At 69.5% G+C, this 57671-nt stretch carries 49 protein-coding genes and 3 tRNA genes (1 of these 52 running past the window's edge); 20 read left to right on the forward strand and 32 right to left on the reverse strand.

The window, feature by feature from the left end; all coding sequences use genetic code 11:
* On the forward strand, positions 1 to 378 hold a 378-nt coding region (locus KAH28_RS14550), incomplete at its 5' end, for a YciI family protein (protein ID WP_290577807.1).
* Positions 379 to 423: 45 nt separating this feature from the next.
* Here KAH28_RS14550 and KAH28_RS14555 read toward each other — a convergent pair.
* From KAH28_RS14555 to KAH28_RS14600, 10 genes are all read right to left on the reverse strand, one after another.
* Positions 424 to 1710 carry a dicarboxylate/amino acid:cation symporter gene (locus tag KAH28_RS14555; protein WP_290577809.1) on the reverse strand — a complete coding sequence of 429 codons (1287 nt, stop codon included), beginning with the start codon at positions 1708 to 1710 and terminating at the stop codon, positions 424 to 426.
* A gap of 41 nt (positions 1711 to 1751) precedes the next feature.
* Complete coding sequence (locus KAH28_RS14560) at positions 1752 to 3668, reverse strand: SurA N-terminal domain-containing protein (RefSeq protein ID WP_290577811.1); 1917 nt, start codon at positions 3666 to 3668, stop codon at positions 1752 to 1754.
* Positions 3669 to 3772: 104 nt separating this feature from the next.
* Positions 3773 to 3849 (reverse strand) — tRNA-Asp (locus tag KAH28_RS14565).
* 24 nt (positions 3850 to 3873) lie between these two features.
* A tRNA-Val gene (locus tag KAH28_RS14570) sits at positions 3874 to 3949 on the reverse strand.
* A gap of 25 nt (positions 3950 to 3974) precedes the next feature.
* Positions 3975 to 4247 (reverse strand): HU family DNA-binding protein, encoded by a 273-nt coding sequence (locus tag KAH28_RS14575; protein WP_290577813.1) that lies wholly within the window; start codon positions 4245 to 4247, stop codon positions 3975 to 3977.
* Positions 4248 to 4425: 178 nt separating this feature from the next.
* Positions 4426 to 6822, reverse strand: coding sequence for an endopeptidase La (gene lon / locus KAH28_RS14580; RefSeq protein ID WP_290577815.1), 2397 nt, complete (start codon positions 6820 to 6822; stop codon positions 4426 to 4428).
* Between the two features lie 117 nt (positions 6823 to 6939).
* Positions 6940 to 8208 (reverse strand): ATP-dependent protease ATP-binding subunit ClpX, encoded by a 1269-nt coding sequence (gene clpX, locus KAH28_RS14585; protein WP_290577817.1) that lies wholly within the window; start codon positions 8206 to 8208, stop codon positions 6940 to 6942.
* Positions 8209 to 8311: 103 nt separating this feature from the next.
* Complete coding sequence (gene clpP, locus KAH28_RS14590) at positions 8312 to 8935, reverse strand: ATP-dependent Clp endopeptidase proteolytic subunit ClpP (RefSeq protein WP_290577819.1); 624 nt, start codon at positions 8933 to 8935, stop codon at positions 8312 to 8314.
* Between the two features lie 40 nt (positions 8936 to 8975).
* Positions 8976 to 10295 (reverse strand): trigger factor, encoded by a 1320-nt coding sequence (gene tig / locus KAH28_RS14595; protein ID WP_290577821.1) that lies wholly within the window; start codon positions 10293 to 10295, stop codon positions 8976 to 8978.
* A 101-nt stretch (positions 10296 to 10396) separates the two neighbouring features.
* Positions 10397 to 10481, reverse strand: a tRNA-Leu gene (locus tag KAH28_RS14600).
* Between the two features lie 131 nt (positions 10482 to 10612).
* On the opposite strand from KAH28_RS14600, the gene mfd reads away from it, so the two are divergent.
* Positions 10613 to 14056, forward strand: a complete 3444-nt coding sequence (gene mfd / locus KAH28_RS14605; RefSeq protein ID WP_290577823.1) for a transcription-repair coupling factor — start codon at positions 10613 to 10615, stop codon at positions 14054 to 14056.
* Positions 14053 to 14658 (forward strand): CsiV family protein, encoded by a 606-nt coding sequence (locus KAH28_RS14610; protein WP_290577825.1) that lies wholly within the window; start codon positions 14053 to 14055, stop codon positions 14656 to 14658. Before mfd ends, KAH28_RS14610 begins: the two co-directional genes overlap by 4 nt.
* A gap of 7 nt (positions 14659 to 14665) precedes the next feature.
* On the opposite strand, the gene KAH28_RS14615 is transcribed toward KAH28_RS14610, so the two are convergent.
* From KAH28_RS14615 to cysM, 8 genes are all read right to left on the reverse strand, one after another.
* Positions 14666 to 16405, reverse strand: a complete 1740-nt coding sequence (locus tag KAH28_RS14615) for an EAL domain-containing protein (RefSeq protein WP_290577826.1) — start codon at positions 16403 to 16405, stop codon at positions 14666 to 14668.
* A gap of 37 nt (positions 16406 to 16442) precedes the next feature.
* On the reverse strand, positions 16443 to 17183 hold the full coding sequence (locus KAH28_RS14620; RefSeq protein WP_290577827.1) for an S-methyl-5'-thioinosine phosphorylase: 741 nt from the start codon (positions 17181 to 17183) through the stop codon (positions 16443 to 16445).
* 2 nt (positions 17184 to 17185) lie between these two features.
* Positions 17186 to 17779: a hypoxanthine-guanine phosphoribosyltransferase gene (locus KAH28_RS14625; protein ID WP_290577828.1), complete on the reverse strand. Its 594-nt coding sequence runs from the start codon at positions 17777 to 17779 to the stop codon at positions 17186 to 17188.
* A gap of 3 nt (positions 17780 to 17782) precedes the next feature.
* Complete coding sequence (nagZ, locus tag KAH28_RS14630) at positions 17783 to 18775, reverse strand: beta-N-acetylhexosaminidase (RefSeq protein WP_290577830.1); 993 nt, start codon at positions 18773 to 18775, stop codon at positions 17783 to 17785.
* The gene (locus KAH28_RS14635) at positions 18768 to 19247 is read right to left on the reverse strand and encodes a L,D-transpeptidase (RefSeq protein WP_290577832.1); all 480 of its coding nucleotides are present in this window, start codon (positions 19245 to 19247) and stop codon (positions 18768 to 18770) included. Before KAH28_RS14635 ends, nagZ begins: the two co-directional genes overlap by 8 nt.
* A 1-nt stretch (position 19248) precedes the next feature.
* Entirely contained in the window at positions 19249 to 19725 is a 477-nt protein-coding gene (locus KAH28_RS14640; RefSeq protein WP_290577835.1) for a CYTH domain-containing protein, read from the reverse strand.
* 3 nt (positions 19726 to 19728) lie between these two features.
* Positions 19729 to 21045, reverse strand: coding sequence for a 23S rRNA (uracil(1939)-C(5))-methyltransferase RlmD (gene rlmD, locus KAH28_RS14645; protein ID WP_290577837.1), 1317 nt, complete (start codon positions 21043 to 21045; stop codon positions 19729 to 19731).
* Between the two features lie 65 nt (positions 21046 to 21110).
* Positions 21111 to 21989, reverse strand: coding sequence for a cysteine synthase CysM (gene cysM / locus KAH28_RS14650; RefSeq protein WP_290577839.1), 879 nt, complete (start codon positions 21987 to 21989; stop codon positions 21111 to 21113).
* A gap of 87 nt (positions 21990 to 22076) precedes the next feature.
* On the opposite strand from cysM, the gene KAH28_RS14655 reads away from it, so the two are divergent.
* The gene (locus tag KAH28_RS14655; protein WP_290577841.1) at positions 22077 to 24392 is read left to right on the forward strand and encodes an ATP-binding protein; all 2316 of its coding nucleotides are present in this window, start codon (positions 22077 to 22079) and stop codon (positions 24390 to 24392) included.
* Between the two features lie 6 nt (positions 24393 to 24398).
* Here the strand turns inward: KAH28_RS14655 and lptG are convergent, their stop codons facing one another.
* Together lptG and lptF are read right to left on the reverse strand one after the other, a co-directional pair.
* Positions 24399 to 25463, reverse strand: a complete 1065-nt coding sequence (lptG, locus tag KAH28_RS14660; protein ID WP_290577843.1) for an LPS export ABC transporter permease LptG — start codon at positions 25461 to 25463, stop codon at positions 24399 to 24401.
* Positions 25460 to 26539, reverse strand: coding sequence for an LPS export ABC transporter permease LptF (gene lptF / locus KAH28_RS14665; protein ID WP_290577845.1), 1080 nt, complete (start codon positions 26537 to 26539; stop codon positions 25460 to 25462). Before lptF ends, lptG begins: the two co-directional genes overlap by 4 nt.
* A 119-nt stretch (positions 26540 to 26658) precedes the next feature.
* Here lptF and KAH28_RS14670 point away from each other — a divergent pair, with 119 nt between their 5' ends.
* The 3 genes from KAH28_RS14670 (at position 26659) to KAH28_RS14680 (ending at position 31435) form a co-directional block, all read left to right on the forward strand.
* Positions 26659 to 28161, forward strand: a complete 1503-nt coding sequence (locus KAH28_RS14670) for a leucyl aminopeptidase (protein ID WP_290577847.1) — start codon at positions 26659 to 26661, stop codon at positions 28159 to 28161.
* A complete protein-coding gene (locus KAH28_RS14675; protein ID WP_290577849.1) occupies positions 28158 to 28589 on the forward strand; it encodes a DNA polymerase III subunit chi in 432 nt (143 codons plus the stop codon). The genes KAH28_RS14670 and KAH28_RS14675 overlap by 4 nt, the downstream gene beginning before the upstream one ends.
* A gap of 86 nt (positions 28590 to 28675) precedes the next feature.
* Positions 28676 to 31435, forward strand: coding sequence for a valine--tRNA ligase (locus tag KAH28_RS14680; RefSeq protein ID WP_366918205.1), 2760 nt, complete (start codon positions 28676 to 28678; stop codon positions 31433 to 31435).
* A gap of 221 nt (positions 31436 to 31656) precedes the next feature.
* Here KAH28_RS14680 and KAH28_RS14685 read toward each other — a convergent pair whose 3' ends face one another.
* Positions 31657 to 33153 carry a DUF3336 domain-containing protein gene (locus tag KAH28_RS14685; RefSeq protein ID WP_290577853.1) on the reverse strand — a complete coding sequence of 499 codons (1497 nt, stop codon included), beginning with the start codon at positions 33151 to 33153 and terminating at the stop codon, positions 31657 to 31659.
* A gap of 116 nt (positions 33154 to 33269) precedes the next feature.
* On the opposite strand from KAH28_RS14685, the gene KAH28_RS14690 reads away from it, so the two are divergent.
* The 3 genes from KAH28_RS14690 to KAH28_RS14700 are packed head-to-tail and all read left to right on the forward strand — an operon-like array spanning position 33270 to position 37233.
* Positions 33270 to 34181 carry a MoxR family ATPase gene (locus KAH28_RS14690; protein ID WP_290577855.1) on the forward strand — a complete coding sequence of 304 codons (912 nt, stop codon included), beginning with the start codon at positions 33270 to 33272 and terminating at the stop codon, positions 34179 to 34181.
* Complete coding sequence (locus tag KAH28_RS14695; protein WP_290577857.1) at positions 34178 to 35176, forward strand: DUF58 domain-containing protein; 999 nt, start codon at positions 34178 to 34180, stop codon at positions 35174 to 35176. Before KAH28_RS14690 ends, KAH28_RS14695 begins: the two co-directional genes overlap by 4 nt.
* Positions 35173 to 37233 (forward strand): DUF3488 and transglutaminase-like domain-containing protein, encoded by a 2061-nt coding sequence (locus tag KAH28_RS14700; RefSeq protein WP_290577859.1) that lies wholly within the window; start codon positions 35173 to 35175, stop codon positions 37231 to 37233. The genes KAH28_RS14695 and KAH28_RS14700 overlap by 4 nt, the downstream gene beginning before the upstream one ends.
* Here KAH28_RS14700 and rimI read toward each other — a convergent pair.
* The 7 genes from rimI to ilvN form a co-directional block, all read right to left on the reverse strand.
* Complete coding sequence (gene rimI, locus KAH28_RS14705) at positions 37190 to 37690, reverse strand: ribosomal protein S18-alanine N-acetyltransferase (protein ID WP_290577861.1); 501 nt, start codon at positions 37688 to 37690, stop codon at positions 37190 to 37192. The genes KAH28_RS14700 and rimI overlap by 44 nt on opposite strands.
* Positions 37674 to 38495 (reverse strand): uracil-DNA glycosylase, encoded by an 822-nt coding sequence (locus KAH28_RS14710; protein WP_290577863.1) that lies wholly within the window; start codon positions 38493 to 38495, stop codon positions 37674 to 37676. The genes rimI and KAH28_RS14710 overlap by 17 nt, the downstream gene beginning before the upstream one ends.
* Positions 38495 to 40177: a 2-isopropylmalate synthase gene (gene leuA, locus KAH28_RS14715; protein WP_290577865.1), complete on the reverse strand. Its 1683-nt coding sequence runs from the start codon at positions 40175 to 40177 to the stop codon at positions 38495 to 38497. Before leuA ends, KAH28_RS14710 begins: the two co-directional genes overlap by 1 nt.
* Before the next feature lie 210 nt (positions 40178 to 40387).
* Positions 40388 to 41167, reverse strand: a complete 780-nt coding sequence (gene pssA / locus KAH28_RS14720; RefSeq protein WP_290577867.1) for a CDP-diacylglycerol--serine O-phosphatidyltransferase — start codon at positions 41165 to 41167, stop codon at positions 40388 to 40390.
* Between the two features lie 13 nt (positions 41168 to 41180).
* Positions 41181 to 41789 carry a hypothetical protein gene (locus KAH28_RS14725; RefSeq protein WP_290577869.1) on the reverse strand — a complete coding sequence of 203 codons (609 nt, stop codon included), beginning with the start codon at positions 41787 to 41789 and terminating at the stop codon, positions 41181 to 41183.
* Positions 41790 to 41798: 9 nt separating this feature from the next.
* A complete protein-coding gene (ilvC, locus tag KAH28_RS14730) occupies positions 41799 to 42815 on the reverse strand; it encodes a ketol-acid reductoisomerase (RefSeq protein ID WP_290577901.1) in 1017 nt (338 codons plus the stop codon).
* Between the two features lie 68 nt (positions 42816 to 42883).
* Positions 42884 to 43399 carry an acetolactate synthase small subunit gene (ilvN, locus tag KAH28_RS14735; RefSeq protein ID WP_290577871.1) on the reverse strand — a complete coding sequence of 172 codons (516 nt, stop codon included), beginning with the start codon at positions 43397 to 43399 and terminating at the stop codon, positions 42884 to 42886.
* A gap of 117 nt (positions 43400 to 43516) precedes the next feature.
* Here ilvN and ilvB point away from each other — a divergent pair, with 117 nt between their 5' ends.
* The 7 genes from ilvB (at position 43517) to KAH28_RS14770 (ending at position 50304) form a co-directional block, all read left to right on the forward strand.
* Entirely contained in the window at positions 43517 to 45370 is a 1854-nt protein-coding gene (ilvB, locus tag KAH28_RS14740; protein ID WP_290577873.1) for a biosynthetic-type acetolactate synthase large subunit, read from the forward strand.
* Between the two features lie 37 nt (positions 45371 to 45407).
* Positions 45408 to 46472, forward strand: a complete 1065-nt coding sequence (locus KAH28_RS14745; protein WP_290577875.1) for an ABC transporter permease — start codon at positions 45408 to 45410, stop codon at positions 46470 to 46472.
* Complete coding sequence (locus KAH28_RS14750; protein WP_290577877.1) at positions 46456 to 47220, forward strand: ATP-binding cassette domain-containing protein; 765 nt, start codon at positions 46456 to 46458, stop codon at positions 47218 to 47220. Before KAH28_RS14745 ends, KAH28_RS14750 begins: the two co-directional genes overlap by 17 nt.
* Positions 47217 to 48188 carry an MlaD family protein gene (locus tag KAH28_RS14755; RefSeq protein ID WP_290577879.1) on the forward strand — a complete coding sequence of 324 codons (972 nt, stop codon included), beginning with the start codon at positions 47217 to 47219 and terminating at the stop codon, positions 48186 to 48188. Before KAH28_RS14750 ends, KAH28_RS14755 begins: the two co-directional genes overlap by 4 nt.
* A gap of 11 nt (positions 48189 to 48199) precedes the next feature.
* Positions 48200 to 48775 (forward strand): ABC-type transport auxiliary lipoprotein family protein, encoded by a 576-nt coding sequence (locus tag KAH28_RS14760; protein ID WP_290577881.1) that lies wholly within the window; start codon positions 48200 to 48202, stop codon positions 48773 to 48775.
* Positions 48772 to 49542 carry an enoyl-CoA hydratase gene (locus KAH28_RS14765; RefSeq protein ID WP_290577883.1) on the forward strand — a complete coding sequence of 257 codons (771 nt, stop codon included), beginning with the start codon at positions 48772 to 48774 and terminating at the stop codon, positions 49540 to 49542. Before KAH28_RS14760 ends, KAH28_RS14765 begins: the two co-directional genes overlap by 4 nt.
* 78 nt (positions 49543 to 49620) lie before the next feature.
* Positions 49621 to 50304, forward strand: coding sequence for a TetR/AcrR family transcriptional regulator (locus KAH28_RS14770; RefSeq protein WP_290577885.1), 684 nt, complete (start codon positions 49621 to 49623; stop codon positions 50302 to 50304).
* A gap of 45 nt (positions 50305 to 50349) precedes the next feature.
* On the opposite strand, the gene fadA is transcribed toward KAH28_RS14770, so the two are convergent.
* Both fadA and fadB read right to left on the reverse strand, forming a co-directional pair.
* Complete coding sequence (fadA, locus tag KAH28_RS14775) at positions 50350 to 51510, reverse strand: acetyl-CoA C-acyltransferase FadA (protein WP_290577887.1); 1161 nt, start codon at positions 51508 to 51510, stop codon at positions 50350 to 50352.
* A gap of 18 nt (positions 51511 to 51528) precedes the next feature.
* Positions 51529 to 53679 carry a fatty acid oxidation complex subunit alpha FadB gene (gene fadB, locus KAH28_RS14780; protein WP_290577889.1) on the reverse strand — a complete coding sequence of 717 codons (2151 nt, stop codon included), beginning with the start codon at positions 53677 to 53679 and terminating at the stop codon, positions 51529 to 51531.
* Positions 53680 to 53906: 227 nt separating this feature from the next.
* On the opposite strand from fadB, the gene KAH28_RS14785 reads away from it, so the two are divergent.
* Positions 53907 to 54908: a hypothetical protein gene (locus KAH28_RS14785; RefSeq protein ID WP_290577891.1), complete on the forward strand. Its 1002-nt coding sequence runs from the start codon at positions 53907 to 53909 to the stop codon at positions 54906 to 54908.
* A gap of 48 nt (positions 54909 to 54956) precedes the next feature.
* Positions 54957 to 55898, forward strand: a complete 942-nt coding sequence (locus KAH28_RS14790) for a methyltransferase domain-containing protein (protein WP_290577893.1) — start codon at positions 54957 to 54959, stop codon at positions 55896 to 55898.
* Between the two features lie 21 nt (positions 55899 to 55919).
* Here the strand turns inward: KAH28_RS14790 and KAH28_RS14795 are convergent, their stop codons facing one another.
* On the reverse strand, positions 55920 to 56585 hold the full coding sequence (locus KAH28_RS14795) for a sterol desaturase family protein (protein ID WP_290577895.1): 666 nt from the start codon (positions 56583 to 56585) through the stop codon (positions 55920 to 55922).
* Entirely contained in the window at positions 56566 to 57249 is a 684-nt protein-coding gene (locus tag KAH28_RS14800) for a TetR/AcrR family transcriptional regulator (protein ID WP_290577897.1), read from the reverse strand. Before KAH28_RS14800 ends, KAH28_RS14795 begins: the two co-directional genes overlap by 20 nt.
* Before the next feature lie 278 nt (positions 57250 to 57527).
* Here KAH28_RS14800 and KAH28_RS14805 point away from each other — a divergent pair, with 278 nt between their 5' ends.
* Positions 57528 to 57671, forward strand: the 5' portion of a protein-coding gene (locus KAH28_RS14805; protein ID WP_290577899.1) for a DUF1302 family protein. Its footprint extends 2016 nt past the window's final position; the window shows 144 of its 2160 coding nt (coding positions 1-144); the start codon lies at positions 57528 to 57530; the stop codon falls past the right edge of the window.

A 57671-nucleotide genomic window follows, 5' to 3' on the forward strand; every position in this document is an offset into this window, starting at 1 on the left:
GGTCAGTTTTGCATCGGCGCTAACATCTACGAAGCGGAAGCCGTCTTCGACGAGATGTCGCGCACCGAGTGGAACGCGGTCCGCGAGGAGACGCTCGCCTATGTCGACGAACTGCGCGAAGCGGGAGTGCTGCTGGATGCGCAGCCACTGCGCAGCGCCACCAGTGCCACCACGCTGAAGGTGCGCGACGGACGACTGTCGTTTACCGATGGTCCCTTCACGGAAAGCAAGGAGCAGCTCGGCGGCTACTTCCTGATCGACGTGCCGGACCTCGATGCGGCCATCCGCATCGCCGCGAAATGGCCCGGTGCCCGCTTTGGCGAGATCGAGCTCCGGCCCGTGGAGGAAACGCTGCGCCCGGAAGGGCGCTACCGCTGAAGCGATCGCGACCGGGGCCCGGCAGGCGGGCCCCGGAACCGGCCTCTAGGCGTGGTCGGCCGAGGCGGAATCGGGGTCCGCCGCGTACGGCGACTCGCCCTCGCCGCGCGCGATGATCACGGCGCCGCAGGTGTCGCCGTAGACATTGACGGCAGTGCGCATCATATCGAGGATGCGGTCCACGGCGAGGATCAGGCCCACGCCTTCCAGCGGCAGGCCGATGGCCCCGAGGATGACGGCGATGGCCACCAGGCTCGCAGACGGCACGCCCGCCACGCCGACCGAGGTAAGGAGCGCCAGCATCACCACAAGAAACTGGGACGCCAGGCTGAGATCGAGCCCGTAGGCTTGGGCGATGAAGAGCGCCGCGGCGCACTCGTAGAGCGCAGTGCCGTTCATGTTGACGGTGGCGCCCAGCGGCAGCACGAACCCGGAGGTCGAAGGCGACACACCGGCGCGCCGCTGCACGCAGTCGAGCGAGACGGGCAGCGTCGCGGCCGAGGAGCTGGTCGAGAATGCCGTGAGCAGCGCCGGCATCATCGCCTGCAGGTGCCGGAAGCCGGAGACGCCACCGAGCACGCGTACCAGCGCCGGCAGCACCACCAGCAGATGCAGGAGCAGCGCGCCGGCGACACAGCCGAAGAAGACCAGCAGCGGGCCGAAGGCCTCCCAGCCCGTCTTCGCCACGGTGGCCCCGACCAGCGCGAACACGCCGATGGGCGCGAACCGCATGACCAGGGCGGTGATCTGCAGCATGATCTCGTACACGCCCTGCCAGAAGCGGTGCTGCTGGTCGCGCAGCTCCCCGCGCAGCCGGGAGGCGAAGAAGCCGAACAGCAGGCTGAACACGATCAGCCCGAGCATCTGGGTCTCCACCGCTGCGCCCACGATGTTGGGCGGCAGCATGCGGAGGAAGATGTCGGCGATATCGCTGGTCGCCGCCCCCTCGACGCGCTCGGTCACCTGCGCGGTGCTCGCGTCCAGCCCCAGCGTCTCGCCTGCGGGCTGGCCATCGATCACGCCCGGCTGGAAGGTATTGATCATCAGCATGCCGACGATCACGGCGAGCAGTGTGGACAGCCCGATCCAGCCGAGCAGCCGCGCGCCGAGCCGCCCCACCGCGCTGGCCGCCGGCAGGTTCAGCATCGCCTGCATCATCGACGACACGATGAGCGGCACGATCAGCATGCGCAGCGCGTTGAGGAACAACTCGCCGAGGAAGTCGGCGACCGCCAGGAAGGTGGCACTGTCGTCCAGCAGGAAGCCGGCGGCGATCGCCAGGACCAGCGCGATCGCGATCTGCCAGTGCAGCGCAGGCAGCCGGCTGAGCATCGGTCAGCCGCCCGGGCGCCGCCAGTGCCGCCGCCTGGACACTAGGGCTGCTGCCCCTGTGTCTCGGCGTCGCTCACCGAGCGGTGCCGCTCGACGTCGATGGCCTCGGTGATGTGCTGTTCGTAGCCCGCGTACTCGGCGCCGGCCAGGCGCCCGCTGATGCGCTGCCGCAGCGTGTCGACGTCGTCATCGGCTGCCTCGGGCACCGTGACCGACTGCAGCGCGATCACCCCGAAGCCCTCGGAGCCGAACCCGACCAGCTCCGCGACCACGTTCGACCCGGCCTGATCCGGGCGCGGCAGCGAGAAGGCCACGTCGAGCACGCGCCGGTCCCAGCTGCTGCTGTCGCGTGCCACCGATTCGGCGATCTCCAGCTCGAGCTCGCGCGACTCCGCGAGGCTGGCGAGCTCGGTACCTTCGCGCAGGCTCTGCAGCATGTTCTCCGCGACCTCGCGAGCACGCGCGCCGGCACGCTCGCGACGCAGCCGGGAGGCCACCGCCTCGCGCACTTCCTCCAGCGGCTGGACGCGGGATTCCTCGTGCTCGCGCTGGCGCACGACCAGCACCCGGCCGGGTGCGATCTCCAGCGGGCGGGAATTCTCGCCAGCCGCCAGCGAATCGCCGAACGCGACCTCCGCGACCTCGGGATTGGACAGGAGGCCGGCGTTGCTGCCACGGGCCAGCCAGTCGCTGACCTGGACCTCGAGACCGGCGGCCTCCGCCGCGGGTTCCAGCGATGCCGGCTGCTCGAAGGACACGCGCTCGACGGTTTCGAGCGCCTCGCGGAAGATGACGTCGGCCTCGCGCTCGCGGTACATGCGCTCGAGCTGCTGCTGCACGGATTCGTCCTCGAACGGCAGCGTCTGCGGCTCGTCGATCCGCTCGACCCGGATCACGTGCCAGCCGAACTCGCTCTCGACCGGATCGCTGAGCTCACCGACCGGCAGTGCGAAGGCCGCTTCCTCGAAGGCCGGCACCATCTCGCCGCGCTCGATCCAGCCGAGCGAACCGCCGTCCTCGGCACTGCCCGAATCGTCCGAGACCTCGCTCGCCACGGCGGCGAAATCCTCGCCGGAAGCGATCCGCTGTGCGGCCTCGCGAATGCGGGCCTCGGCGTCCTCGCCCTCGGTCAGGATATGCCGGACCTCCCGTCGCTCCGGCTCGGAGAAGCGCGATGCCGCCTCGGCTTCATAGATGCGGCGCAGCACGCCCTCTTCCGGAGCCGGCTGAGCTTCGGCGAGTGCATCGCGGTCGATCTCGAGATAGGCGAGCCTGACGCGCTCGGGCACCCGATACTCTTCCTTGGATGTCTCGTATGCTTCCGCAACGGCGTCGTCCGCGGGCTCGCTCTCGCTCAGAAAGCGCGAGGCGGGCACCCGCACCATCTCGAAGGTGCGCTGCTGCGCGCGTACCGCGCGGGCACGCTCCAGCTCCGGCGCGACGGTGAAGGCCGAGCTCACCACCGCGGTGCGCAACTGCTCCGAGCGCAGGCCGTCGCGGAGCTGGCTCTCGTAGCGCTCGGGCTCGATGCCCTGCCGCGCAAGCCGGTCACGATAGGTCTGCGGCGAGAATGTGCCCTCCTGCTGGAAGGCGGGCACCGTGCGCAGGAAGGCCATCAGCTCCTGGTCGCTGACCCGCCAGCCCTCTTCGGAGGCGTACTGCAGCTGCGCCTCCTGACGGATCATGTCCTCCAGGACACCGGACCGGAAAGCGGCCTGATCGAGCGTGGAGGCATCGAAGTTCTCGCCCAGCATCTGCACCAGTCGCTGGTAGCGCTGGTTGTAGGCATTGCGGAACTCGCTCTGGGTGATGTCCTTGTCGCCGACGGTGGCGATCTTCGGGTCCGCGGTACCGGTCGCGAACTGCTCAATGCCGAAGAAGGCGAAGGGAATGATCAGTAGACCGACGATGAACCAGGCGACGACGCCGGACGTGCGATCACGCAGGGACTGCAGCATCTTGAGATCTCGTGGCGGGCGCAGGGCTCTTGCCGCGGCGCCGATTCTTGGGAAACAGGGCCCAAAACAACAAAGGCGCCGGTAACAGGCGCCTTTCTACAAGGTGGCGGAGCGGACGGGACTCGAACCCGCGACCTCCGGCGTGACAGGCCGGCATTCTAACCGACTGAACTACCGCTCCGCGTGATGCCTTTAACCGAGAGGCTGGTGGGTGCTGACGGGTTCGAACCGCCGACATTCGCCTTGTAAGGGCGACGCTCTACCAACTGAGCTAAGCACCCTGTACAAGCACCTCCGGAAAGACGATCAGTTTACCGCGTCCTTGAGCGCTTTGCCAGCCTTGAACGCAGGAGTTTTGCTCGCCTTGATCTTGAGCGTGGCACCGGTCTTCGGGTTGCGGCCGGTGCGCGCGGCACGCTCACGGACTTCAAAGGTACCGAAGCCGACCAGCGACACCTTGTCGCCCTTCTTGAGTGCCTTGGTCAAGGACTCGATCGTCGCGTCGATCGCACGGCCTGCATCCGCCTTGGAAAGATCCGCGCTGGCTGCGACCGCGTCAATCAGTTCCGACTTGTTCATCGTGTGAAATCCCCTCGATACTCGTGGTGGTTCTTGAAAAAACACCCCCCGTGAGCCCCGGCATGCCGGTACACGAGTAGTGCATAGCGCATGGCATCGTTATCGCATGGGCGCCGTTGCGGCGTCAACGCCATGAAGGGCGATCATGCCAAAAATTCGCGCACCGCGTGCCCGGGCATCAGTGCGCACGCGCGGGCTCCCCGCCGATGCTCGCCTCGCCCGCCGGTGCCGGTTCGCTCAACGGCTCCGGCACGCGTTCGAGCGCGACGGCGATGACGTCATCGATCCAGCGCACCGGGCGAATGTCGAGTGATCCCTTGATGTTCTCCGGTATCTCCGCGAGATCCTTGCGATTCTCCTCGGGGATCAGGACGGTCTGGATGCCGCCGCGGTGGGCGGCCAGCAGCTTCTCCTTGAGCCCGCCGATGGGCAGAACCTCGCCGCGCAGGGTGATCTCGCCGGTCATGGCGACATCGGCGCGCACCGGGATGCGCGTCAGCGCCGAGATCAGCGCCGTGCACATGCCGACACCCGCGCTCGGGCCATCCTTGGGCGTGGCACCCTCGGGGACGTGCACATGCACGTCGTTGCTGGTGTAGAAGTCCGGCGGAATGCCGAGTGCCGCGGCGCGCCCGCGCACCACGGTGAGCGCGGCCTGCACCGACTCCTGCATGACGTTGCCCAGGCTGCCGGTCTGCGTGAGCTTGCCGCGACCGGGTGACAAGGCCGCCTCGATGGTCAACAGCTCGCCACCGACCTCGGTCCATGCCAGACCGGTGACCTGCCCGATGGCGTTGGTCTCCTCGGCCCGACCGTAGCGGTACTGACGGACGCCCAGGTACTTGTCGATGTTCTTGGCGGTGACGCGGACCTTCTTCTTCTTGCCCTCCGACGAGAGGATCTCCTTGACGACCTTGCGCGCAATCTTGCTGATCTCGCGTTCCAGATTGCGCACGCCGGACTCGCGCGTGTAGTGGCGGACGATCGCGCGCAGTGCATCGTCGGTGAGCGCGAGCTCGCCCTCGCGCACGCCGTTGCGCTCGATCTGCTTGGGAAGCAGGTACTTCTTCGCGATGTTGACCTTCTCGTCCTCGGTATAGCCGGGGATGCGGATGACCTCCATGCGATCGAGCAGCGGCGCCGGAATGTTCAGCGTATTCGCCGTGCAGATGAACATGACATCGGAGAGGTCGATGTCCACTTCGAGATAGTGGTCGTTGAAGTCGGTGTTCTGCTCGGGATCGAGCACCTCCAGCAGCGCCGAGCTCGGATCGCCGCGGAAGTCCATCGCCATCTTATCGACCTCGTCGAGCAGGAACAGCGGATTCTTGGTGCCGGCCTTGGAGAGGTTCTGCACGATCTTGCCGGGCAGCGACCCGATGTAGGTGCGGCGATGACCGCGGATCTCGGCCTCGTCGCGCACGCCGCCGAGGCTCATGCGCGTGAACTTGCGGTTGACGGCCTCGGCCACCGAGCGACCGAGCGAGGTCTTGCCGACACCGGGCGGTCCCACGAGGCAAAGGATGGGGCCCTTCAGCTTCTTGACGCGGCTCTGCACGGCCAGGTACTCGACGATGCGCTCCTTGACCTTCTCGAGCCCGTAGTGATCGCGGTCGAGGATCTCCTGGGCGAGGTCGAGATCGATGCGCGAGCGGCTGCGCTTCTTCCACGGCACCTGCGTCAGCCAGTCGAGATAGTTGCGCACCACCGTCGCCTCGGCCGACATCGGCGACATCATCTTGAGCTTGTTGTACTCGGCGAGCGCCTTCGACTTGACGGCCTTGGGCATGCCCGCCTTCTCGATCTTGTTGCCCAGTTCCTCGAGCTCGTTGGAGCCGTCCTCGCCTTCGCCGAGCTCCTTCTGAATGGCCTTCATCTGCTCATTCAGGTAGTACTCGCGCTGCGACTTCTCCATCTGCGACTTGACCCTGCCGCGGATCTTCTTCTCGATCTGCAGGGTGTCGATCTCGCCCTCCAGAGCCGCCAGGACGTGCTCCAGACGTGCGTGGGCACCGCCCACCTCGAGCACGGCCTGCTTGTCCTCGAGCTTGAGATTGAGATGGGCCGCAATGGTGTCGGCCAGCCGGCCGGGCTGGTCCATCGCGCTCAGCGACGGCAGCAGTTCGGCGGGCACCTTCTTGTTCAGCTTGATGTACTGCTCGAACAGCGCCACCGTGGAGCGCATCAGCGCGTCGGTCTCCCGGCCCTCGCTGGCGGAATCGTCCTCCTCGAGCATCTCGATCTCGGCCTGGAGGTAGTCGTCGCCGGTCTGCAGCTCGCGGATGCGCGCACGCTGGGCGCCCTCGACCAGCACCTTCACGGTGCCGTCGGGCAGCTTCAGCATCTGCAGCACGCTGGCGAGGGTGCCGACCTCGTAGATGTCGTCGGCGCCGGGATCGTCCTTGTCGGCAGTGCGCTGGGCCACCAGCAGGATCCGCTTGTCGTCCTGCATGGCCGCGGAAAGCGCGCGGATGGACTTCTCCCGCCCGACGAACAGCGGGATCGCCATGTGCGGATACACCACGACGTCGCGCAGCGGGAGAACAGGCGTTTGGCTTTCGTGGGTACTGGTCATGCCCTGGGTCACCTCGGCTGAAACGAGTGCGGCGCCTCGAGGGCGCCGCGCTTGGGAGCTCTGCAACGAACATCGGGGCGACCCGCCCGCTTTTCAAGGCGGGCGGGTCGCCCGGGGTCAGGCACTCGACTTGACGTCGCGCTGCGCGTCGGTGTTCTCGTAGACCACATAGGGCTTCGACTCGCCGCGGACCACCGCGTCGTCCACGACCACCTTGGAGACGTGCTCCATGCTCGGCAGGTCGTACATGACGTCGAGCAGGATCTTCTCGAGGATCGTACGCAGGCCGCGCGCACCGGTCTTGCGCTCGCGGGCATTCTGGGCGATGGCGCGCAGCGCCTCGTCGCGGAACTCGAGCGTGACGTTCTCCATCTGGAAGAGCTTGGTGTACTGCTTGATGAGCGCGTTCTTGGGCTCGCGCAGGATGGTCACCAACGCCTCGTCGTCGAGCTCCTCGAGCACCGCTGCCACCGGCAGACGCCCGACGAATTCGGGGATGAGACCGTACTGCACCAGATCCTCCGGCTCGACACCGCGCAGCAGCGTGGCATCGCGCCCTTCCACCGGCGAGCGCACGTGCGCGCCGAAGCCGATGCCGGTGCGCTCGGTGCGGTTCTGGACCACCCGCTCGAGCCCCGAGAAGGCGCCGCCGCAGATGAACAGGATGCCCGAGGTGTCGACCTGCAGGAACTCCTGCTGCGGGTGCTTGCGCCCGCCCTGCGGCGGAATGCTGGCGGTGGTGCCCTCGATGAGCTTCAGCAGCGCCTGCTGCACGCCCTCGCCCGACACATCGCGGGTGATCGACGGGTTCTCGGCCTTCCGCGAGATCTTGTCGATCTCGTCGATGTAGATGATGCCGCGCTGTGCCTTCTCGACGTCGTAGTCGCACTTCTGCAGCAGGCGCTGGATGATGTTCTCGACGTCCTCGCCGACATAACCCGCCTCGGTGAGCGTGGTGGCATCGGCGATGGCGAAGGGCACATCCAGCAGGCGCGCCAGCGTTTCGGCGAGCAGGGTCTTGCCCGAGCCGGTGGGGCCGATCAGCAGGATGTTGGACTTGGACAGCTCGATGCCGTCCTTGTCGTCCTTGCTGTTCAACCGCTTGTAGTGGTTGTAGACCGCGACCGAGAGGATCTTCTTGGCCTGCTCCTGCCCCACGACGTACTCGTCGAGGACCGAGCGGATCTCCTGCGGCTTGGGCAGGCCCGCATGCTGCGGACGCGACTGCACCTCCTCGCGGATGATGTCGTTGCACAGGTCCACGCACTCGTCGCAGATGTACACCGACGGCCCCGCGATGAGCTTGCGCACCTCGTGCTCGCTCTTTCCGCAGAAGGAGCAGTACAGCACTCGTCCGTTGGAGGTTCCGCGGTTGTCGTTACTCATGATTGACCTCTGGCTGCCCGAAACCGGGCTACCGCATTATTAGCACGCTGTAACCCGCTTGCAAAACCCGTGCGCGCGCCGTTGGACGCGCGGCACCGGCCGATCAGCGGTTGCCCGCCGGCGGTTCGCGACGCGTCATGATGTCGTCGATCACGCCGTACTCCTTGGCCTGATCGGCGGACATGAAGAAATCGCGGTTGCTGTCGCGCTCGATGGTCTCCACCGACTGTCCGGTGGTCTCGGCGAGGATCTCGTTCAGGCGCTGTCTCAGATAGAGGATCTCGCGGGCCTGGATCTCGATGTCCGAGGCCTGTCCCTGCGCGCCGCCGTGCGGCTGATGGATCATCACCCGCGAATGCGGCAGCGCGTAGCGCTTGCCCTTGGCGCCGGCCGCCAGCAGCAGCGAGCCCATGCTGGCCGCCTGGCCCACGCACATGGTCGCGACGTCAGGCTTGATGAAGCGCATGGTGTCGAGGATCGACAGCCCCGCGGTCACGACGCCACCCGGCGAGTTGATGTACAGGTGGATGTCCTTCTCGGGGTTGTCCGACTCCAGGAACAGGAGCTGCGCCACGATCAGGTTCGCGACGTGATCGTCGATCGGACCGGTGACGAAGATCACGCGCTCGCGCAGCAGCCTCGAGTAGATGTCGAAGGCGCGCTCGCCGCGCGGGCTCTGCTCCACGACCATGGGCACCAGGTGCTGCGCGTGCACGGATTCGGTCATGCTGGTCTCCTGACTTGCGATTGGGAAGGATGCCGCGTGTTCAGCCGCCCTGACGCTGGTTGAGCAGTTCCTCGAGCGGCATCGACTTGTCGGTCACCGTCGCCGAGGCGAGGATGTGGTCCACGACCTGCTCCTCGATCACCATCGCGCGCAGTCCCTGCATCATCTGCGGCTGCGACCGGTAGTGCTGCTTCACCTTCTCGGGCTCCTCGTACTCGGCGGCGAGTTCTTCGAGCGTAGCATCGAGGCGCTGCTGATCGAGTTCGATGCTGTGCGCGCGGATGAGCTCGCCGAGCAGCAGGCCCAGCGAGACGCGGCGCTGCGCCTGCGGCTGGAGCAGCTCGTCGGGAATCATCTGCTTCTTCTGCTCGTCGGACAGCCCGGCGGCCTGGAAGCGCGCCACGGTCTCCTCGCGCAGCCGGCCGATCTCGTCGGCGGCCATGGCCTGCGGGACATCGAACTGGTGCGCTTCCAGCAGCCGATCCATGACTGCCGCCTTGAGCTGGTTGCGCGAGGCCTTCTTCTGCTCGCGCTCGAGCGCCTCCCGGCACTTCGCGCGCAGGCCGTCGACGCCGGCTTCGGGGTCGACACTGTGGGCTTCCAGGAACTCGGCATCGATCTCGGGCAGCGTGACCTCGTTGACCTCCTTCATGGTCACCGAGAACGTCGCCTGCTTGCCCTTCAGATCCTCCGCCTGATAGTCGTCCGGGAAGGTCACCGGCACGTCGAAGGTCTCGCCCGCGGCATGGCCCACGAGTCCGTTCTCAAGCTCGGGCAGGAAGCGCCCGGCGCCGATCTCGACCTCCTGGTTCTCGCCCGAGCCACCCTCGAAGGTCTCGCCGTCGATGCGGCCCTCGAAGTCGATACGCACGGCATCACCCTCGGCGGCGGCGCGCGCGACGGTCTCCTTGCTCTTGCGCGACTGGCGCAGGTTCTCGACCAGCCTGTCGATGTCGGCCTCGGTGACCTCGGCCACCGGCCGCTCGACCGCGAGGCTGTCCAGCGCCTTCAGCTCGATCTCGGGGTAGACCTCGAAGCTGGCGCGGTAGACGAGATCCGTGCCCTGGGTCTCGTCGTCGACCTCGAAGCTCGGCTGGCCGGCCGGGTTGACCTCCGCCTGCTGCACCGCCTCGGGCCAGGTCTCGCGGACCAGCTCGCTGATGGCGTCGGCACGCGCCTGGTCACCATACTGCTGCGCGATGACCTTCATGGGCGCCTTGCCGGGGCGGAACCCGGGAATCCGCGCACGCGTTCCGATCTGGCGCAGACGCTTGTCGACCGCCTTGTCGTAGCGGTCCGCCGGCACCGATACGCGCAGCACGCGCTGGAGACCGCCCGGGCTTTGCAACTCGACTTCCATGCTTCCTCGATCCTGTTGTGTGTTCGGGTACGGCGGCGCGACGCTACATCAGTGCCGGCGGCGCCGGCCGAGCCGGCGCTGCCCCAGCGGCAGCGAAAGAATGGTGCGAAAGGCGAGACTCGAACTCGCACGCCTTGCGGCGCTGGAACCTAAATCCAGTGCGTCTACCAATTCCGCCACTTTCGCGTAGCGACAACCGTCCGAATCGCGGGTTGTAGGATCGGCCAGTATATCAGCGGGCGCGGGGATGCCCCCGGTTCGGGCATGCCGTGCGTGACATAATCCGCGCCCCGCCGACCCGCCGCCCGAAGTCCGCTGTGCCCGACGACGCGCTCGACCTCCGCCTGCCCCTGCCCGTCGAACCCGGCGCCCCGGTCGACTGGCCCGCCCTGCCCGATCCGGCGCCCGCCATGGCCCTGGCCGCCGCGGCGCGCGAGAACCGACCGCTGATCGTGGTGTGCGCCAACGAGAGCGAGGCCTATCGCCTCGAATCCGAGCTGCGCTTCTTCGCGGACGCGGACGTGCCCATCACGCATCTGCCCGATACCGAGGTGCTGCCCTACGACGCGTTCTCGCCGCATCAGGAACTGGTGTCGGACCGCATGGCCGCGCTTTCCGCGCTCCCCGCCATGCGCCGCGGGGTGGTCGTGACCACCATCGAGACCCTGCTGCTGCGGCTGCCGCCGCGCGACTGGCTGTCGGCCCGCCGCTTCGCCATCGCCGAAGGCGACACGCTGGACCCGCAGGCCTTCCGCGAGCGCCTGATCGCCGCCGGCTACCAGTCGGTCTCCGAGGTGCAGACCCAGGGCGAGTTCGCGCTGCGCGGCGCGCTCGTGGATCTCTTCCCGATGGGCGGCAACCTCGCCTACCGCATCGATCTGTTCGACGACGAAGTCGAATCGATCCGCTGCTTCGATCCCGAGACGCAGCGCTCCACCGAGCGCGTCGCGGAGATCGATCTGCTGCCGGCGCGCGAGTTCCCCACCGACCGGGAGGCCATCGAGCGCTTCCGGCGCCAGTACCGGGCCTACTTCCCCGGCGACCCGAGCCGCTCGAAGGTCTACGAATCGGTGAGCCGCGGCATCATGCCCGCCGGCATCGAATCCTATTTCCCGCTCTTCTTCGAGCACACCGCCGGCATCGAGGACCACCTGCCCGCCGACGCGGTGCTCTGTCTGCCCGCCGGGATGACGCGGGTGCTCGACGAGCAGTGGCAGCAGATCGGCGAGCGCTTCGAGCGCTACAGCGGCAACATCGAGCGGCCGCTGATGGCACCGGCCGACCTCTATCGCGCGCCCGATGCGGTCGACGCCGTGCTGTCGGGGCACGCGCGGCTCGCCATCGGTGCTGCCGAGCCCGGCGCCGATGCTCCGGTCGCCCTCGGCGAGGACGGTGCGGACGCCTTCGCCGCTGCCATCGGCGAAGCCCCGCGCACGCTGCTGGTGGCCGAGTCGCCCGGCCGCGTGCAGGCGGTGCAGGACTGGCTGCGGCCGCGCGGCATGGATGCGCGCCAATGCACCGACTGGCAGGACTTCCGGTCGGGCCGCGGCCGCGTCTGCATCGCGCAGGGCCCGCTGCAGCACTCGGTGCGCCTTGCCGACGGCACGCTGTTGGTGTCCGAGACACAGCTGTTCGGCCTGCGTGCCCAGGTCGCCCGGCCCCGCACCCGCGTGCGCGACCCCGAGACCCTGCTGCGCGACCTGTCGGCCCTCAATCCCGGCAGCCCGGTGGTGCATGTCGAGCACGGCGTCGGCCGCTACCAGGGCCTCACGACGCTGGACGCCGGCGGAGTGTCCGCCGAGTACCTGGTCATCGAGTACGCCAAGGGCGACCGCATCTACGTGCCGGTGGCGCAGCTCAACCTGGTGCACCGCTACACCGGCGCCGAGGACGAGGCCGCGCCGCTTCACAACCTGGGCAGCGAGCGCTGGAAGAAGGCCACCAGCCGCGCCCGCAAGCGCGCCTTCGACGTCGCCGCCGAGCTGCTGCAGGTCCAGGCCCGGCGCGAGGCCACCGTCGGCACCGTCATGCAGGCCGACGCCGACGACTACGCCGCCTTCTGCGAGGCCTTCCCCTTCGAGACCACGCCCGACCAGCAGAGCGCCATCGACGCCGTGCTGGCGGACATGGCGGCGTCCCGACCGATGGACCGCGTGGTATGCGGCGATGTCGGCTTCGGCAAGACCGAGGTGGCGCTGCGCGCCGCCTATGCCGCGGTGACCAGCAACCGCCAGGTGTGCGTGCTGGTGCCGACCACCCTGCTCGCCCAGCAGCACTACAAGAACTTCTGCGACCGCTTTGCCGGCATGCCGGTGCGCATCGCGGCGGCCTCGCGCCTGAAGAGCGACAAGGACCTGCAGGACATGCTGGCCGAGACCCGCGAGGGCAAGGTCGACATCCTCATCGGCACGCACCGCCTGCTGCAGCCGGACGTGCGCTTCAAGCAGCTGGGGCTGGTCATCGTCGACGAGGAACACCGCTTCGGGGTGCGCCACAAGGAGAAGCTCAAGGCCATGCGCGCGCAGGTCGACCTGCTGACGCTGACCGCGACGCCGATCCCGCGCACGCTCAACATGTCGCTGGCCGGCCTGCGCGATCTCTCCATCATCGCCACGCCGCCGGAGGGCCGCATGGCGATCAAGACCTTCGTCGCGGACTGGGAGCAGGCCCTGGTGCAGGAAGCCTTCATGCGCGAGCTCAAGCGCGGCGGCCAGATCTACTACCTGCACAACCAGGTCAAGGACATCGAGCGCGTCGCCGCCGATCTGCGCCAGCTGGTGCCCGAGGCGCGCATCCGCGTGGCGCACGGCCAGATGCGCACGCGCGAGCTCGAGCAGGTCATGCTCGACTTCTATCACCACCGCTTCGACGTGCTGTGCTGCACGACCATCGTCGAATCCGGCATCGACGTCCCCAACGCCAACACCATCGTCATGAACCGGGCCGACACCTTCGGCCTGGCGCAGCTCCACCAGCTGCGCGGCCGCGTCGGTCGCAGCCACCATCGCGCCTACGCCTATCTGCTGGTGCCCTCGCGCACCCACCTGCCGTCCGACGCCGAGAAGCGTCTGGAGGCCATCGAGAACCTCGGCGATCTCGGGTCCGGCTTCCAGCTCGCCACGCACGATCTGGAGATCCGCGGTGCCGGCGAGCTGCTCGGCGACGAGCAGTCCGGCCAGATCGAGGAGGTCGGGTTCACGCTCTACGCCGAGCTGCTGGAACGTGCGGTGCGCGCCGTGCGCAGCGGCGCGATCAGCGACGAGGCGCTGAGCGACGAGAGCTGCACCGTCGACCTCGGCGCCAGCGCGCTGATCCCGGAGGACTACGTGCCCGATGTGCATACCCGCCTCGCGCTCTACCAGCGCCTCACCGCAGCCGCCACGCCCGACGACGCCGACGCACTGAAGAGCGAGACCATCGACCGCTTCGGTGCCCTGCCCGAAGCGGTCGAGACGCTGTTCGCGGCCGCGCGACTGCGCCTGCGCGCGCGGACGCTGGGCATCACCCAGCTGCGCACGGGCGATCACGGGGTGAGCATCACCTTCGCGGCCGACACGCCGCTCGACCCCGTCCGCCTGATCGGACTGGTGCAGTCGGACCCGCGCGCCTGGCGCATGGAGGGCGAGCAGAAGCTGGTGCACCGCGTCGAGGCCGACGACCTGCAGGCGCGCATCGACAACACCACCGCCGCCATCGACCGCCTCGCCACCACCCGATCGGAAGCAGGGAACGGTGACGACGCTGCTAACCTAGCCTCATGAACAAGCTGCTCACCGCCGCGCTGCTGACGCTGATCAGCGTCGCCGCGCACGCCGACACCTGGCGCGTCGACATCCTCATCTATTCCGATCGTGACTACGGGTTCGGAGCGCCGCAGATCGGCATCGCCCCGCAGGGGTACAGCGCCGAGGACGCCATCCCCATCGATGACCGCTCGCGCCTCGCCACCGCGGGCATCCGCATGCTGTCGGAAGGCGACACCCTGCTCGGCACGCAGCGCCAGCGGCTGCGCAACAGTCAGCGCTTCGACCCGGTGCTGTCGCTGGCATGGCTGCAGGACGATCCGCCCACGCGCGGGGGGCCGAAGCTCCTGGTGCGCCACGGCGAGCGGCTGATTCCGCTCAGCGGCGAGGCGGTGCACCGGCTCGAGGGTACCATCGGCCTGACCCTGCGACGCTTCCTGCATCTCGACGTGGACCTGCAGTGGTCCGAGCGCGTGGCCGGCGGCCTCGACGCCACCGTGCTGCGCGAGCAGCGCCGCATGCGTTCGGAGGAGCTGCATCACCTGGACAGTCCGCGCTTCGGCGTGCTCGCCCACGTCATCCGTCAGGATCAGGGGGCCCAGGGCGTGGGCGCGAACTGACCGCGCCTCAGGCGCAGTTGCCCTCTATCAGGCGCCCGTCGTCGGCGCGGTACGGCTCGAACGCTGCCTCACGCGCGATCCCCCACCCCTGCGCCATGTGGACGCCGAGCTCGATCAGACGCGGGATCACCGACGTGTCCTCGACGTGCTCGGCGATGCACTGCAGCTCGGCGGCGCGGCCGACGTCGCAGATCGCGCGCACCACCTGCTGGTAGAACGGATCGTCGAGGCCGCGCACGAAGTGGCCGTCGATCTTGAGGTAGCGCACCGGCAGCGACGTCAGATAGCCGAACGAGGACATGCCGGCGCCGAAATCGTCCAGCGCCAGGCTCGCCCCCATGTCCGCCAGCTCGTCGAAGAGCTCGCGCGCCACCGACATCTGGCGCACCGCCGCGGTCTCGGTGACCTCGAAGCAGAGGCGCCCGCACAGATCCGGGCGTCCGCGCAGGGTATCGACCAGCCAGTAGCGGAAGCGCGGATCGCTCACCGACTGTCCGCTGAGATTGATGGCGTGCAGGACCCCGTCGTCATCGCCGGCCGACAGCATCGCCAGCGTCGCCTCGATGACCCAGCGGTCGAGCGCATCCATCATGAAGTAGCGCTCGGCACCGGGAATGAACTGCGACGGCGGCAGCAGCCCGCCGCGCTCGTCGCGCATGCGCACCAGCATTTCGCGATAGACCGGTACGGCGGGCCGATCCAGCCGCACCACATCCTGGGCGTGCAGCACGAAGCGTCCCGCCTCGAGCGCAGACAGGATGCGCGACACCGCGGCGACCTCGACATCGTGCTCGCCGGACAGCGCCTGATCGGTGGCAAAGCAGACGTTGCCGCGCCCGGATTCCTTGCCTGCGTAGCGCGCGCGTTCGGCCAGCCGCATGGCGCTGTGGGCATCGCGCGTGGTGCTCGACAGCGGTGCCACGCCCATGGTCACGGTCGACGGGAAATCACGCCCCTGCCAGCTGAACTGGAGACCGCGCGCGGAAGCCACGACGCGCTCGAGCAGCGCCTCGACCTCGCGGCGCGAACAGGGCTGCAGCAGGATGCCGAACTCGTCGCCGCCGATGCGCGCCAGCGCGTCGCCGGCCCGCAGCGCCGAGCGGAAGGCGCCGGCGATGCGGTTGAGCATGGCGTCACCGGCACTGTGGCCGGCGGCATCGTTCACCAGCCGGAAACGGTCGACGTCGGCGAAGGCCACCCAGAACGGCCGGTTGGGCGGCACCGTCGAGCGCTCGGAACGCTCCAGCAGACGCTCGAAATGCTCGCGGTTGGGCAGCCCGGTGATGGGGTCGTGATCGCGCGCGAAGGTCAGCGCCTGGGCGGCATCGGCGGCCTCGGAGAAGTCGCTCATCGCGCACACCGCGCCGCAGACCTTGCCGTCGGCATCGAAGAGCGCGGCGAAGGACGCACGCACCGGCACCGCACGCCCGCTGAACAATGCGATGAAATGATCGAAGCGCTCGTTGATCCAGCCGCGCTCCAGCGCCCAGCGCATGGGCTCGACCACCGCCGCCGAGTTGTCCATCGACGAGCGCGCCGAAGGCTCGGCGAAGCGCAGCACCGCCTTCATCGGCTGCCCCTGGAGCATGCCGATGTCGCAGTCGAGCCACTCGCAGGCGATCTGCGACATCGCGACGATGCGCTGCTCGGTGTCGACGACGACGAGCGCATCCACGGCCCCACGCAGGAGACCGTCGACCAGCGCCCCCAGGGGGGCCGTCGCGTTCGGAGAGCCGCTGTCCGTCATGGCGCGATGCTAGGCCGCCCTGCGCGCGGGACGCGCATCACCGAGACAGACGGGGCAGGACAGCCGAGAGAAGGTTACCGACACGCGCCATGCCACGGGCAGCCGACGCCTCGATCTCGGCGTGGATGTCACCGCTGCCCATGCCCGCGGCCCAGTTCACGCATACCGCCACCACGGCGTACTCCATGCCCAGTTCGCGTGCCAGTGCCGCCTCGGGCATCGTGGTCATGCCCACCATCCCGCAGCCGTCGCGCACCAGACGCCGGACTTCGGCGGCGGTCTCCAGCCGTGGCCCCTGGGTCACGCCCAGCACGCCGCCGGCATGCAGCCCGTCATCGGGCGCCGACGCGAGAATGCGCTCGCGCAGCGGATCGAAGGGCGCCGTGAAGTCGATGTGCAGGAGATCGGCACCGTCGCCGTCGGATATCGTCTGCGCCCGCCCCGAGGTGTAGTCGATGCAGTCTTCGGGCAGCGCGATGGCGCCCGGCGGAAAGCCATCGAGCATCGACCCCACGGCGGCGATGGCGATCACGCGCTGCACGCCGATATCGGCGAGCGCCTGCATGTTGGCGCGGAAGTTGATCCGGTGCGGCGGCAGATGATGGCCGATGCCGTGCCGCGCGAGGAATACCGCCGGCGTGCCGGCGAAGCGGCCCTCGACCAGCGGCGTCGAGGGCGCTCCCCATGCCGTCTCGACCGCATGCGCCGTTCCGGGCTCGAAGCCGGGCCAGCGGTTCATGGCCGTGCCGCCGATGACGGCCAGCGTTGCACCCGGCATGCTCAGCCCTCGCGCAGCGCGCGGATCTCGGGGAGCTGACGCCAGAAGCCGTGCACGTCCATGCCGCAGCCGAAGACGTAGCGGTCCGGCACCTCGAGGCCGATGATATCGGCGCCCGCGCCGGCCACGCAGCGATCGTGCACCTTCCGCACCAGCACCGCCACGCGCAGGCTGGCAGGGCCGCTGCGTCCGAGCGCCTCGCGGATGGCCTGGAGGGTCTTGCCCTCGTCGAGGATGTCGTCCACCAGCAGCACGTCGCGGTCGCGCAGATCCGGCGGCGGTGCCACCTTCCACACCAGACTGCCGCCCGAGGTCTGGCCGCGATAGCGGGTGGCGTGCAGATAGTCCACCACCATCGGGTTGCGCAGCCGCTGCAGCAACGCTGCGCACGGGAACAGCGCGCCGTTCATGACGGCCAGCACGTGCAGCGGCCGGTCACCGTAGATGGCATGGATCTCGTCGGCCATGCGGTCGAGGGCCGCATCCACCTCGGCGCGCGAATGCACGCGGTCGGAAGCGGCCAGCAGCTGCTGGGCATCCTCGGTAACGGAATGCCAGTCGATTTCCTCGACGGTGTGGGGGTCCGTGGTCGACATTGCTCAGGAATCGGTCTGGAGTGGGTATTCGGGGTCGCGGGCTGCCAGTCCGCACAGACGTGCGCTGGCTGCGTCGTCGGGTGCGGGCAGATCGGCGCCGAGCGCGCGTTCGGCTGCGTCGGCGTCGTTGCAGATCAGGATGAGCTCGCAGCCGGCGGCGTGCGCCGCGGCAACACGCTCGGCGGGGTCCGGTATCACGGCCGCCGCGCCCATGCCGAGGTCGTCCGAGACGATGACGCCCTCGAAGCCGAGCTCGCCGCGCAGGATGTCCTGCAGCCAGCGCCGCGAAAAGGTCACCGGCAGAGCGTCGACCGCCGGGAAACGGATGTGCGCGGTCATCAGCGACGGGATGCCGCGCCGGATCATGCCGCTGAACGGCATCAGGCAGCTGGCGCGGACCGCGTCCAGCTCGCGTGGATCCTCGGGCAGCGCTTCATGCGAATCCACGGCGACCATGCCGTGACCGGGAAAGTGCTTGCCGGTACCCGCCATGCCCCCTTCCGCGAGTCCGTCGCAGAAGGCGCTGGCGAGCGCGATGACGGTGTCCGGGTCGTGCCCGAGCGCACGATCGCCGATCACCGCCGAATGGCCGTGATCGAGATCGAGCACCGGTGCGAATGCCAGGTCGACGCCACAGGGCACGAGCTCGCGGGCGATGGTCAGGCCCTGCTCGCGTACCGCCTCCATGGCGGCACCGGGGGCGTCAGCGGCCCGGGTGCCGAACTGCGCCATCGGCGGCAGAACGGTGAAGCCGTCGCGGAAGCGCTGCACGCGGCCGCCCTCGTGATCGACCGCCACCAGCAGCCGCGGCGCGCGCAGCGCGCGGATCTCGGCGGTCAGCGCGCAGAGCTGGTCGCGATCGACGTAGTTGCGCGAGAACAGGATCACACCACCGACCTGGGGGTGCATGAGACGCTCGCGCTCGGCCGCGGTGAGCGCGGTTCCGGCGATGTCGATCATCAGCGGACCGAGCGGCATGGCGACGGCGTCAGTCATGGATAAGCACCTCGCTGCCGGCCGGCGTGCGGTCGAACAGATCGACCACGTCGTCGCAGTTCATGCGGACGCAGCCGTGGGACCCCGGCACGCCCAGTGGCTGATCCGGCGGCGTGCCATGGATATAGATGTAGCGGCGCATGGTGTCGACCGCCCCGAAGCGGTTGCGGCCGGGCTCGCACCCGCACAGCCAGAGAATGCGGCCGAGGATCCAGTCGCGTGCGGGGTGCGCTGCAGCCAGTCCGGGCGACCAGCGCTCGCCGGTCGGACGGCGTCCGACGAAGACCGCGAGCGGATCGGCTCCGGCGCCGATGCGCGCGCGCACGACGTGGCGCCCGCGCGGCGTGCAGCCGCTGCCGTCGCGCTCACCGGCCCCGTTGGCCGCGGTCGACACGCGGTAGCTGCGCCGCGCGTCGCCGTCTTGCCACGCCAGGGTCTGCGCGGACAGATCGATGGTGATGCCGGCCGTCATCTCAGGCCGCTTCCCAGTCCTTCCAGGGGGTCATGGCCAGCGCGTGGTTGTAGTAGCGCTTCTGGTCGGTGACCTCCTCGCCCAGCCAGTCGGGACGCTCGAAGGTCTCGTCGACGGCACCGAGCTCGATCTCGGCCACCACCAGCCCGGCATTGTCGCCGTGGAACTCGTCGACCTCCCACTGGTGGCCGGCGAAATCGACCAGATGGCGCGTCTTGTCGATGCAGCCGACGCAGAGCGTGTCGAGGATCTCGTCGGCCTCGTCGCGCGGCATCGGGTAGTCGTACTCGGCACGGGCGCTGCCCACCACCGCGGCCTTGATGTTGAGCCGCGCCTCGCGGTCGTCGACCCGGACGCGTACCGATGCCCGGCCGCCCTCGCCGCCGAGGTAGCCCTGGCGCAGGCGGCGCGGACTGTGCGCGGCATCCCGCCATTGCTCACCCGCGATCAGGAACTTGCGTTCGATCTCCAGCGCCATCGCTCATCTCGTCAGTAGGGCCATAGATTCCACGTGCGCGGTATGCGGGAACATGTCCATGACGCAGGCACGTTCGAGGCGGAATCCGTGTTCGGTGACCAGTATGCCGGCATCCCGCGCCAGCGTTGCCGGATGACACGAGACGTAGACGATGCGCCGCACGCCGGCGGCCACGAGATCGGGCAGCACTTCGCGCGCACCGGCGCGCGGCGGATCGAGCAGCGCCAGCTCGTACCCCTCGGTCGCCCAGCCGGCGCCGGCGCTCTCGGCGAAGAGGTCCGCGCAGCGCCAGTCGACGGCGTGGCCGGCCGCCTCGGTGTTGGCGCGACCGCGCGCCACCAGCCCGGCCTCGCCCTCGATGGCGGTGACCTGCGCCCCCGCCGCCGCCAGCGGCGTCGTGAAATGCCCGAGCCCGGCGAACAGCTCCAGCACGCGCCGGTCCGCGACCGGCCCCAGCCACGCCAGCGCGCGTCCCACCATCGCCTGGGCCAGCGGCCCGTTGATCTGGATGAAATCGGTGGGGCGCATCGCCAGCGTGGTCTCGCCACCGTCCGGCGAGAAGCGCGGTAGCGGGGCATCGCCCAGCGGTGCCGCGGTCTCGGGTCCGCCCGTCTGCAGCCAGATGTCGAAGCCGAAGCTGCGTCCGAAGCGGGCGAGCCGGTTGCGATCATCGCCGCTGGGCGCCTCCAGCACCCGGAACACCAGCGCGACGCGGTCGGTGGCCGCGACCTCGATCTGCGGAATGCGTTCGCGGATGGACAGCGTGTCGATCATCGACCCGATGTCCCGCAGGTGTGCACCGACGCGTTCGTCGAGCACCTCGCACCGCTCGAGGACGGCGAGAAAGGGATTGCCGCGCTCGCGGAACCCGACCAGCGTCCCGCCCTTGGCGGGCACGTACTTGACGCCCAGGCGCGCCCGGCGCCGGTACCCCCACTCGCCCGCGGCGAGCGGCTCCACCCACTGCTCCGGCGTCACGCCGCCGATGCGGCCGAAGGCCTCGGCGAGCTGGCGCTGCTTGAAGTGCCGCTGCGCCGGGGGCGACAGATGCTGCAGGACGCAGCCGCCGCAGAGCCCGAAATGGGCACAGCCGGGCTCGACCCGGTCCGGGGAGGCGGTCAGCACCTCCAGCGTGCGCGCCTCGTCGGCGTCGCGGCCGCTCTTCACCGCCCGCGCGCGCACCCGCTCTCCGGGCAGCGCGTCGGCCACGAAGACGACCTTGCCGTCGCGGCGCGCGACGCCCCGACCGTCGCTGGCGAGATCGGTGATCGCGCACTCGAAGGGCGTCGGGTCAAGCTGCTTGCGCTTGCGTTTGCTCACGGAAGGAGTCGCTGCTGGGCCTGGGAGTTCCGGGACGCGTCCCCGGGGGCACGCCGCCGCCCGCGTCAGGACGGGAACACGCCGGTCGAGATGTAGCGGTCGCCGCGGTCGCAGATGATCGCCGCGACGGTCGCGTTCTCGAGCTCGGCGCACAGCTGCAGTGCCGCCCACACCGAACCACCGGACGAGGGTCCGCAGAAGATGCCCTCGCGGCGCGCGAGCTCGCGCATGGTGTTCTCGGCGGCGTCGGCGCCGCACTCGATGATGCGGTCGACCGCGGCCGGCTGGTAGATCTTCGGCTGGTAGGCCTCCGGCCACTTGCGGATTCCGGGGATGCTGGATTCACCGTCCGGATGGACGCCGACGACCTGCACCCCGGGCGCGTATTCCTTGTAGAACCGCGAGCAGCCCATGATCGTGCCGGTGGTGCCCATGGTGGCGACGAAGTGCGTGAGGGTCTGCCCGGTGTCGCGCCAGATCTCGGGCGCCGTGCCCTCGTAGTGCGCGCGGGGATTGTCGGGATTGGCGAACTGATCGAGCACCCGACCGCGTCCTTCGCGCTGCATCTGCTCGGCGACGTCGCGCGCCCCTTCCATGCCCTCGGCTTCGCTGACGTGCACGATCTCGGCGCCGAAGGCGCGCATCACGGCGCTGCGCTCGGCGCTCATGTGGCTGGGCATCACCAGCGTCATGCGATAGCCGGCGGCAGCGGCCACCATCGCCAGGGCGATGCCGGTGTTGCCGCTGGTGGCCTCGATCAGGCGGTCGCCGGGCTGGATCTCGCCGCGCTCCTGCGCGTGGCGGATCATGCTCCAGGCCGGTCGATCCTTCACCGAGCCAGCAGGATTGTTGCCCTCCAGCTTGACGTACAGCCGGTTGTTGCCGATGCCGTCGAGCCGGGTGACGCGAACCAGCGGCGTGTTGCCAATGAAATCGGTGAGCATGAAGCGCTTGAGCCTGCGGCGCCTGAGGGCGCGTTAGTCTAGCGGACCCTCGGCCACATCGCTGTCGCGCCCGCCGCTTCCGAACCCATGGCACGTTCGCCTTCCCGTCCGCCGGGCGGCTTCGCCGTCCGTACCAGTCTGCTGGTGCTGGCCCCGCTGGTGGGCGGCGCCGGGGCAACGGTGGCGGTCTGGATGGCCATCGAGGGGCTGGTGCCCGCGGGTGCCGAACGCGTCCTCGCCGCAGCGGGTGGCGGCATCGCCGCGGCCCTGCTCATCGCGGCGCTGTCGGTGCGCGCGCTGCAGCGCCCCTGGCGGGAGCTGACCGCGGTCGCGGAAGCGCATCGCAACGGCCGGCTGGAGCACCGCGCGTCGGGCCGGCTGCCCGTGCGCGCGCGCTATCTCGCCGACACGCTGAGCGAGCACGCCGATATCCGCTCACGCCAGCAGGCCTCCGCACAGGAGGCCGTGACCCGGGCGACCGCACGGCTCCGCAGCCAGTACGACGCCATGCAGCGCGCCATGCGCGATGCCGAGGCGCGCTCCGAGGACCACCAGCGCGCGCTTCAGCATCAGACCACGCTGCTGGCGGGCCTCAGTCACGAGCTGCGCACGCCGCTCGGCGCCATCCTCGGACACGCCGACCGCCTCCGCCGCACCGAGACCAGCCGCGAGGGGCACGAGCACGCCGAGAGCCTGCACCGCTGCGCCCAGAACCTGCTCGGCATGATCAACGACCTGCTGGACTGGAGCCGCATCGCGGCCGGGGCGCTGAACCTGCACGAGGTCAGCTTCGACCTCGCCGACACCATCGAGGACGCGCTCGCGCTGATCGCGCCATCGGCGTGCGACAAGGACCTCGAGCTGGTGCACTTCATCTACCACGACGTGCCCACGCGCCTGCGCGGCGACCCTGCCCGCCTGCAGCAGATCATGACCAATCTGCTGTCGAACGCGGTCAAGTACACCGATCGCGGCGAGATCGTCCTGCGCGTCATGCGCGAGCGCGACGAGGGCGATCACGTACAGCTCCGGCTGACGGTCAGCGACACCGGCATGGGCATCGCCGCCGACCGCCTCGACCATCTGTTCGATGCCTACAGCCCGGCGGCCAGCGGCACGCCGGGCAGCTCCACGGGGCTGGGGCTCTCCATCGTGCGGAGCCTCGCCCAGGCGATGCAGGGCGACGTCGACGTGCAGTCCGAACCCGGCAGCGGCAGCACCTTCGGCGTCACCATCCGGCTGGAGCGCCAGCGCGAGCAGACGCGCGGCGCGCCCCTGCAGGCACTGCGCGGCAGCAGCGCCTGGCTGCTGGAACCCTCCGCGACGGCGCGGCTGGCACTGACGCACAGCCTCGACTACTGGGGCGTCACCTGGCGCACCTTCGACAGCGCCGACGCGCTGGCCGAGGCCCTCCGGGGGGCCGAGGCGCCCCCGACCTTCGTGCTGCTGGGGCTGAGCCCGGCCGAGCTGTCCGAACGCAGCATCCTGACCCTGCTCGACACCCGCGACGCCGCTCCGGCCCGCGTGGTCCTGCTGCGCAGCGCCAGCCCGAACGAGCTCCAGCAGGCGCTGCGCTGCGGCGCCGATGTCGCCCTGCCCAAGTCCACGGGCCGCAGCGCCCTCTACCGGCACCTGTGCGCGGCGGCGGTCGGACACGAGGAGCGCGCCCAGCAGGCGCTGACCGGACTGCGCTTCCTGGTGGCCGACAACTCGGGCGCGACCCGCGGGCTGATCGCGCAGATGCTGCGCGAGCTGGGCGCGGACGTGCTCACCGCGAGCGACGGCGATGCCGCGCTCGGCCTGTTCGAGCAGGAAGCACCGGACGGCGCGCTGCTCGATCTGCACATGCCGGGGTACAGCGGGCTGGAGGTCATGCAGCGCCTGCGCGCCCGCGATGGCGGACCGCGGCGCGCGGCGCTGGTGCTGATGTCCGCCTGGTTCGACGCCGACGAGCAGCGCCGCGCCGCCCTCGCCGGTGCCGACGTGGTGATCAGCAAGCCCTTCGACGCGCGTCAGCTTCTGCGCGCGCTGTCACCGTGGCTGCGGCAGCGCGGCGGCGCGGCCGATGCACCGGAATCCAGCGACGCCGGCATCGACACCCGCCTGCTGCAGGACGCCGAGCTGCGCCAGATGCTCGCCGAGGAACTGCCCGAGCAGCTCGCCGGCATCGAGCGCAGCTTCGCGGATGCGGATCGGCCGGCGCTGCGGGAGGCCGCGCACGCCCTGCACGGCACCGCCGCCTTCTACCATCTGCACCGGTTGAAGGCGCAGGCGGCACGGGTCGAGCGCAGCGCGCAGCAGGACGATGGCGGCGACGACATGCACGCCGACATCGGCGAGCTCCGTCGCAGCGTCGAGGACACCCTGCGCAAGCTGCGCGCGGCTTCCGCGACCGACGGCTGAGGCGCCTCAGCCGCGCGTGCCGCGCAGCCGCCAGAGCGCGTACAGCAGCACCACCGCGCTGGGCGCGACCGAAGCCGGCATCGGCGGCCATCGGTAGATCAGCGCGCTGCTCGCGACCAGCTCGTTGGCCACCCAGAACACGACGCCGATCAGCACGCCCACCAGCAGCCGCTGGCCGGTGCCGCTGTCGCGCAGCGAGCCCAGCACATAGGGCACCGCCAGCAGCATCATGACCAGCACGGTGAGCGGCGACACCAGCTTCTGCCAGAGCGACAGCTCGTACTGCTGGGTGTCCAGACCGTTGTCGCGCAGATAGCCGATCAGCCGCAGCAGTCCCCGGATCGACAGCGTGTCCGACTCCAGCACCACCAGCTCGAGCACATCGGGCGACGGCCCGGACGGCCACTCCAGCGTGTCGATCCGCTCGCGCTCGACGGCATCGCCCGCGAAGCGGGTCCGGCGCACATCCTCGGCCTGCCACTCGCCGTCGCGATGGCTGGCGCGTTCCACTTCCGAGATGGCGACGAGCTCGCCGTCGTCGCCGATGCTGTAGACCGTGACCGCCTCCACGTTCTCGGGATCCTCGACGCGGCGCACGTGGTAGATCTCGTCGCCGCTGCGCAGCCAGACCGGGCGCACCAGGGCGCCGGGATCGGTGCCGTAGCGCGCCTCGCTGCGGATGCGCTCGGCCGCGCGCTCCCCGGCCGGTGCGATGACATCGGTGGTCAGCAGCGTGAAGGCGGCGAGCACCGCGCCGCCGGCGAGCGTCGCGCCGCCGATGCGCAGCACCGAGACACCCGATGCGCGCATCGCCACGATCTCGCCCTGCTGGGCGAGCGCGCCCAGCCCGAGCAGCGTGCCGATGAGGGCGATGATGGGCAGCAGCACCAGCAGGATGCCCGGTGTCTGCAGCAGCACCACCAGCGCCAGATCGACGAAACCGAAGGTCTCGTCGATGTCGTCGGCCTCGGCGGCCAGCGTGATGAAGCTCTGCAGGGCCATCAGGGCGAAGGCCACCACCAGCGAGAAGCCGAGCACGTGGGTGGCGATGTGGCGATCGAGCAGCTTCATGCCTTGGGCCGCCCCACCCGCCGCGCGCAGAGCCATATGCCGACGCCGAGCGCTCCGGCGTGCACCGGCCAAAGCCCCAGCCAGACCGGTATCGACCCCCGTTCCAGCGCGGTCTGGCCGGCACCCAGCAGATTGGCGTAGACGATGTAGATGATCAGCCCCAGCACCAGCTTCGAGTAGCGTCCCTGCCGCGGCCCGACGTGGGACAGGGGCACGGCGATCAGCACCATCAGCAGCACCGCGATCGGCGACGCCAGGCGCCAGTGGAACTCGGCCAGCGCCGCCGTGTCGCCGCGCGCCAGCAGGGCGCGGGTGGGCTCGATCTCGGCCTCGGACGGGGTGTAGAGCAGCTCGGGCGGCTCGAGCCGCAGCTCCAGCTCATCGAAGGTCATCCGGTCCCAGGCGAGCGCACCGTCCAGCCGCCGGTAGGCATGCCCGTCGCTGAGCGCGATCTCGCGGGTCGCCTCGCCGGGCAGCACGCGCTGCCGGCCGCCGCCGGCGAGGATCACGCCCGGGAACTCGGGCAGCTCGCTGCGGATGAAGACGGTCTCGAAGACCGTGCCGCCGTCGCTGGCGCGCTCGGCGTAGAACACCGCGTCGCCGCCCGCCAGCGAGGCGAAGCGCCCGGACTCGAACGGGGCGTACGACAGCTGCTCGCGCGCCTCCAGCGTAAGCCGGTCGACGGCGCGGCCGGCGCGCGGTCCCAGATCCAGCGACAGCACGGCGGTGCCGAAGGCCGCGATCAGCGCGAGCACGGCGAAGGGCCGCGCCAGGCGGCCGAGGCTCACCCCGCAGGCGGTGGCGGCGGTGATCTCCTGATCCTTGTACATCCGCCCCATCGCCAGCATCACGCCCAGCAGGAGCGAGATGGGCGTGATCAGCGTGACATACTGCAGCGCCGAGAGCAGCACGACGCGGAGCACGAGATCGACCGGGATCTTGCCCTCGGCGGCGGCGGTCAGGAAGCGGACCGAGCGACTCGCGAGCATCACCAGCATGAGCACCGCGAGCACGGCCACCCACGCGCCGGCGGCTTCGCGCAGGAAGTAGCGCGACAGCGTCCGCGTCGCGGCCATCAGGGCGCGCCCACCGGTGCATCGCGGCGACTGCCACGATAGATGATGCGCACTTGCATGATCGCCGGGCTTTGCGGACACTCGCGCGAGCGTCCGAAACTTGAGTAAAAGGCAGAAAAATGGACTACTTCGTCAAAAGCGGCAATCCGCAGAAACAACGCGTCGGATGCGTGATCCTCGGCGTCTTCGAGCGCCGCAAGCTGAGCGCGCCGGCGCAGCAGATCGACACCGCCAGTCTGGGCGCCCTCACCCAGGCCATGCGCCGGGGCGACATGGACGGTCGCGTCGGCGACACGCTGGTGCTGCACGGCCTGGCGGGTGTGCTGAGTGATCGGGTGCTCCTCGTGGGGCTCGGGCGCGAACGCGACTTCGACGACAAGGCCTTCGTGCGCGCCAACGAGGCTGCGATCGGCGCCCTGCGCAAGACCGGTGCCGTCGACGCGGTGTCCTATCTTACGCATCTCGTCGCGCGCAAACGCGATCTGCGCTGGGCGGTGCTGCGTGCCGCGATGACCGCCGCCGAGCACGAGTACCGCTTCACGCAGTGCAAGAGCAAGCCCGACCCCGAGCGCAGCCGCCTGACCCGCCTCACCTTCGATGTGCCGAGCCGCGGGCTCCTGCCGGAGGCCGAGGAAGCGCTGCGCGCCGCGCGCGCGCTCGGTGCCGGCATGACCCTCACGCGCGATCTCAGCAATCTCCCCGGCAACCGCTGCACGCCGACCTACCTCGGCGACACCGCCAAGCAGCTGGCGACCGACTACCCGAGCATCAAGACCAGGGTGCTCGACGAGGCCGCCATGGAGAAGCTCGGCATGGGGGCGCTGCTGTCGGTGTCGCGCGGCTCGCGCGAGCCCGCCACCTTCAGCGTCATGGAATACATGCGCGGCCCCAAGAAGGGCAAGCCGGTGGTGCTCGTGGGCAAGGGCCTGACCTTCGACGCGGGTGGCATCTCGATCAAGCCGGCCGCGGCCATGGACGAGATGAAGTACGACATGTGCGGTGGGGCCGCGGTGTTCGGTGCCATGAAGGCGGTCGCCGAGCTCGATCTGCCCATCAACCTGGTCGGCGTGGTCCCCTCGTCCGAGAACCTGCCGGACGGCATGGCCAACAAGCCGGGTGACATCGTCACCTCGATGTCCGGGCAGACCATCGAGATCCTCAATACCGACGCCGAAGGGCGCCTGCTGCTGTGCGACGCGCTGACCTATGTCGAGCAGCACTACGACCCCGACTGCGTCATCGACATGGCCACGCTCACCGGTGCCGTCATCGTGGCGCTGGGCAGCCATGCCTCCGGCCTGTACGCGAATCAGCCGGCGCTGGCGCGCGCGCTGACCAGCGCCGGCGAATACATGGGCGACCGCGTGTGGGAGATGCCGCTCTGGGAGGACTATCAGAGCGCCCTCAAGTCGCCGTTCGCCGACATGGCCAACGTCGGCGGACGCGAGGCCGGCTCGGTGACCGCCGCCTGCTTCCTGCACCGCTACGCGCGCAAGCTGCGCTGGGCGCACCTGGATATCGCCGGGTCCGCCTGGAAGCAGAGCCCCAAGGGCGCCACCGCGCGCCCGGTGCCGCTGCTGCTGCAGTTCCTGCTGCAGCGGACCGAGAACGGGGATTCATGACGCGGGTCGATTTCTACGTCCTGCCCGAGGCCGAGGACGTCGGCCCGGTCCTGCTGGTCTGCCGGCTGTGCGAGAAGGCCGCCGGCGCCGGGCAGAAGGTTTTCGTGCACGGCGGCGACCCCGCCCTGCTCGACGATATCGACGGCGCGCTGTGGAGCTTCCGGGACAACGGCTTTCTCGCCCACGAACGACTCGATGCGGAGGGTGCGTGCTCGCCGCTGGCGTCGGTGGCGATCGGGGATCGGGAACCGCCGGACTCGCACCGCGACGTGCTGATCAACATCGCCGACGAGGTGCCGCGCTTCTTCTCGAGCTTCGAGCGCGTGCTCGAGCCGGTGTTCGGCGACAGCGAGCAGCGCGCCGTGGCCCGGGCCCGGTTCGGCTTCTACCGCGAGCGCGGATACGCGCTCCAGACCCACAAGCTGTAGCGGCCACCGGCCCCGACGCGGGCCGGTTTCCGTTACCCTTCGCGCCTTCCGGTCCGGGGGACCGAGCCGCATTGATCGACGACCAGATGGACAAGGCATTCGAGCCGCGCGCGCTTGAGGCGAAGTGGCGCGCACGTTGGGAAGAGGACGGTTTCTACGCGCCCGCCGGCGAGGGCCGGCCGCACACCATCGTCATCCCGCCGCCGAACGTGACCGGCACGCTCCACATGGGGCATGCCTTCCAGCACGGCATCATGGACGCCATCACGCGCTACCGGCGCATGCGCGGCGACGACGCGCTGTGGCTGCCGGGGACCGATCACGCCGGCATCGCCACCCAGATGGTGGTCGAGCGCCGTCTCGAGGCCGAAGGCAGGTCGCGCCACGACCTCGGCCGCGAGGCCTTCCTCGAGGCTGTCTGGGACTGGAAGGCGCAGTCCGGCGGCACCATCACCGAGCAGATCCGCCGCATGGGCAACTCGGTGGACTGGTCGCGCGAGCGCTTCACCATGGACGAGCAGTGCTCGCGCGCGGTCACCGAGGCCTTCGTGCGCCTCTACCGCGAGGACCTCATCTACCGCGGCACCCGCCTGGTCAACTGGGATCCGGTGCTGGGCACGGCGATCTCCGATCTCGAGGTCGAGTCGCGCGAGGAAGAAGGCCACATGTGGCACTTCCGCTACCCGCTGGCCGACGGCTCCGGGCACCTGACCGTCGCCACCACCCGCCCGGAAACCATGCTCGGCGATACCGCCGTGGCCGTGCATCCCGACGACGAGCGCTACCGGCACCTGATCGGGCGGCAGGTCATGCTGCCGTTGTGCGACCGTCCCATTCCGGTCATCGCCGATGACTACGTTGATGCCGAGTTCGGCACCGGCTGCGTGAAGATCACGCCGGCGCACGACTTCAACGACTACGCCGTCGGCCAGCGGCACGACCTGCCGCAGATCAACATCATGACCCCCGACGGCCGCATCAGCGATGCCGCCCCCGCCGCCTACGCCGGCCTCGACCGCTTCGAGGCGCGCAGCCGCGTGGTCGCGGACATGGAGGCGCTGGGCCTGCTGGAGCGCACCGAGAAGCACAAGCTGATGGTGCCGCACGGCGACCGCACCGACGCCGTCATTGAGCCCTACCTGACCGAGCAGTGGTTCGTGCGCGCGAAGCCGCTGGCCGAGCGCGCGCTGGCGGCGGTCGAGGACGGGCGCATGCGCTTCGTGCCGGGAAACTGGATCAACACCTACCGGCACTGGCTTGAAAATATTGAAGACTGGTGCATATCGCGTCAGATCTGGTGGGGGCACCGCGTGCCCGCCTGGTACACCGGCGACGGCCGCGTGCTGGTCGGCCGTGACGAGGCCGAGGCGCGCGCCGAGGCCGGCATCGGCGCCGATGTCGCGCTGCGCCGCGACGACGATGTCTTCGATACCTGGTTCTCGTCGGCGCTCTGGCCGTTCTCGACCCTGGGCTGGCCCGAGGATACCGAGGACCTGCGCCGCCACTACCCCGGCGATGTCCTGGTCACGGGCTTCGACATCATCTTCTTCTGGGTCGCGCGCATGGCCATGATGGGCCTGCACTTCCTCGACGACGTGCCGTTCCGCGACGTCTACATCACCGGACTGGTGCGCGACTCCGACGGCGCCAAGATGAGCAAGTCGAAGGGCAACGTCATCGACCCGCTCGACATCGTCGAGGGCATCAGCGCCGACGACCTGGTCGCCAAGCGCACCGCCGGCCTGATGCAGCCGCAGAAGGCGAAGGCCATCGAGAAGACGACCCGCAAGGCGTACCCGGAGGGGCTGCACGAAACCGGCGTGGACGCGCTGCGCTTCACCTTCTGCGCGCTGGCATCGACCGGGCGCGACATCCGCTTCGACCCGAAGCGCGCGGAGGGCTACCGCAACTTCTGCAACAAGATCTGGAACGCTGCGCGCTTCGTGCTCATGCACTGCGAGCACGAGGGACTGCCCGATCCGGGTCAGGCGCTGACGCTGTCGGCCGCCGACCACTGGATCGTGTCGCGCCTGCAGCGCGTCGAGGCCGAGGTCGAGCAGCATTTCGCGGACTACCGCTTCGACCTCATTGCGCAGACGCTCTACCACTTCATCTGGCACGAGTACTGCGACTGGTACGTCGAGCTCGCCAAGCCGGCCCTGGGCGGACGCGATCTCGCCGCTCAGCGCGGCACGCGGCGCACGCTGCTGCTGGTGCTGGAAGCGATCCTGCGGCTGCTGCACCCGGTAATGCCCTTCATCACCGAGGAGATCTGGCAGCGCATCGGCCCGCTCGCCGGCAAGACCGGCGACAGCATCATGCGCCAGCCCTACCCGCGCGCCGAGCCGGAGAAGATCGACGCGACCGCCGAGGCCGACATCGCCTGGCTGCAGGGCTTCATCGTGGGCATCCGCAACATCCGCGGCGAGATGAATCTCTCGCCGTCGACGGTGTTGCCGGTCTATCTCCGCGATGCCGGCGAGGTCGACGTCGAGCGCGTGCGCCGCATGCAGCAGCTCATCTGCACGCTTGCCCGCACCGAAGCCCCGCTGTTCCTCGAGCCCAGCGAGAATGCGCCGCAGGCGGCCACCGCGCTGCTCGGCGACATGAAGATCCTGGTGCCGATGAAGGGGCTGATCGACACCGATGCCGAGCTGGCGCGGCTGGACAAGCGCATCGCCAAGGCCGAGCAGGAGCTCGCGGGTCTGGACAAGCGGCTCGCCAACCCGGAATTCGCCAAGGCACCCGAGCACGTGGTCGAGGGGGCCCGCACGCGCAGCCAGCAGCTGCGCGACGATCTCGCGGCGCTGCGCGAGCAACGCGAGCGGGTGGCAGCGATCGCCTGATCGCGAATCGGGGTAGTGGAACCGCAGATTGCGCAGATGAGCGCAGATTCAAGAATCCATAGAACCACAGATTTCGCAGATTAAGGAGATTTCTGCTGGTGGCGCTGACTCCGTCAGCGCTCACCAGAACAGAAAAAAATCTGTGCCAATCTGTGAAATCCGTGGTTGGTCGCTTTATCGATCCGCACCCATCTGCGTGATCCGCGGTTCCAGCACCAACCTCACTCCGCCGCCTTCTGCCGCACCAGTCGGAGCGCGCGCGGCTTGCGGGCCAGCGGCTGCCGGGCGTGCTCGGGTGCCTCCAGATTGGCCAGGCAGCGCTCCAGCGCCTGGCTGACCATGAGCTGGTTGCGCACCTGCGCCATGCGCGGCCAGGTGGCGCGCTCACCCTCCAGGATGAAGCGGCGCACGTCGTCGATGCGGGGGTTGGCCGTCACGCGCATGAATCGCCACAGGCTGTTCTGCGGCATGATCGTGATGTTGCCGCGATAGTTCTGGTCGAGCATCGACGCCGCCACATCCAGCGGCTTGCGCGCGGCGCCGTCGGGCAGGCCGGCGCGCAGGATGTCCACCACCGAGCGCGACTGCTGCAGCAGGGTGCCCATGGCGAGCTTGCGCACGCCGGCCAGCCGGCCGGCGCGCGGCCCGCCCTCGGCGCGCGCCATGAACGGGATGACGTGCGGATTGGTCTGGCTGACCACGAAATGATTGACGTTGTGCAGCCGCCGCAGGCGCAGGACCGGCAGGTCCGATTTCAGCGAGCCGTCGTTCCACTTCAGGGTCGGCATGAACGGCACGCGCGCGCCGCGGGCATCGCGCGTCATCAGCATCACCGGCGGGAAGATGAGCGGCACCGCGCACGAGGCTGCCACCGCCTCGCGCAGGCACAGATAGGGAAAGGTCAGATGATTGAGCAGGCGCGGCTGCTGATTGCTGCCGGCCGGTGACACCGTGATATTGACGCTGCGCCCCGAACGCTCGAAGGCCTCCTCGAAGGTCACGTCGGGGACGTTGGCGGCGATCGCCTTGCGCAGCTGGGTGGGATCCATCACCGAACCGAAGCGCAGCATGTCCGCGGGGCGCAGCGCGCGCCAGAAGCGGTAGTAGCTGTTCTCGGGATCGAGCAGGGCCAGCGTTTCCTCCTCGGTGCGCGTCGACACCGCCGCCGCCACCACCGACCCGGCGCTGGACCCGGACAGCACCCGCGGCAGCAGCCCCTCGAGATAGATCGCCTTCACCACGCCGACATGGAACAGGCCCAGCGTGGCGCCGCCCGACAGCAGGAGCCCGGACTGCCCGAAGGAGCGCGTCACCTCGCGGAAGAAGCGGACCTTCCTGGCATGCGGCCACTCCGGAAAGCTGCCGTCGGCGAGATACTCCAGCGCCTCGACCACGGTCTGCAGATACTGCTCGATGAGATTCTTCGTGCCGGTGCGCGCATAGGCATAGAGCACCGGGTTGCCGATGTTGCCGATGTTCCAGTGCAGGCCCTGCCGCAGGTGGTGGACCAGACCCAGCACATCGCCCTCCTGCCGGAGCTGACGCAGCTGGCGCAGCCGGGCGCGCAGCAGCGACCAGTCGTAGTCGGCCGAGGCCTCGTCCTCCATCCAGTCGTCGAGCCCCTCGCGCTGATCGAGCACCGACGCGGCCTCGTGCCAGACCGCGTAGGTTTCGGCATTGCGCATCGCCGCTTCGGCGTCGCGGGCGATTCGGTCCATCGCTCGGGTGCTCCGTTTCCGCTGATAGTGGACGGAATCCTGCGACCATCGCGCCGCCGAGGCAAGCGCGCCGCGCGTCGGTACACTCTGCGCAGTCCCCCAAGGCGTTGAATCCCATGCATCAGCAGGCCGAGCGCGCGCTCGCGGCCATCGACACGATCATCCTGGGCAAGGCCGAGCAGACCCGACTGGCCTTCTGCTGCCTGCTGGCCGGCGGGCATCTGCTCATCGAGGACCTGCCGGGCGTCGGCAAGACCACGCTGGCACTGGCGATGTCGCACCTGCTCGGCCTGGAGTACCGGCGCGTCCAGTTCACCAGCGATCTGCTGCCGGCGGACATCCTGGGCGTGTCGATCTTCGATTCGACCAGCGGCGCCTTCCGCTTCGAGGCCGGCCCGATCTTCACCGAGATCCTGCTCGCCGACGAGATCAACCGGGCATCGCCGAAGACCCAGTCGGCCCTGCTCGAGGCGATGGCGGAGCGCCAGGTCACGGTGGAGGGCGCGACCCGCACCCTGCCCGATCCCTTCTTCGTCATCGCGACGCAGAATCCGCGCGACCAGCTCGGCACCTACCCGTTGCCGGAATCGCAGCTCGACCGCTTCCTGATGCGCCTGTCGCTGGGCTATCCGCCCGCGGAGGCCGAGCAGCGGCTGCTGCTCGATCCCGATCATCGCGACCTGCTCGGCACCCAGGAAGCCGTGCTGGACCGCGACAGCATCCGCGCGATGCAGCGGAACGCCCGGGCAGTGCACGTGGCACCGGCGGCCGCCGACTACATCCTGGCGCTGGTCCAGCACACGCGGGAGGCACCGGGGCTGCGCCACGGACTGTCCCCGCGCGCCGGTCTCGCCGTGCGCCGGGCCGCACAGGCCTGGGCCCTGCTCGATCGCCGGGACGGCGTCCTGCCCGAGGACATCCAGCGCGTCTTCGCGGCCGTGGCGGGGCACCGCCTGCACGCACGCGCCGAATCGGAGGCCCCCGCCCCCACGCCCGCCGACATCCTCGCCGCCGTCGCCGTGCCTTGAGCGCCATTGCCGACACGCTGCGCGTACCGTTCCGGCGCTGGCAGAGTGCCTTCGAGCGCTGGCTGCTGCGGCGGGTTCCGGTGCAGCCCCTGCCCCAGCGGGTCGGGCGCCGGCGCGTCTACATCATGCCGACGCCGGCTGGATACGCCTTCGGCGTGATGGTGTTCGCGCTCTGGCTCGGCGCGATGAACTACTCCAACAGCATGGGCTTCGCGCTCGCCTTCCTGCTCGCCGGCGTGGGGCTGGTGGGGATGCACCTGACCCACGCCAACCTGCTCGGCCTGCGCCTCGAGCACTGCGATGCGCAGCCGGTCTTCGCCGGCGAATCGGCCCGCGTCGCGCTGCGCATCGCACACGAGGGCGACGCCGCGCGCCCGGGCGTGCGCGTCGGCTGGCCGCGCGATACCGATGACAGCGAGGACGCCGCCGACCTGCCGGCGACGGGTACCGGTGCGCTGACGCTGCGCCTGCCGGCACCCCGACGCGGCCGGCATTCACTGCCGCCGCTGTCCCTCTCGACGCGCTTCCCGCTCGGGCTGTTCCGGGCCTGGACCTGGATCCGCCCGGAAGTCGCGCTGGTGGTCTATCCGCGCCCGCTGCCCGGCCCGCTGCCGGCACGGGCCCCGCACGCGCCGGATGGTCAGCAGGTAGCGGCGCGATCGGGCCGGGACACCTTCGACACGCTGCGCGACTACCGACGCGGCGATGCGCTGCACGACATCCACTGGAAGCGCCTGCCCAAGGACGGCATGCCCACCGTCAAGCAGTTCCACGACGCCACCGACCGCCACCTGTGGCTCGACTGGGAGAGCACGCCGGGCGACCCCGAGGCGCGGCTGTCCCGGCTCGCCGGACAGATCCTCGCCGCGGAGGCGCGCGATCTGGCCTGGGGTCTGCGCCTGCCCGGCTTCGCGCTGGCCCCGGGACGCGGCGACGCCCACCGTCATCGCGGCCTGCGGGCGCTGGCCCTGTTCGGCGAGCCCGGTTCCGCGTGACCGCCATCGCCACACCGGGCCTGGACGAGCGCCGACTGACGCGCCTGCTGATCGCGGTGGCGCTGGTGCTCGCCCCGCATGCGCTCCATCTTCCGCCGTGGATCACCGCCAGCGTCGCGGCGCTGCTGGCGTGGCGCTGGGCATGCGCACGCCGCGGCTGGTCGCTGCCCGGCTCGCTGGTGCGCGGCGTGCTCACGGTCTCGGCATTCGCCGCGGTCTTCCTGACCTACGGCCGCAGCTCCGGACAGGTCGCCGGCACCGCGCTGCTGTGCCTGATGATCGGGCTCAAGCTCACCGAACTGCAGGACCGGCGCGGCGCCAACGTGCTGCTCCTGCTGCTCTACTTCACGCCCTTCACGCACTTCCTGCGCGACCAGGCCATCTGGACGGTCGGGTGGATGCTGATGGCAGTGCTGCTGGTGACCGCGCTGCTGATCGACGGCCAGCGCCTCGAGGCGCGGGGCTGGCGCGACAACCTGGGGACGTCGCTGCGCCTGCTGGTGCTCGCCCTGCCGGTGATGCTGCTGCTCTGGGTGCTGTTCCCGCGCGTGCCCGGCCCGCTCTGGGGCGCGCCCATCGACCAGGCCACCGGGCGCACCGGCATGAGCGAGCGCATGTCACCCGGCGACATCGCACAGCTCACCCGCTCCGACGAGGTCGCCTTCCGCGTGACCTTCGACGGAGCGCCACCCCCGAACGATCAGCGCTACTGGCGCGGCCCCGTGCTCTCGTTCACGGACGGACGGGAATGGCGGCTCTCGTCGGCGCGCGGCGCCCGCCGGCGCGGCAGCGTGCCGCCCGACATCGCGCTCGAGGGCGCCGCGGTCGACTACGAGCTGACCATCGAGCCGCACCGTCTCGACTATCTGTTCGCGCTGGAGCACGCCCCGCCGCGCGCCCTGCCCGGTCGGCTCGACCTCAACGGCGATGGCGCCGTGGTCGCGCCCGAATCCATCCGCACGCGCGCCGCCTACCGCCTGCGGGCGTACCCCGACGCCCGCCTCGGAACCGAGCTCGGTCCGCGCGAGCGCGCCCGCGCCCTTCAGCTGCCCGGCAACGCCAACCCGCGCGCGCGCGCACTCGCCGAGCAGTGGGCACGCGCGGAGCGCCGGCCGTCCGCCATCGTCGCGCGCGCCGTCGACTGGTATCGCGACACGCCCTTCACCTACACGCTGCGCCCACCGGCGCTCGGCGAGAACAGCGTCGACGCCTTCCTCTTCGATACCCGGCGCGGCTTCTGCGAGCACTTCGCGGGCAGCTTCGCGACCCTGATGCGCGCAGCGGGCGTGCCGGCACGCGTGGTGCTGGGCTACCAGGGTGGTGCGGAGAGCCTGGTCGGCGACTACTTCCTGGTGCGGCAGTCCGATGCGCATGCCTGGGTCGAGGTCTGGATCGAGGGTCGTGGCTGGATGCGCGTCGATCCCACCGCGACCGTGGCCCCGAGTCGCATCGAGCAGGACCTCGACAGCGCGCTCGGGCTGCGCGGCGAGACGCGCGCGTTCCACTGGAGCCGCAGCGTGGCGGTCGGCGAATGGGTCGCGGCGCGCTGGGACTTCGTGAACATGCAGTGGAATCGCTGGGTGCTCGCCTACGGCCCGGATCTGCAGCGCGCCCTGCTGTCACGGGTCGGTCTCGGCAACTGGCAGCACATGCTGATCGCGCTCACCGTGCTGGTCGCCGTCGCGATGCTGGCGGTCGCCCTGCTGAGCGCACGCGGCACGCTGCGCATGCGTCGCCGCGATCCGCTGGCACGGGAGTGGGCGCGCGTGTGCGCGCGGCTGGCACGCTCCGGGCTGCCGCCGCATCCCGGCGAGGGTCCGGGCGACTACACCCGGCGCGTGCGTCCGGTGCTCCGCGGCGTGGTGCAGCGTGCGTTCAACGACGCCGCCGACGCCTATCTGAGAGCGCGCTACATGGCGACGAACGAGGCCGAGCGCGACGCCCTGGAGGCACGCCTGCGGGCAGCGCGTCAGCGCCTGCCGTGGCTGGTGCCGGGGCCCTTCCTCGCGCGCCTCATGCACCGCCTCCGACACCGTCCGCGAGCGCGCACACCATGACCAGCGCGTCCTCGCGCCGCCCTCCGGCCGCCGGGTAGTAACCGCGCCGCCGCGCCAGCAGCCGGAACCCGGCATCGGCGTAGAGTCCGACCGCGGCACCGTTGGACTCGCGGACCTCGAGCAGCACGCGCTGCGCTTCGGCGGCGCGTGCCTGCGTCAGCACATGATCGAGCAGACGCCTGGCCAGACCGCCGCGCCGGGCGGTCGGTGCCACCGCCAGATTGAGCAGATGGGCATCGTCCATGGCCAGCGAGTTGACCGCGAAGGCCACGACCGCCGGCCCCTCCGCCTCCAGGACCCAGCCGCTGTAGCCGGCATCGAGGCAGTCCTCGAACATCCGCCGCGACCACGGGTGCGTCTGGCTCACCTGCTCGATGGCGGCCACCGCTTCGATATGGTGACGCGTCATCGGCAGCAACCGGGTCGGCGCACCGCCGAGATCAGCCGCCAGCGCCACCGGCCGTCTCCGCCAGCATGGCGTGCACCCGCTTGAGATCGTCCCAGGCCTTGGCCTTCTCGCGCGGCGCGCGCAGCAGATACGCCGGGTGATAGCTCACCCACACCGGCACCGCTTCGTCCCCGTAGGTGTGCAGTCGGCCGCGCAGCCGTGCGAGCGGTTGATCGGAGCCCAGCAGGCGCTGCGCGGCCACGCGCCCCACCGCGAGGATCAGTCGCGGCTGCAGCAGCCGGATCTGGGCGTCGAGGAACGGACGGCAGGCCTCCACCTCATCCGGCGCCGGATCGCGATTGTTGGGCGGGCGGCACTTGACCACGTTGGCGATGTAGACATTGCGCGCCCGGTCGTGGCCGATCGCCGCGAGCATGGCATCCAGCAGCTGGCCCGCACGGCCCACGAAGGGCTCGCCGCGGCGGTCCTCCTCGGCGCCGGGGCCTTCGCCGATCACCAGCAGCGGCGCGCCGGCAGCGCCGACGCCGAACACGGTGCGGGTACGCGTGCCGTGCAGCGCGCAGCGGGTGCACTCGGCGACGCATGCGCGAGCGGCGTCCAGCGTGTCGAACGCGGGGACCGGCTCGGCGGCGACCGCCGGAGCGGGCTCGGGCGCCGGCGGCGCCGGCGGCGGCGATGGCTGCGCCGCCGGTGCCCGGTGGAGCGCCGGCGGCGGCACCGCCACGCGCGCCGGGGCCGATGCCGATGTCTGCGCTGCCGGAGCCGCGACGGCGGCACCGCTACCCGCCTCGGGGCGCGCATAGGTGCGCACCCCGAGTGCTTCGAGATAGCGGCGCCGCTCGCGCGGCCACATCAGGCGGCCTTGACCTGCTGCGCCATGGCGCGGTTGAGACCCGACAGCACGGCCTTCAGCGAGGCGGTGACGATGTTCGGGTCGATGCCGACGCCGAACAGCGGCCCCTGATCGCCGACCCGCAGATCGATGTAGGTGGCCGCACGTGCCTTGGCGCCCTCTCCGAGGGCGTGCTCGTGGTAGTCCATGACCGTGACGCTGACACCGAGACGCTGCGACAGCGCGCCGACGAAGGCGTCGATGGGCCCGTTACCCCGGCCCTCGAGGGTCACCAGATCGCCGTTGACGCGGATCTCGCCGGTGAGGTGCACCTCCTCCGAGCGGGAATCCTCGACGAAGTGATGCCCGACGTAGGCATAGGGCTGCTGCGAGGTGATGTAGGTGTCCTCGAAGACCTGGTGGATGTCGGCCGCGGTGAGCTCCTTGCCGGTGTCATCGGTGACGTGCTTGATGACGTGGCTGAACTCGATCTGCAGCCGGCGCGGCAGACGCAGGCCGTACTCGGTCTCGAGCAGATAGCTGACGCCGCCCTTGCCGGACTGCGAGTTGACCCGGATGACCGCCTCGTAGGTGCGGCCGACGTCGCGCGGATCGATGGGCAGGTAGGGCATGTCCCAGACATCGTCCTTGTCGCCGCGCGCGGACAGCGCCTTCTTGATGGCGTCCTGGTGCGATCCGGAGAACGAGGTGAAGACGAGCTCGCCGACATAGGGGTGCCGCGGATGCACCGGCAGCTGGTTGCAGTGCTCGACCGTGGCCTTGATGGCGTCGATGTCGGAGAAGTCCAGCCCCGGATGCACGCCCTGCGTGTACATGTTCAGCGCCAGATTGACGACATCGACGTTGCCGGTGCGCTCGCCGTTGCCGAACAGGCAGCCCTCGATGCGGTCGGCGCCGGCCATGATGGCGAACTCGGCGGCCGCGACGCCGGTGCCGCGGTCGTTGTGCGGATGCACCGAGAGGATGACCGCATCGCGACGCGCGATGTTGCGGTGCGTCCACTCGACCATGTCCGCGAAGATGTTGGGCGTGGAGTGCTCCACCGTCGCCGGCAGATTGACGATGCAGGGCTTCTCCGGCGTCGGCTGCCAGACCTCGGTGACCGCGTCGACGATGCGGCGCGAGAAGTCGAGCTCGGTGCCCGAGTACATCTCCGGCGAATACTGGAAGACCCAGTCGGTTTCGGGCATGGTCGCGGCGATGTCACGCAGCATCTCAGCGTGGTGGACGGCCAGGCCGATGACCTCGTCCTCGCCCATGCTGAACACCACCTTGCGCATGATCGGCGCGGTGGCGTTGTAGACGTGCACGATGGCGCGCCGCGCGCCGCGCAGCGACTCGAAGGTGCGCCGGATGAGATGCTCGCGCGCCTGCGTGAGCACCTGGATGGTGACGTCCTCCGGAACGCGATCCTCCTCGATGAGGCGGCGGATGAAGTCGAAGTCGGTCTGCGAGGCGGACGGGAAGCCGACCTCGATCTCCTTGAAGCCGATCGCCACCAGCGCGTCGAACATGCGCTGCTTGCGCTCGAAGTCCATCGGCTCGATCAGCGCCTGGTTGCCGTCGCGCAGGTCGACGCTCGCCCAGATCGGCGGCTTGGTGATGACGGCATCGCACCAGCGTCGGTCCTTGAGACCGACCGGCGCGAAAGCGCGGTACTTGACAGCGGGATTATCGAGCATGGCGGCAGTCTCCATGACGGACGCGTGCACCGGGGCACGGGTCTTGGTATTTCGGGGAGCGGGTTGCTGCGCGGATCATTGTCGGCCCCACGCCGGCCGTGCGGTTCGTTATCTGCCCGTCAGGGCAGAAGCGACAGGCGCAGTCGGGCTAGCGCCAGGAGCGCTGGGCGACGCGGCATCTTGTCGGCACGGCTGTTCATGGGCACAAGGTTACTCTCCGCCGCCGCCCTTGCCAAGCGGGCCGATGGCCGCCCGCCTGCCGGTCAGCGCCGCAATCGGACCGGTTATCGCGTAACCGAAGAACAGCAGGAACAGGATGCGCGGCGGGTCGACCATGACCAGCGCCAGGCCGCCGACCACCGCCGCGAACGACACGAAGCGCACGCGCCCGGTCAGATTGATCTTCTTGAAGCTGGGGTAGCGGATGCTGCTGACCATCAGCAGCGCGATGCCGAGCGTCAGCAGCGCCGACAGCGGCAGCAGCGTCTCGCCGGACAGGCCCCAGGAATGCGCGCTCCAGACGTAGAACACCAGCACGCCCGCCGCGGCCGGGGACGGCAGTCCGAAGAAGTCGCCCTTGCCGCCGGAGATGATGGTGAGGACGTTGAAGCGTGCCAGCCGCATCGCCGTGCAGCCGACGAAGGCGAAGGCGATCACCCAGCCCAGCTTGCCGCCCAGCCACCGGAATTCGGCGAGATGATGCAACGAGTAGGCATAGACCAGCACGCCGGTTGCCACGCCGAACGCGACCATGTCGCAGAGGCTGTCGTACTCCTTGCCGAAATCGCTGGCGGTATTGGTCAGCCGCGCGATGCGACCGTCGAGCGCATCCGCGATCATCGCGACCAGTATCGCCAGCGCCGATTCCGAATAGCGGCCGGAGAGCGCCGCGACGATGGCGTAGAAGCCACCGAACAGGGTCGCGGTGGTGAACAGGTTGGGCAGCAGATAGATGCCGCGGCGTCCGGCGCGGGGCTTGTGCTCGCTCATGGTGTCAGCATACCTACGACAGCGATGCGAGCGCGGTACGGCCGGCGGTCACGCGGTCACCGGCGGCGACCTTGGCGCGCGTGCTCTCCGGCATGAACACGTCCACGACCTGCAGCGCCCGGCGCGTGCCCACCGCCCTGGCCTGCCCCACGCGCTGACCATAGGGCACGCGGAGGATGGAGCCGCGTCCGAAGAAGCCGGTCTTGGGCACCAGCACGACGTCCGCACCGGATGTCGTGCGCAGCCAGGCGGCACCGCGGGCCACGCCGGGGGCGGGCTCCTGCACCTGACCGTCCACCGGCGCGCGGAGCGCGTACCCGCCCAGCCAGGCGACGCGCAGACGCACCCGCAGGGCCGGCTCCCCGCTGGGCCCGCTGCGCAGCCGGCGAACGCTCAGCACGCGCCCCGAGAGCGGGGCGTAGACGCTGCTGGGGGCGGCCGGAAACTCGCCGTCCGCCTCGCGGAAGTAGAGCGCACCGATCAGCGGCAGGGCCAGCGCGGCCGCGCCCAGGAGCGGCCGCCCCAGCAGCAGCGCGGCGAGCGCCGGCAGCGCGAGCGCCAGCACCAGCGGCCAGCCCTCGCGCGCGACGCCGAAGCGCGGCTCCGCCGAGCGCACCGCCATCGGAACGGCTCAGTTGCGCTCGCGGTCGACCAGCTTGTTCTTGCCGATCCACGGCATCATGTTGCGGAGCTTGCTGCCGACGCTCTCGATGGCGTGCTCGGCACCGAGACGACGACGCGCCTTCAGCGTGGGCGCACCGGCCTTGTTCTCGAGCACGAACTCGCGCGCGAACTGGCCGGTCTGGATCTCCTCGAGAATGCGGCGCATCTCGTCCTTGGTCTGCTCGGTGATGACGCGCGGACCGCGCGTGTAGTCACCGTACTCCGCAGTGTTGCTGATCGAGTAGCGCATGTTGGCCATGCCGCCCTCGTACATGAGGTCGACGATCAGCTTGAGCTCGTGGAGGCACTCGAAGTAGGCCATCTCGGGCGCATAGCCGGCCTCGGTGAGTGTCTCGAAGCCGGCCTGCACGAGCGCGGTGGCGCCGCCGCAGAGCACGGCCTGCTCACCGAAGAGGTCGGTCTCGGTCTCCTCGCGGAAGGAGGTCTCGATGATGCCGGCACGGCCGCCGCCATTGGCGGAAGCGTAGGACAGCGCGACCTGCTTGGCCTGCCCGGAGGCGTCCTTGTGGATCGCGATGAGACTGGGCACGCCGCCACCCTGGGTATAGGTCGAGCGCACCAGGTGCCCGGGCCCCTTGGGCGCGATCATCACCACGTCCAGATCGGCGCGCGGCTCGATGAGCTGGAAGTGGATGTTGAAGCCGTGCGCGAAGGCCAGCGCGGCGCCCTGCTTCATGTTCGGCGCCAGCTGCTCCTCGTAGAGCGCGACCTGGTGCTCATCCGGAACCAGCACCATGACCAGGTCGGCGGCCCTGGCGGCGTCGGCCACTTCGGCGACCTTGAGGCCTGCGGCCTCCGCCTTCTGCCAGGACGCACCGTCCTTGCGGAGGCCGACCACGACGTCGACGCCGGAGTCCTTCAGGTTCTGGGCGTGGGCGTGGCCCTGGGAGCCGTAGCCGATGATCGCGACCGTGCGCGACTGGATGAGCGAAAGGTCGGCGTCCTTGTCGTAGTAGACGTTGATACTCACGTGCTTGCGGGCTCCGTTGACGATGCCTGGATGGATGGTGGGATCGGCGCGCAGGGCGCTGGTCAGCCGGTTTCGGCGAGCACCCGCGCGCCGAGCACCCGGCTGCCGAATTCGATGGCGGCGGTGCCCGAGCGCACCTGCTCGAGAATCTCGCCGATGGCGGCCAGCTCGCGGCCGGTCTCGTCGACATCGTTGCCGGCACCGGCGAACTGCAGGATGTGCAGCTCGCCGTCGCGGTCGAGCACGCGAATGTCGCGCTCGGCGCACAGCGCCTCGAGCCGGTCGGCGGCCTGCCGCCCCACACGCAGCTTGACGAGCATCAGCTCGCACTCGCCGTGTTCGCGGGCGGTGACGTCGAGTACCTCGACGACGTCGATGAGCTTGCGGGACTGCTTGACGATCTGGTCGATGACGGCGTCGGAGCCGATCGTGACCAGCGTCAGCCGGGAGAGCGCCGGATCCTGCGTGGGCGCGACGGTAAGCGACTCGATGTTGTAGCCGCGCGCCGCGAACATGCCCGAAACGCGCGCGAGCGCGCCCGATTCGTTCTGCAGCAGAATGGAGATGATGTGGCGCATGGGGGCGCAAAGATAGCGGCGGCGACCGCTTTGTGCAATGCATCGCCACCGCCCGGGCATCCCCATGCGCGGGCACATGACATAAAATGGACGTCTTTTCCCCGCAAGACGCCGCTCATGACCACCGTGCGCACTTCCGAGCACCCCCTCGCCGGCTCCACCATGTCCGGGGCCGACATCGTCGTCCAGGTTCTGGCCGATGAGGGCGTGGATGTCGTATTCGGCTACTCGGGCGGCGCCATCCTTCCCACCTACGATGCCATCTTCCGCTACAACGCGGAGCGCACGCTCGAGGGCGGCGGCATCGCGGGGCGACAGGAGGCCATGCCGCTGATCGTGCCCGCCAACGAGCAGGGTGCCGGCTTCATGGCAGCCGGCTATGCGCGCGCCTCCGGCAAGGTCGGCGTGGCACTGGTGACCTCGGGTCCCGGTGCCACCAACTGCGTCACGCCGGTGCGCGACTGCATGGCGGATTCCATTCCGATGGTGCTGATCTGCGGCCAGGTGCCCACCGCCGCCATCGGCTCGGATGCCTTCCAGGAGGCTCCGGTCAGCAACATCATGGGCGCCTGCGCCAAGCACGTGTTCCTGGTCACCGACCCGTCGCGCCTCGAGGCCACGGTGCGCACGGCCTTCGAGATCGCGCGCACCGGCCGCCCCGGGCCGGTGGTGGTGGACGTGCCCAAGGATGTGCAGAACTGGGAGGGCCCCTTCCTGGGCCAGGGGACGCTGGGCATCCCCGGCTACCGCGCCCGCCAGCAGCAGCTCGACGACAACCGGCTTTCCGACGCCTCGGCCGTCGAATTCTTCGAGCAGCTGGCCGCGGCGCAGCGCCCGCTGATCTATGCCGGCGGCGGCGTCATCAATGCCGAGGCCGCGGAATCGCTGCGCGCCTTTGCCGATGCCTTCGGCATCCCGGTGGTCACCACACTGATGGGTATCGGCGCGTACGACACCACCCGGCCCCTGTCCATGCACATGCTGGGCATGCACGGCACCGCCTTCGCCAACTACGCGGTCGAGGATGCCGACTTCCTGTTCGCGGTCGGTGCGCGTTTCGACGACCGCGTGGCGGCGGTCCCGGAGCGCTTCGCGCGCAACGCGAAGTCGATCGCCCACCTCGACATCGACCATTCCGAGATCCACAAGGTCAAGCGGGTGAGCTGGCACCACGTCGGCCGCATGCGCGAGGCACTGGATGCCCTCACCGCCCACGGGCGCGCCCGCGGTTTCGCCCCGGACTACGGCGCCTGGCACGAGCATCTGCAGCACCTCAAGCGCGACTACGCGATGAACTACGATCGCGACTCGGCGCTGATCCAGCCCTATGCCGTCATCGAGGCGATCAACCGCCACACCCGCGGCAACGCGGTCATCGCGACCGGCGTCGGCCAGCACCAGATGTGGGCGGCGCAGTACTTCGACTTCCGCGAGCCGCGCCTCTGGCTGACCTCGGGCTCCATGGGCACGATGGGCTTCGGGCTTCCGGCCGCCGTGGGCGCCGCCTTCGCGCGACCCGGCCGTGCGGTCATCGACATCGACGGCGACGCCTCCATCCGCATGAACGTCGGCGAGATGGAAACCGTCACCACCTACGATCTCCCGGTCAAGATCGTGGTGCTCAACAACTGCGGCGACGGCATGGTCCGGCAGTGGCAGAAGCTGTTCTTCAAGGGTCGCTTCTCGGCCTCCGACAAGTCGCTGCACCGGAAGGACTTCGTGAAGGCGGCGGAGGCCGACGGCTTCGGTTTCGCGCGCCGGCTCGACGATCCTGCCGACATCGAAGCGGTGGTGGCCGCCTTCATCGACTACGACGGCCCGGCGTTCCTCGAGGTCATGATCGACCCCGATGCCGGGGTCTACCCGATGGTGGGTCCCGGCATGACCTACGACCAGATGATCACCGGCGACTGGATCGCATCGCGCGACGACGCCCCCGGGGAGGGCCCCGACAAGTCGGAGATGTTCTAGGCCGCTCCGACCTCTGCCGGCCGAACGGACGGACCGCGTGAGCGCCCGGGTCGCACGCAGCAGCGAGGGCGATGCGCTGCAGCTGACGCTCTCGGGCGCCTGGTGCCTCGACACGTCGCCCGATGCCGGGCACTACGATGACGACATCGCCCAGCACCGGCGTCTCCTCGTACGGGTGGACGCCGACGCCGAGTGGGACTCGTCGCTGCCCGCCTTCGTGGCGGCGCTGACCCGCGCCGCCCGCGCCGCGGACGTCGTGGTCGAGATCGAGGCGCCGGAGCGCCTCGAGCGGCTGCTCGCCCTCGGCGCCGGCAGTGACGACGCGGTTGCCGGCCGCGAGCGCGCAACCGCCTGGCGACTGCCGGACCTGCGTCCACCGCTGCGCTTCGTCGGTCATCTGCTGCTCGCCATCGCGCCGGCCCGGGCGCTGCCGCAGCTGCGCGAGGTGCTGCGCGTGATCCGGCAGACGAGCAGTCGCAGCCTGCCCATCGTGGGTCTGGTCAACTTCCTGGTAGGCGGAATCCTGGCCTTCATCGGGGCCGTGCAGCTGCGCACCTTCGGCGCCGAGATCTACGTGGCCGACCTGGTGGGCATCGCCACCGCCCGCGAAATGGCCGCGCTGATCACCGCGGTGGTGCTGTCGGGACGCCTGTCAGCGGCCTTCGCGGCCGAGATCGCCACCATGCAGGGCAACGAGGAGATCGATGCGCTGCGCACCGCCGGCGTCGATCCGGTGCGCTATCTGGCGGTGCCGCGGGTCGCGGCGCTGCTGCTGGCCATGCCCATCCTGTTCGCTGCGGCCTGCATCACCACGCTGGCCGGCGGACTCGCAGTGGCCACCGGGATGCTCGACATCCCGCCGGCGGCCTATCTGCTGCAGACGCGCAACGCGGTCGGCCTCGACCAGTTCTGGATCGGGCTGAGCAAGGCGATGGCCTTCGCCGCCTTCCTGGGCGCCGCCGGCTGCTACTACGGGCTGCGCGCCGAACGCACGGCGGCGGCAGTGGGCGATGCCACCACCCGCGCGGTGGTGAGCAGCATGGTCGGCATCATCTGCATCGATGCGGTGTTCGCGGTGATCTGCAATGCACTCGGAATCTGACGCCGCCGTCGACGACCCCATCGTGCGCGTATCGGCGCTGACGATGGCCTATGGCGATCATGTCGTCCAGCGTGACATCGACTGCGCCATACCGCGCGAGTCGATCTTCGCGATCATCGGCGGCAGCGGCTGCGGCAAGTCCACGCTCCTGCGGCACATGATCGGCCTGGAGGCCCCCGCCGCCGGCCGCATCGTGCACGTCGGCCGCGACGGCGGCACGGCGCGCTTCGGCGTCATGTTCCAGAACGGGGCGCTGTGGTCGTCGATGACCCTGGCGCAGAACATCGAGACGGCGCTCGCCTTCGAGCACGAGGTGTCACCACGGGTCGCCCGCGAACTGGCGCTCTACAAGCTGTCGCTGGTGGGCCTGGCGCCCTACGCCGACTTCATGCCGGCCGCAATCAGCGGCGGCATGCGCAAGCGTGCGGCACTGGCACGCGCGCTCGCGCTGGATCCGGAGCTGATCTTTCTGGACGAGCCATCCGCCGGCCTCGATCCACTGTCGTCGCGCAGCCTCGATAACCTGATCCTGCAATTGCGTGCGACACTGCATGCCACGATCATCATCGTGACCCACGAGCTGCAGAGCATCTTCGCCACCGTGGATACCGCCCTCTTCCTCGACGCGCGCTCGAAGACGCCGGCCGCGCTCGGCAGTCCGCGCTGGCTGGCGCGGCACTGCCCTGACGCGCATGTGCGCGGCTTCATGAACCGCGGCGCCGACGGCGCCGCGGAGGCTGCGTCATGAGCGGGGGCACCATGCGCAGCGCCCTGGCCGTGGGCAGCTTCTTCGTTGCCGGACTGCTGGTGCTGATCGCGCTGCTGGCCTTCTTCGGCGACGGCAGCCTGTTCCGGAGCAAGGAACGCGTGGTGGCCTACTTCGACGGCTCGCTGTCCGGACTCAGCGTCGGCGCACCGGTCACCTTCCGGGGCGTGCGCGTGGGCAGTGTCGAGAAGATCGAGCTGCGCATCGACGGCAACAACGCGAGCGCCCAGATTCCGGTCTTCCTGAGCCTCAATTCCGACGCGGCGGAGTGGAACGGCGGTGACGAGCCCGATATCGAGCGGCTCGTCCAGCTCGGTCTGCGGGCCCAGCTGGCATCACTGAGCTTCGTGACCGGACAGCTGTACATCGAGCTCGACTTCTATCCGGACCGCAGCGGCGAAGCCAGCGGCCGTGCCGCGCACACCGCAGCCTACACCGAGATTCCCACCCTGCCCTCGGAAACCGCCCAGGTCATCGACTTCGTCAAGCAACTGCCGCTGCGCGAGCTGGTGCACTCGCTGCGGAACACGCTGGAGCGCATCGATCGCATGACGGCAACGGTCGAATCCGAGGTCGGCCCGGCCAGCGACGCCCTGACCGAGAGTCTGCAGACACTGCGTGAAGCGATCCCGCAGATCTCGTCCGACTTCCACGCCATGCGCACCAGCCTGGATCAGGTGGCCGACGACACCAGCGCCACCCTGGCGACCGTAGACGACACGGTTGCGGCCTCCCGCGAGGAAATCGCGGTGCTGTCCGCCGAGCTACAGCGCACCGCCGAATCGCTGCGCGCAACCACCGGCCACCTCGACACCCTGCTGGCGGCCGATGCCCCGGCACGGCGCGACATCGAGACCCTGATCCGCGATCTCGCACGCAGCGCGCGTTCGCTGCGCCGATTCAGCGAGACCGTCGAGGAACAGCCGAACAGCCTAATATTCGGCCGATGACGAAGCGACGCATGCCATACCGGATCGCCGTCGGACTGTCGGCCGGGCTGCTCGCCGCCTGTGCCACCGGACCGGCGCATCACGCGCTCTATCTTCCGGCACCCGGTACCGCAGCGGTCAGCCAGCCACCGCTGGTGCGCGTGGACCTGCCAGGCTACGCCGATCGGCGCACCATGCTGCGGCGCAGTGACGATGGCCGCCTGGTCGCCTTCGCCGGTCACGAGTGGGCCGAACTGCCGGCCGAAGGCTTCGAGCGCCTGCTGACCGAGCACCTCGCGGCCGCGCCAGGCATGCCGGGCGGCGCCACGCGGGTCGATGTCCGCTTCACCCGCTTCGAGCTCGAGGCCGACGATGTCTTCCGGGCGCGCGGTCACTGGCAGCTCAGGCGTGACTCGGCGCCGGCGAGCCACGGCACGCTCGACTTCGAGCGTACCGTCACGACACCGGACCCCGCCGCCCTGGTCGCCACCGTCAGCGCGGTGGCCGCCGACACCGCGAAGCGGATCGCCGATACCGTCCGTGGCGCACCGGGCCCGGACGGCGACACAACCACACATCACAACAACGACCATCAGAGGGAGCCATGAGCCATACCGTCGAGCACGACATCGCGCAGAACGTCATGCATCTGCGCATCAACCGGCCCGAGAAGAAGAACGCGCTGACCACGGACATGTACACCGTGCTCGCCGACGCGGTCGACGCCGCCCGCGAGGACGACGACGTGCGCTGCCTGCTGCTCACCGGCACCGACGGCGTGTTCAGCGCCGGCAACGACATCGGCGACTTCCTCGAGAACCCGGCCTCCGGGGACGATCATCCGGTCGCGCGCTTCATGCGCACCATGGCCGCCTTTCCCAAGCCGGCCGTGGCCGGCGTCGTGGGGCCCGCGGTCGGCATCGGGTCGACCGTGCTCCTGCACTGCGATCTGGTCTACGCCGGCGCCTCGACCCGCTTCGCGTTCCCCTTCGTCAACCTCGGGATCTGCCCGGAGTTCGCCTCGAGCTACCTCATGCCGAGGTTCATGGGCTATGCCCGCGCCGCCGAGCTGATCCTGCTGGGCGAGCCCTTCACCGCCGAGCATGCGCTGTCCTGCGGACTGATCAACGCCGTGGTCGGCGACGGCGAGGCCGAGACCATCGCCCGCACCACCGCCGAGAAGCTGGCCGCCAAGCCGCCGCATGCCATGCGCACCAGCAAGGACCTCCTGCGCCGGTGGTCTCGGGAGCACACCCAGCAGGCCATCCGCGAGGAGGCAGAGCTCTTCATGGCGATGCTTCACGGCGACGAGGCCAAGGAGGCGTTCACCGCCTTCATGGAAAAGCGCAAGCCGGATTTCTCGCGTTTTTCCTGACATCGGCCCGAGCCTTGATGCGTTCCATCGCACGCTGGTGTAGCGTGCGCGGTGTCATGTCCGGAGGCCAGCAGCGCCATGAGCATCGGGTCGCGGCTGCGTAGCCGCCGGGAGACGCGCAAGCGCGCCACGCGCCAGCTGATCCTGGACGCCGGGTGCGCGGCCTTCGCGGAAATCGGCTACGACGCCACCACCATCCGCGACATCGTGCGACGCACGGATCTGGCGTCAGGCACCTTCTACAACTATTTCGACACCAAGGAAGAGGTGCTCCGCGAGCTGGTCGGCGACGAGATCGCACGGCTGACCGAACGCATGCAGGAGGCGCGCCGGCGCGCGAGCAATCTGCACAACTTCGTGCTGTCGGCGTATCGCGAGGCGTTCCGCGCGGTGGTCGCGCGGCCCGAGCTGTTCAAGACCATGCTGCGCAACGAATCCGTGGTACGCAGCCTGTTCGCCGAGACCGGGTTCGGAAACAGCCTGTCCGCGCTGCGCGAGGACATGCGCAGCGCCGTCGACCGCGGCATCCTGCCCGACATGAATGTCGACTGGCTGGCGTCGATCTTCTTCGGAACGGCTTACGAGATGAGCCGCAACCTGCTGGACAACGACGGCGGTCCAGCCGAGGCCGAGGCGGCAGCGGAGTTCACCGCGCGCCTCTTCCTGGGCGGCATCCAGGCCTTCAGCGACAATCAGGCGCGCTCGTTCAAGCTCCGCCTGCGGCCGCCCTCGCGCACGCCGAGCGAGACCGCCGACGAGTAGCGGCGGCGCCCGTAGCGGGCACCGCCGCGCATGCGCCGAGGGACCCTACTGCGCGCGCTCCAGCACGGTGGCCACGCCCTGCCCCATGCCGATGCACATCGTGGCCAGTCCGAACTGGGCGTCCTTCTCGTTGAGGATGCGCGCCAGCGCACCGCTGATGCGACCGCCGGAGCAGCCCAGCGGGTGCCCCAGCGAGATGGCACCGCCCTTGATGTTGATGCGATCCATGCGCTCGAGCAGCTTGAGCTCCTTGAGCACGGCCAGCGACTGCGCCGCGAAGGCTTCATTGAGCTCGAAGTAGTCCATGTCGTCGAGCGACAGACCGGCGCGCTCCAGGGCCTTCTTCGAGGCCGGCACCGGGCCGATACCCATGATCGAGGGATTGCAGCCGCTCGACGCCATGGCCCTGACCCGCGCCAGCGGCTTGAGGCCGAGCGACTTAGCACGATCCTCGGACATGACCAGCAGCCCGCAGGCACCGTCCGAGATCGCCGAGCTGTTGCCGGCGGTGACCGACCCCTGCGGATTGAAGGCCGGCCGCAGCTTGCCGAGATCGTCGAGGTTGGCATCGGCGCGCACCACCTCGTCGAAGTCGACCCTGATCGGCATGCCGTCGGCATCATGGCCGGCGACGGGGACCATCTCCTCGCGGAAGGCGCCGTCGGTGTAGGCCTTGTGCGCCTTCTGGTGCGAGGCCAGCGCGAACTCGTCCTGCTCCGCGCGCCCGATCTGATGCGTCTGGGTGAGCATCTCCGCGGTCAGCCCCATCGCCGCCGAGGCCTTGGAGACGGTCAGCGACAGCTCGGGGTTGCCGTCGAAGTTGTAGTCCATCGGGACGTGGCCCATGTGCTCCACGCCGCCCACCAGGTAGACGTCGCCCATGCCGCCCTTGATGGCATTGGTGGCAGCGTGCAGCGCCGTCATCGACGAACCGCACAGCCGGTTCACGGTCTGGCCCGAGACGGTCAGCGGCAGGCCCGCCAGCAGCGCCGACTGGCGCGCGATATTGAAGCCCTGCTCCTTGGTCTGCTGCACGCAGCCCCAGATCACGTCCTCGATCTCTTCCGGGTTCAGGGCCTCGTTGCGCGCCAGCAGCGCCTTGATCAGCTCGGCGGAGAGATTCTCCGCGCGCACGTTGCGGAACACACCGCCCTTGGAGCGGCCCATCGGGGTGCGCACCGCATCAACGATCACTACGTCGGTCATGATGGAATCTCCGTCTGACTACTTGCTGTAGTAGGTCTTGCCGGCCTCGGCCAGCTCGCGCATGGACGCCGTGGGCTCGTAGAGCTTGCCCAGGCCGGCGTAGCGCTCGGCCTTCTCGATCACCGTCTTCAGGCCCACCGTGTCGGCGTACTTGCAGGCGCCACCGCGGAACGGCGGGAAGCCGATGCCGAGGATGAGGCCCATGTCGGCTTCCTGCGGCGTGGCCACGATGTTCTCGTCGAGGCAGCGCGCGGTCTCGATGATCATCGGCAGCATGAGGCGGTCGATGATCTCCTCCTCGTCGAAGTCCTTCTGCCCGTTCGGCTGGACCTCGGCGATGAGCTTGTAGGCTTCCTCGTCCGGGGTCTTCTTCGGCCGGCCCTTGGCGTCGGTCTCGTAGCGGTAGAAGCCCTTGCCGTTCTTCTGGCCGTAGCGCTCGTTATCGAACATGACGTCGAGGGCCGAACGGAACTCCTTGCCCATGCGATCCGGGTAGCCTTCGGCCAGCACATCGCCGACATGGTGGCTGGTGTCCATGCCCACCACGTCCTGCAGATAGGCAGGACCCATCGGCCAGCCGAACTTCTCCATGACCTTGTCGACCTTGACGAAGTCGGCGCCGTCGCGGATCAGCGACATGAAGCCGCCGAAGTACGGGAACAGGATGCGATTGACCAGGAAACCCGGGCAGTTGTTGACCACGATCGCGCTCTTGCCCATGGCCGTGGCGTAGGCAACGATGGTTGACACCGCCTCCTCGGAGGTCTTCTCGCCCCGGATCACCTCGACCAGCGGCATCTTCGGCACCGGATTGAAGAAGTGCATGCCGAGGAAGTTCTGCGGCCGCTTCAGCGCGCCGGCCAGCTCGTCGATGGAGATGCTGGACGTGTTGGAAGCGATGACGGTGTCCTCGCGTACCAGCCCCTCGACCTCGGCGAGCACCGACTTCTTGATCTTGGGATTCTCGACCACCGCCTCGACCACGGCGTCGACATTGCCGAAGTCGCCGTAGTTGAGCGTCGGGCGGATACTGCCCAGCACCTTGCCGGCCTTCTCCTGCGTCATCTTGCCGCGCGAGACCTGCTTGGCGAGCAGCTTGTTGGCCTCGTTCATGCCGAGCTCGAGCGCCCCGTCGGCAATGTCCTTCATGATGATCGGGGTGCCCTTCACGGCGCTCTGGTAGGCGATGCCGCCACCCATGATGCCGGCACCGAGCACCGCCGCCTGATCCACCTTGCGGCTGGCCTTGCGTGCCGCCTTGGCCTTCTTCTTGATCAGCTGATCGTTGAGGAAGAGGCTGATGAGTGCATCGGCCTGCGTGGTCTTGGCCAGCTTGGCGAAGCCCTTGGCCTCGATCTTGAGCGCCTCGTCGCGCCCCTTGGTCGCCGCCTTCTGGATGCTGCTCACCGCGGCCGTCGGCGCCGGATAGTCCTTGCCCGCCTTGCCGGCGATGAAGGCCTTCGAGGTCTCGAACACCATCATGGCTTCCACGCCCTGCAGCTTGAGCGGCCCCTTCTTCTGCTCGCGACGGGCCTGCCAGTCGTAGTCGCCCGCGTTGGCCGCCTGCACCAGGCGGATGGCGGCTTCCTTCACCTTGTCGCCCGCGACCACGGCGTCGACCGCATGGACCTTGAGCGCATCATCCGCCTTGCTGGGCGTACCGCCGGCGATCCACTCGATGGCATTGTCGGCGCCGATCAGGCGCGGAAGGCGCACCGTGCCGCCGAAGCCCGGGTAGATGCCGAGCTTGACCTCGGGGAGTCCGACCTGGGCATCGGCGGCCATGACGCGGTAGTCGGTGGCCATGCACATCTCGAAGCCGCCGCCGAGGGCGATGCCGTTGATCGCCGTCACGCTCGGAAAGGGCAGATCCTCGATGGCATTGAAGATCTGGTTGGCCTCGAGCGCCCAGTCGGCGATCTCGTCCTCGGACTGCTGGAAGTTCGCACCGAACTCGGTGATGTCGGCACCGACGATGAACCCGTCCTTGGCACTGGTCACGATCAGTCCCTTCAGACCGCCTTCCTTGCCGAGCAGATCGGCCACTTCCCGGAGTTCATCGATGGTCTGGCGATCGAACTTGTTGATGACGTCGCCGTCACGATCGAAGCACAGCTCGGCGATGTCCCCGTCAAGACGTTCGACACGCAGACTCTTGCCCTGATACATAGGAATTTCCCTCGATTGCGGTGAAATCGGGTGGCGTGGGCGCCCGATGCCTCGGTCGCGCCGCGTGAACCGGCGGCGATGATAGCGCCCCTGCGCAGCGACTGCTGAGGCACCCGGGGCAGCCGGAAACGCCCATGCGCGCTATAGTTGGACATTGGGACAGCTTCAGGGAGACGGGCTGCCGCGGCGCCCGTGGCGAGCCTGTCCATACCCCGGGGAGGCAGAAGATGCTCAAGCGAATCACCAACCGCCTGCGTAGCACCGCACAGAAGCAGTCCGGCGCAGGCGCCAAGACCGGCGGCGCGGGCGGCAAGAGCGCGAGCAAGAAGCGCGCCGCCAGCGTCCCCGCGAGCAAGCGGGCCACCACCAAGACCGCTTCGACCGCCAGTCCCGCTCCCGGCGCGAAGAAGGCGGCAGGCAAGAAGGCGCCGGCGTCCAAGGCTGCCGCCGGCCGGAAGACCGCCCCCGCCAAGAAGGCGTCGGCGACGAAGAAGGCCGCGACCGCCGGCAAGGGAGCGGCGACGAAGCCCGCAGCCGGCAAGGCTGCCGGGAAGGCCACCTCCAAGGGCGCCGCGACGACCGCCCGGAAGTCCGCACCCGCGAAGAAGGCTGCCGCCAGGAGCGGCGGCAAGCGCACCGCACCACCCGCCGCGGCCGGGAAGACCGCGCCCGACCGGAAGAAGGCCGCCCCCGCCGCAAAGAAGGTTTCGGGTACAGCCACCAAGAAGAGCGGCGCGCGCAAGCCCGGTGCCGTGGAAGCCCGCGAAGTCAAGAAGAATGCGCGCCCCGCGCGCGCCGCCGACCGGAAGGCGGGCCAGTCGATCCCCGGAGCGACCAAGTCGACGGCCCGCAAGCGTGCCGCTGCGCCGACGCCGGCCCCCGAGGCCGCCGCTCCGGCACCGGCGCCGAAGAGCGGCAGCAGCGTGCGGAATGCGCTTGCCGACGCCCGGGACAGCGCCCGGCGCACCGCCGGTGATGCCCGCGCGCGCGCCGAGCGCACGGTCGAGGACGTCGGCAAGCAGGCGCGGTCGCGCGCGGCGGATGTCGCCGAAAGGGCCACCGAACAGTTCGCGCGGCTCACCTCCGGCGTGAAGCGCCCGGTCTCGAGCTCGCCATCGCCGTTCAGCCGCGCGCGCCTCGCCACCAGCAAGGGCCGCGAGGCCGTGCGCAGCGGTGAAGTGCCGAAGAAGCCGCTGCGCCCTGCCGACCCCGACGACGAACAGGATTGACGACGTGCGCATGCCGCTCCGCGACCACCGCCTGCCCGCCCCTTACCAGTGCAGTTGAGCATCGAGCAGAGCACCCTGCTCTGCAGACTGCTCGCCGATGCCAGCCGACAGCGGATCCTCCTGCTCCTGGAGGCCGAGGCGCTGTCGGTGGCCGAGATCACGCAGATCACGCGCCTGTCCCAGGGCCGCGTGTCCACACACCTGTCGCGCCTGCGTGCCGCGGGGCTGGTGACCGACGAACGCGTCAACAATGTCCGTCATTTCCGCGCCAGCATCGGCGACGGCGATGACCCGGCGGCCGGCCTGTGGCGGACGCTGCGCGAGCGCCTCGACGACCAGCAGGCGGAGCTCGACCGCGAGCGCGCGCACGAGGCCGTGCGGCGGCGCCATGCCGGCACCAGCTGGGCGGAGACGGTGGCGGGCCGCATGGAGCGGCACTATTCGCCCGGCCGGAGCTGGGAGGCCAACGCCCGCGCCCTGCTCGGCCTCGTCGAGCTCGGGGATGTGCTCGACATCGGCAGCGGTGACGGCGTCGTCGCCGAGCTGCTGGTCGACCGCACGCGCTCGATCACCTGCGTCGACATCAGTCCGACGCTGCTGCGTGCGGCGCGCGCCCGTCTCCACGACGACCCGCGCGCGCGCTTCCTGCAGTGCGACATGAATGTGTTGCCGCTGGCGCCGAAGAGCTTCGACCAGGTCGTGCTGATGCACGCGCTGACCTATACCCGCACGCCCGAGCAGGTCATCGGCCGCGCCGCCGAGTTGCTGCGCCCCGGCGGCTCGCTGCTGGTGGCGACGCTGGACCAGCACGACCACGCCATCGCGGAGGAGGCGTACGACCACGTCAATCGCGGCATGGCGCCGCCCACGCTGCGCGCCGCGCTCGAGGCAGCCGGACTCGCGGTGGGCTGGTGCGACATCGCCTGCCAGGAAGGGCGCCCGCCCTACTTCAAGGTCGTCGTGGCCCGCGCCCAGCGTCCGGCAGCCTGACCCCGGGCAGGCCGCGGCGCGCTAGTGATCCACTCCGAGATCGCGGCAGTGCGGTGACCGCGGCGTGGCCTCGGGGTCCGGACCGGTACCGAGCAGGCGATCGACACTGGTCAGGGTGAACCCGTACCAGTAGTTCTCGTTGCGGAAGTGGTGCATGCGGTGGGCGCGGAACAGGCCCTGGTAGTAGCGATTCCGCGGCTGGATGCGCGTGTGCACCATGAAGTGCGTCCATTCGTAGTTGAGGGCGGCCAGCCCGAACCCGACGAGCCCCGCCAGCGCCGGCCCGCGATCCGGCGCGGCCCACCAGGCAAGCGCCAGCAGCACCGGCGCGAGCGTCAGATGCACATACGGCGGCAACACGATGAGCTCGGGCCGCCACGGCTCCCGATGGTGCGCCCGATGCCGGCGCGCGAACTCCGGGTCGACGGTCCGGCCGAACAGCGTTCTCGGCCGGATGTGCAGCGCGTACTTGTGGAGGAACCACTCCATGAACGGCCAGATCGCGATGCCGAGCGCCACCATGAGCGCGTCGATGGCGGACCAGCTGCCGACTGCGGACCGCAGTGCCAGCGTGACGATGACGAACAACCCGATCAGGCGGGGGCTGGAATGCCGCGACCACGCGCGCAGCGCGGTGCGGTAATCCTCGATGGCGCGGGTACTGGTTTCAGGCGTGATCGGATTCATCGTCGCTCTCCTCGTCGTGGTTGTCGCGCAGCTCCGGGATGTGGCGTGCCGATGCCCGCAGGGCGGCGATATCCGGCCGGTTCCGGAAGGGCGCGAACATGACGTCGAGCGCCGGCTGCACCAGCGACTCGAGGTCCCGGCCGTGCATCAGCTGATCGCTGAGATGCAGCGTGAACAGACCGTGCGACACCGCCCAGGCGAGGTGGAGCACGTCGTCCACATCGCCGTGCAGGTCGCCGGCGTCGACGCCCGCCTGCACGACGTCCCGGAGGTAGGCATAGACCGCGCGCCGGGCCTCGGCCAGCGCCTCGTATCCGGTGGGGGCCGGCTGATTGAGCGCGAACATCAGCCGGTAGTCCTCCGGGCGCTGGAACAGATACCCGAAGGTGCCGGCGGTGATGGCGTAGAGCCGCGAAAGCGGCGGCTCCTGCACGCGGTCCGAAGCCCGGATCACCCCCAGCAGTTCGCGGAAGCAATGGCACCGCATGGCCGCGACCAGCTCCGCCTTGTCGCGGAAAAAGCGGTACGGCTGCATGTGGCTGATCCCGACATCCCGCGCCAGCTGCCGGAAGCTGACCGCGGCGTGGCCACCGGCGCGGTACCGCACCAGCGCCGCGTTCAGCAGCGCATCCCGACTGCCCTTGGTACGCGCTGCATCAGCCACCGCACTTGCCCGTCGCTGTCTTCATCGCTGTGATTTTACATTGTAAATCGTTCATGCCGTCAATTCAGTGCAATCCGAAGACATGTTGCGATGTCCACTTCGGCGTCAGGTGGGACGGGATGCCATCGGAGGCGTCCCGATTCGCGTCTTGTGCCCGAGTCGATACCGTGTTTAGGATGCACTACCGCGCCCGGTCAAGAGGCCCGGAATACAAAGACGAAAGAGGAGACAGCACCATGCGAAGCACCGCAAGCCGGGCCCGGCGTGGTATTCCGATCATGCTGTTGGGGGCTTTCTTCCTTGCTCCGGAGGTTTACGCCGTAAACTTCCGATTCGATGATGGCGAGCTGCGTCTCCGCAACCGCTTCGTGGTCGGCGGTGCGCTGCGTGTCGAGGCGCCCGATCCGGATACGGTGGGGAAG

The sequence above is a fragment of the Algiphilus sp. genome (assembly GCF_023145115.1).
Classification (GTDB): Bacteria; Pseudomonadota; Gammaproteobacteria; order Nevskiales; family Nevskiaceae; genus Algiphilus.

Coding starts and splice junctions, on each gene's coding strand:
- KAH28_RS14555 (WP_290577809.1), bottom strand. CDS start 1,710: ATGCTCAGCCGGCTGCCTGCGCTGCACTGGCAGATCGCGATCGCGCTG.
- KAH28_RS14560 (WP_290577811.1), bottom strand. CDS start 3,668: ATGCTGCAGTCCCTGCGTGATCGCACGTCCGGCGTCGTCGCCTGGTTC.
- KAH28_RS14575 (WP_290577813.1), bottom strand. CDS start 4,247: ATGAACAAGTCGGAACTGATTGACGCGGTCGCAGCCAGCGCGGATCTT.
- lon (WP_290577815.1), bottom strand. CDS start 6,822: ATGACCAGTACCCACGAAAGCCAAACGCCTGTTCTCCCGCTGCGCGAC.
- clpX (WP_290577817.1), bottom strand. CDS start 8,208: ATGAGTAACGACAACCGCGGAACCTCCAACGGACGAGTGCTGTACTGC.
- clpP (WP_290577819.1), bottom strand. CDS start 8,935: ATGACCGAATCCGTGCACGCGCAGCACCTGGTGCCCATGGTCGTGGAG.
- tig (WP_290577821.1), bottom strand. CDS start 10,295: ATGGAAGTCGAGTTGCAAAGCCCGGGCGGTCTCCAGCGCGTGCTGCGC.
- KAH28_RS14610 (WP_290577825.1), top strand. CDS start 14,053: ATGAACAAGCTGCTCACCGCCGCGCTGCTGACGCTGATCAGCGTCGCC.
- KAH28_RS14615 (WP_290577826.1), bottom strand. CDS start 16,405: ATGACGGACAGCGGCTCTCCGAACGCGACGGCCCCCCTGGGGGCGCTG.
- KAH28_RS14620 (WP_290577827.1), bottom strand. CDS start 17,183: ATGCCGGGTGCAACGCTGGCCGTCATCGGCGGCACGGCCATGAACCGC.
- KAH28_RS14625 (WP_290577828.1), bottom strand. CDS start 17,779: ATGTCGACCACGGACCCCCACACCGTCGAGGAAATCGACTGGCATTCC.
- nagZ (WP_290577830.1), bottom strand. CDS start 18,775: ATGACTGACGCCGTCGCCATGCCGCTCGGTCCGCTGATGATCGACATC.
- KAH28_RS14635 (WP_290577832.1), bottom strand. CDS start 19,247: ATGACGGCCGGCATCACCATCGATCTGTCCGCGCAGACCCTGGCGTGG.
- KAH28_RS14640 (WP_290577835.1), bottom strand. CDS start 19,725: ATGGCGCTGGAGATCGAACGCAAGTTCCTGATCGCGGGTGAGCAATGG.
- cysM (WP_290577839.1), bottom strand. CDS start 21,989: ATGCTCACCGATTTCATTGGCAACACGCCGCTGGTTCGCGTCACCCGG.
- KAH28_RS14655 (WP_290577841.1), top strand. CDS start 22,077: ATGGCACGTTCGCCTTCCCGTCCGCCGGGCGGCTTCGCCGTCCGTACC.
- lptG (WP_290577843.1), bottom strand. CDS start 25,463: ATGAAGCTGCTCGATCGCCACATCGCCACCCACGTGCTCGGCTTCTCG.
- lptF (WP_290577845.1), bottom strand. CDS start 26,539: ATGGCCGCGACGCGGACGCTGTCGCGCTACTTCCTGCGCGAAGCCGCC.
- KAH28_RS14670 (WP_290577847.1), top strand. CDS start 26,659: ATGGACTACTTCGTCAAAAGCGGCAATCCGCAGAAACAACGCGTCGGA.
- KAH28_RS14675 (WP_290577849.1), top strand. CDS start 28,158: ATGACGCGGGTCGATTTCTACGTCCTGCCCGAGGCCGAGGACGTCGGC.
- KAH28_RS14680 (WP_366918205.1), top strand. CDS start 28,676: ATGGACAAGGCATTCGAGCCGCGCGCGCTTGAGGCGAAGTGGCGCGCA.
- KAH28_RS14685 (WP_290577853.1), bottom strand. CDS start 33,153: ATGGACCGAATCGCCCGCGACGCCGAAGCGGCGATGCGCAATGCCGAA.
- KAH28_RS14690 (WP_290577855.1), top strand. CDS start 33,270: ATGCATCAGCAGGCCGAGCGCGCGCTCGCGGCCATCGACACGATCATC.
- KAH28_RS14710 (WP_290577863.1), bottom strand. CDS start 38,495: ATGTGGCCGCGCGAGCGGCGCCGCTATCTCGAAGCACTCGGGGTGCGC.
- leuA (WP_290577865.1), bottom strand. CDS start 40,177: ATGCTCGATAATCCCGCTGTCAAGTACCGCGCTTTCGCGCCGGTCGGT.
- pssA (WP_290577867.1), bottom strand. CDS start 41,167: ATGAGCGAGCACAAGCCCCGCGCCGGACGCCGCGGCATCTATCTGCTG.
- KAH28_RS14725 (WP_290577869.1), bottom strand. CDS start 41,789: ATGGCGGTGCGCTCGGCGGAGCCGCGCTTCGGCGTCGCGCGCGAGGGC.
- ilvN (WP_290577871.1), bottom strand. CDS start 43,399: ATGCGCCACATCATCTCCATTCTGCTGCAGAACGAATCGGGCGCGCTC.
- ilvB (WP_290577873.1), top strand. CDS start 43,517: ATGACCACCGTGCGCACTTCCGAGCACCCCCTCGCCGGCTCCACCATG.
- KAH28_RS14750 (WP_290577877.1), top strand. CDS start 46,456: ATGCACTCGGAATCTGACGCCGCCGTCGACGACCCCATCGTGCGCGTA.
- KAH28_RS14755 (WP_290577879.1), top strand. CDS start 47,217: ATGAGCGGGGGCACCATGCGCAGCGCCCTGGCCGTGGGCAGCTTCTTC.
- KAH28_RS14760 (WP_290577881.1), top strand. CDS start 48,200: ATGCCATACCGGATCGCCGTCGGACTGTCGGCCGGGCTGCTCGCCGCC.
- KAH28_RS14765 (WP_290577883.1), top strand. CDS start 48,772: ATGAGCCATACCGTCGAGCACGACATCGCGCAGAACGTCATGCATCTG.
- KAH28_RS14770 (WP_290577885.1), top strand. CDS start 49,621: ATGAGCATCGGGTCGCGGCTGCGTAGCCGCCGGGAGACGCGCAAGCGC.
- fadA (WP_290577887.1), bottom strand. CDS start 51,510: ATGACCGACGTAGTGATCGTTGATGCGGTGCGCACCCCGATGGGCCGC.
- fadB (WP_290577889.1), bottom strand. CDS start 53,679: ATGTATCAGGGCAAGAGTCTGCGTGTCGAACGTCTTGACGGGGACATC.
- KAH28_RS14785 (WP_290577891.1), top strand. CDS start 53,907: ATGCTCAAGCGAATCACCAACCGCCTGCGTAGCACCGCACAGAAGCAG.
- KAH28_RS14795 (WP_290577895.1), bottom strand. CDS start 56,585: ATGAATCCGATCACGCCTGAAACCAGTACCCGCGCCATCGAGGATTAC.